52 protein-coding genes and 1 tRNA gene (1 of these 53 running past the window's edge) are annotated in these 57,671 nt (G+C 37.8%); 11 read left to right on the forward strand and 42 right to left on the reverse strand.

The annotated features are described in order from the left end of the window. The 5 genes from L323_RS28290 to cobU form a co-directional block, all read right to left on the reverse strand. The coding region (locus tag L323_RS28290; RefSeq protein WP_020815009.1) for an OmpL47-type beta-barrel domain-containing protein at nucleotides 1-4,100 on the reverse strand (4,100 nt) is incomplete at its 3' end. A gap of 294 nt (nucleotides 4,101-4,394) precedes the next feature. Next, complete coding sequence (locus L323_RS28295) at nucleotides 4,395-4,580, reverse strand: DUF4177 domain-containing protein (RefSeq protein WP_020815010.1); 186 nt, start codon at nucleotides 4,578-4,580, stop codon at nucleotides 4,395-4,397. 90 nt (nucleotides 4,581-4,670) lie between these two features. Continuing rightward, on the reverse strand, nucleotides 4,671-5,729 hold the full coding sequence (gene cobT, locus L323_RS28300; RefSeq protein ID WP_020815011.1) for a nicotinate-nucleotide--dimethylbenzimidazole phosphoribosyltransferase: 1,059 nt from the start codon (nucleotides 5,727-5,729) through the stop codon (nucleotides 4,671-4,673). 41 nt (nucleotides 5,730-5,770) lie between these two features. Continuing rightward, entirely contained in the window at nucleotides 5,771-6,523 is a 753-nt protein-coding gene (gene cobS, locus L323_RS28305; protein ID WP_020815012.1) for an adenosylcobinamide-GDP ribazoletransferase, read from the reverse strand. Nucleotides 6,524-6,544: 21 nt separating this feature from the next. After that, a complete protein-coding gene (gene cobU / locus L323_RS28310; protein WP_020815013.1) occupies nucleotides 6,545-7,117 on the reverse strand; it encodes a bifunctional adenosylcobinamide kinase/adenosylcobinamide-phosphate guanylyltransferase in 573 nt (190 codons plus the stop codon). A gap of 175 nt (nucleotides 7,118-7,292) precedes the next feature. Here cobU and L323_RS28315 point away from each other — a divergent pair, with 175 nt between their 5' ends. After that, entirely contained in the window at nucleotides 7,293-8,921 is a 1,629-nt protein-coding gene (locus L323_RS28315; protein ID WP_020815014.1) for an S-layer homology domain-containing protein, read from the forward strand. A gap of 64 nt (nucleotides 8,922-8,985) precedes the next feature. Here the strand turns inward: L323_RS28315 and L323_RS28320 are convergent, their stop codons facing one another. The 5 genes from L323_RS28320 to L323_RS28340 all read right to left on the reverse strand — a co-directional run bounded on the left by L323_RS28320 (nucleotide 8,986) and on the right by L323_RS28340 (nucleotide 16,261). After that, nucleotides 8,986-10,680, reverse strand: coding sequence for a S8 family serine peptidase (locus tag L323_RS28320; protein WP_020815015.1), 1,695 nt, complete (start codon nucleotides 10,678-10,680; stop codon nucleotides 8,986-8,988). A gap of 485 nt (nucleotides 10,681-11,165) precedes the next feature. Beyond that, a complete protein-coding gene (locus L323_RS28325) occupies nucleotides 11,166-11,807 on the reverse strand; it encodes an FMN-dependent NADH-azoreductase (protein WP_020815016.1) in 642 nt (213 codons plus the stop codon). Between the two features lie 78 nt (nucleotides 11,808-11,885). After that, on the reverse strand, nucleotides 11,886-12,674 hold the full coding sequence (locus L323_RS28330) for an SDR family NAD(P)-dependent oxidoreductase (protein ID WP_020815017.1): 789 nt from the start codon (nucleotides 12,672-12,674) through the stop codon (nucleotides 11,886-11,888). Beyond that, nucleotides 12,675-14,543, reverse strand: a complete 1,869-nt coding sequence (locus tag L323_RS28335) for an ABC transporter ATP-binding protein (protein WP_020815018.1) — start codon at nucleotides 14,541-14,543, stop codon at nucleotides 12,675-12,677. Next, nucleotides 14,543-16,261, reverse strand: coding sequence for an ABC transporter ATP-binding protein (locus tag L323_RS28340; RefSeq protein ID WP_020815019.1), 1,719 nt, complete (start codon nucleotides 16,259-16,261; stop codon nucleotides 14,543-14,545). Before L323_RS28340 ends, L323_RS28335 begins: the two co-directional genes overlap by 1 nt. A gap of 192 nt (nucleotides 16,262-16,453) precedes the next feature. On the opposite strand from L323_RS28340, the gene L323_RS28345 reads away from it, so the two are divergent. The 4 genes from L323_RS28345 (at nucleotide 16,454) to L323_RS28360 (ending at nucleotide 19,676) form a co-directional block, all read left to right on the forward strand. Continuing rightward, nucleotides 16,454-16,999 (forward strand): DUF6512 family protein, encoded by a 546-nt coding sequence (locus L323_RS28345; RefSeq protein ID WP_020815020.1) that lies wholly within the window; start codon nucleotides 16,454-16,456, stop codon nucleotides 16,997-16,999. Between the two features lie 157 nt (nucleotides 17,000-17,156). Beyond that, a complete protein-coding gene (locus L323_RS28350; RefSeq protein ID WP_020815021.1) occupies nucleotides 17,157-17,996 on the forward strand; it encodes a nucleoside phosphorylase in 840 nt (279 codons plus the stop codon). Continuing rightward, nucleotides 17,956-18,969, forward strand: a complete 1,014-nt coding sequence (locus L323_RS28355) for an SPL family radical SAM protein (RefSeq protein ID WP_020815022.1) — start codon at nucleotides 17,956-17,958, stop codon at nucleotides 18,967-18,969. Before L323_RS28350 ends, L323_RS28355 begins: the two co-directional genes overlap by 41 nt. Then, nucleotides 18,966-19,676 (forward strand): SDR family oxidoreductase, encoded by a 711-nt coding sequence (locus L323_RS28360; protein WP_020815023.1) that lies wholly within the window; start codon nucleotides 18,966-18,968, stop codon nucleotides 19,674-19,676. Before L323_RS28355 ends, L323_RS28360 begins: the two co-directional genes overlap by 4 nt. A 26-nt stretch (nucleotides 19,677-19,702) precedes the next feature. Here the strand turns inward: L323_RS28360 and L323_RS28365 are convergent, their stop codons facing one another. The 4 genes from L323_RS28365 to L323_RS28380 form a co-directional block, all read right to left on the reverse strand. After that, complete coding sequence (locus L323_RS28365) at nucleotides 19,703-20,467, reverse strand: SDR family oxidoreductase (RefSeq protein WP_020815024.1); 765 nt, start codon at nucleotides 20,465-20,467, stop codon at nucleotides 19,703-19,705. Nucleotides 20,468-20,616: 149 nt separating this feature from the next. Further along, complete coding sequence (dmpI, locus tag L323_RS28370; protein ID WP_020815025.1) at nucleotides 20,617-20,805, reverse strand: 4-oxalocrotonate tautomerase DmpI; 189 nt, start codon at nucleotides 20,803-20,805, stop codon at nucleotides 20,617-20,619. Nucleotides 20,806-20,834: 29 nt separating this feature from the next. Further along, the gene (locus tag L323_RS28375; protein WP_020815026.1) at nucleotides 20,835-21,869 is read right to left on the reverse strand and encodes a threonine aldolase family protein; all 1,035 of its coding nucleotides are present in this window, start codon (nucleotides 21,867-21,869) and stop codon (nucleotides 20,835-20,837) included. A 113-nt stretch (nucleotides 21,870-21,982) separates the two neighbouring features. After that, nucleotides 21,983-22,513, reverse strand: a complete 531-nt coding sequence (locus L323_RS28380; protein WP_020815027.1) for a flavodoxin domain-containing protein — start codon at nucleotides 22,511-22,513, stop codon at nucleotides 21,983-21,985. 184 nt (nucleotides 22,514-22,697) lie between these two features. On the opposite strand from L323_RS28380, the gene L323_RS28385 reads away from it, so the two are divergent. Continuing rightward, nucleotides 22,698-22,773, forward strand: a tRNA-Lys gene (locus L323_RS28385). A gap of 123 nt (nucleotides 22,774-22,896) precedes the next feature. Further along, nucleotides 22,897-23,706 carry a PrsW family intramembrane metalloprotease gene (locus tag L323_RS28390; protein ID WP_020815028.1) on the forward strand — a complete coding sequence of 270 codons (810 nt, stop codon included), beginning with the start codon at nucleotides 22,897-22,899 and terminating at the stop codon, nucleotides 23,704-23,706. 28 nt (nucleotides 23,707-23,734) lie between these two features. Here the strand turns inward: L323_RS28390 and L323_RS28395 are convergent, their stop codons facing one another. The 3 genes from L323_RS28395 to L323_RS28405 all read right to left on the reverse strand — a co-directional run bounded on the left by L323_RS28395 (nucleotide 23,735) and on the right by L323_RS28405 (nucleotide 25,772). Further along, nucleotides 23,735-24,082, reverse strand: coding sequence for a C-GCAxxG-C-C family (seleno)protein (locus tag L323_RS28395; protein WP_020815029.1), 348 nt, complete (start codon nucleotides 24,080-24,082; stop codon nucleotides 23,735-23,737). 29 nt (nucleotides 24,083-24,111) lie between these two features. Beyond that, nucleotides 24,112-24,762 carry a 4Fe-4S binding protein gene (locus L323_RS28400; protein ID WP_020815030.1) on the reverse strand — a complete coding sequence of 217 codons (651 nt, stop codon included), beginning with the start codon at nucleotides 24,760-24,762 and terminating at the stop codon, nucleotides 24,112-24,114. Between the two features lie 110 nt (nucleotides 24,763-24,872). After that, nucleotides 24,873-25,772, reverse strand: a complete 900-nt coding sequence (locus L323_RS28405; RefSeq protein ID WP_020815031.1) for a LysR family transcriptional regulator — start codon at nucleotides 25,770-25,772, stop codon at nucleotides 24,873-24,875. 121 nt (nucleotides 25,773-25,893) lie between these two features. On the opposite strand from L323_RS28405, the gene L323_RS28410 reads away from it, so the two are divergent. Then, nucleotides 25,894-26,901 (forward strand): YeiH family protein, encoded by a 1,008-nt coding sequence (locus tag L323_RS28410; protein WP_020815032.1) that lies wholly within the window; start codon nucleotides 25,894-25,896, stop codon nucleotides 26,899-26,901. 77 nt (nucleotides 26,902-26,978) lie between these two features. Here L323_RS28410 and L323_RS28415 read toward each other — a convergent pair whose 3' ends face one another. The 3 genes from L323_RS28415 to L323_RS28425 form a co-directional block, all read right to left on the reverse strand. Continuing rightward, nucleotides 26,979-28,238, reverse strand: coding sequence for an iron-sulfur cluster carrier protein MrpORP (locus tag L323_RS28415; RefSeq protein ID WP_020815033.1), 1,260 nt, complete (start codon nucleotides 28,236-28,238; stop codon nucleotides 26,979-26,981). A 13-nt stretch (nucleotides 28,239-28,251) separates the two neighbouring features. Next, a complete protein-coding gene (locus L323_RS28420; RefSeq protein WP_020815034.1) occupies nucleotides 28,252-28,635 on the reverse strand; it encodes a DUF134 domain-containing protein in 384 nt (127 codons plus the stop codon). Nucleotides 28,636-28,786: 151 nt separating this feature from the next. Beyond that, nucleotides 28,787-31,357, reverse strand: a complete 2,571-nt coding sequence (locus L323_RS28425) for an ABC transporter substrate binding protein (protein ID WP_020815035.1) — start codon at nucleotides 31,355-31,357, stop codon at nucleotides 28,787-28,789. A gap of 243 nt (nucleotides 31,358-31,600) precedes the next feature. On the opposite strand from L323_RS28425, the gene L323_RS28430 reads away from it, so the two are divergent. From L323_RS28430 to splB, 3 genes are all read left to right on the forward strand, one after another. After that, on the forward strand, nucleotides 31,601-31,954 hold the full coding sequence (locus tag L323_RS28430) for a DMT family protein (protein WP_020815036.1): 354 nt from the start codon (nucleotides 31,601-31,603) through the stop codon (nucleotides 31,952-31,954). A 12-nt stretch (nucleotides 31,955-31,966) separates the two neighbouring features. After that, nucleotides 31,967-33,217, forward strand: coding sequence for a YibE/F family protein (locus L323_RS28435; protein WP_020815037.1), 1,251 nt, complete (start codon nucleotides 31,967-31,969; stop codon nucleotides 33,215-33,217). A 72-nt stretch (nucleotides 33,218-33,289) separates the two neighbouring features. After that, the gene (gene splB, locus L323_RS28440; protein ID WP_020815038.1) at nucleotides 33,290-34,309 is read left to right on the forward strand and encodes a spore photoproduct lyase; all 1,020 of its coding nucleotides are present in this window, start codon (nucleotides 33,290-33,292) and stop codon (nucleotides 34,307-34,309) included. Between the two features lie 46 nt (nucleotides 34,310-34,355). Here the strand turns inward: splB and L323_RS28445 are convergent, their stop codons facing one another. The 22 genes from L323_RS28445 to L323_RS28550 form a co-directional block, all read right to left on the reverse strand. Then, nucleotides 34,356-36,197 carry a sialidase family protein gene (locus tag L323_RS28445; protein WP_020815039.1) on the reverse strand — a complete coding sequence of 614 codons (1,842 nt, stop codon included), beginning with the start codon at nucleotides 36,195-36,197 and terminating at the stop codon, nucleotides 34,356-34,358. Between the two features lie 91 nt (nucleotides 36,198-36,288). Then, nucleotides 36,289-36,564: a hypothetical protein gene (locus L323_RS28450; RefSeq protein ID WP_020815040.1), complete on the reverse strand. Its 276-nt coding sequence runs from the start codon at nucleotides 36,562-36,564 to the stop codon at nucleotides 36,289-36,291. Between the two features lie 15 nt (nucleotides 36,565-36,579). Further along, nucleotides 36,580-37,056 (reverse strand): Cys-tRNA(Pro) deacylase, encoded by a 477-nt coding sequence (gene ybaK / locus L323_RS28455; protein WP_020815041.1) that lies wholly within the window; start codon nucleotides 37,054-37,056, stop codon nucleotides 36,580-36,582. Nucleotides 37,057-37,077: 21 nt separating this feature from the next. Then, the gene (locus L323_RS28460) at nucleotides 37,078-37,770 is read right to left on the reverse strand and encodes a DUF1287 domain-containing protein (RefSeq protein ID WP_020815042.1); all 693 of its coding nucleotides are present in this window, start codon (nucleotides 37,768-37,770) and stop codon (nucleotides 37,078-37,080) included. Between the two features lie 75 nt (nucleotides 37,771-37,845). Continuing rightward, nucleotides 37,846-38,703 (reverse strand): phosphoribosyltransferase, encoded by an 858-nt coding sequence (locus L323_RS28465; RefSeq protein WP_020815043.1) that lies wholly within the window; start codon nucleotides 38,701-38,703, stop codon nucleotides 37,846-37,848. A gap of 20 nt (nucleotides 38,704-38,723) precedes the next feature. Next, on the reverse strand, nucleotides 38,724-39,410 hold the full coding sequence (locus tag L323_RS28470) for a histidine phosphatase family protein (RefSeq protein WP_020815044.1): 687 nt from the start codon (nucleotides 39,408-39,410) through the stop codon (nucleotides 38,724-38,726). Nucleotides 39,411-39,464: 54 nt separating this feature from the next. Further along, the gene (locus L323_RS28475; RefSeq protein WP_020815045.1) at nucleotides 39,465-40,388 is read right to left on the reverse strand and encodes a dihydroorotate dehydrogenase; all 924 of its coding nucleotides are present in this window, start codon (nucleotides 40,386-40,388) and stop codon (nucleotides 39,465-39,467) included. A 15-nt stretch (nucleotides 40,389-40,403) separates the two neighbouring features. Beyond that, a complete protein-coding gene (locus L323_RS28480) occupies nucleotides 40,404-41,180 on the reverse strand; it encodes a dihydroorotate dehydrogenase electron transfer subunit (protein WP_020815046.1) in 777 nt (258 codons plus the stop codon). Between the two features lie 17 nt (nucleotides 41,181-41,197). Beyond that, nucleotides 41,198-44,413 carry a carbamoyl-phosphate synthase large subunit gene (carB, locus tag L323_RS28485; RefSeq protein ID WP_020815047.1) on the reverse strand — a complete coding sequence of 1,072 codons (3,216 nt, stop codon included), beginning with the start codon at nucleotides 44,411-44,413 and terminating at the stop codon, nucleotides 41,198-41,200. A 22-nt stretch (nucleotides 44,414-44,435) separates the two neighbouring features. Continuing rightward, a complete protein-coding gene (locus tag L323_RS28490) occupies nucleotides 44,436-45,518 on the reverse strand; it encodes a carbamoyl phosphate synthase small subunit (protein WP_020815048.1) in 1,083 nt (360 codons plus the stop codon). Nucleotides 45,519-45,542: 24 nt separating this feature from the next. Continuing rightward, the gene (pyrF, locus tag L323_RS28495; RefSeq protein WP_020815049.1) at nucleotides 45,543-46,481 is read right to left on the reverse strand and encodes an orotidine-5'-phosphate decarboxylase; all 939 of its coding nucleotides are present in this window, start codon (nucleotides 46,479-46,481) and stop codon (nucleotides 45,543-45,545) included. Nucleotides 46,482-46,535: 54 nt separating this feature from the next. Further along, complete coding sequence (locus L323_RS28500; RefSeq protein ID WP_020815050.1) at nucleotides 46,536-47,822, reverse strand: dihydroorotase; 1,287 nt, start codon at nucleotides 47,820-47,822, stop codon at nucleotides 46,536-46,538. After that, nucleotides 47,806-48,747, reverse strand: coding sequence for an aspartate carbamoyltransferase catalytic subunit (locus tag L323_RS28505; RefSeq protein WP_020815051.1), 942 nt, complete (start codon nucleotides 48,745-48,747; stop codon nucleotides 47,806-47,808). Before L323_RS28505 ends, L323_RS28500 begins: the two co-directional genes overlap by 17 nt. 13 nt (nucleotides 48,748-48,760) lie before the next feature. Further along, entirely contained in the window at nucleotides 48,761-49,297 is a 537-nt protein-coding gene (gene pyrR / locus L323_RS28510) for a bifunctional pyr operon transcriptional regulator/uracil phosphoribosyltransferase PyrR (RefSeq protein ID WP_020815052.1), read from the reverse strand. Between the two features lie 256 nt (nucleotides 49,298-49,553). Continuing rightward, nucleotides 49,554-50,468, reverse strand: coding sequence for an RluA family pseudouridine synthase (locus L323_RS28515; protein ID WP_020815053.1), 915 nt, complete (start codon nucleotides 50,466-50,468; stop codon nucleotides 49,554-49,556). A gap of 30 nt (nucleotides 50,469-50,498) precedes the next feature. Continuing rightward, on the reverse strand, nucleotides 50,499-50,990 hold the full coding sequence (gene lspA / locus L323_RS28520; RefSeq protein WP_020815054.1) for a signal peptidase II: 492 nt from the start codon (nucleotides 50,988-50,990) through the stop codon (nucleotides 50,499-50,501). A 32-nt stretch (nucleotides 50,991-51,022) separates the two neighbouring features. Next, the gene (locus L323_RS28525; protein WP_020815055.1) at nucleotides 51,023-52,669 is read right to left on the reverse strand and encodes a peptide ABC transporter substrate-binding protein; all 1,647 of its coding nucleotides are present in this window, start codon (nucleotides 52,667-52,669) and stop codon (nucleotides 51,023-51,025) included. Between the two features lie 42 nt (nucleotides 52,670-52,711). Then, entirely contained in the window at nucleotides 52,712-53,539 is an 828-nt protein-coding gene (gene pgeF / locus L323_RS28530) for a peptidoglycan editing factor PgeF (RefSeq protein WP_020815056.1), read from the reverse strand. 11 nt (nucleotides 53,540-53,550) lie between these two features. Next, a complete protein-coding gene (locus L323_RS28535; RefSeq protein ID WP_020815057.1) occupies nucleotides 53,551-54,345 on the reverse strand; it encodes a TIGR00282 family metallophosphoesterase in 795 nt (264 codons plus the stop codon). 183 nt (nucleotides 54,346-54,528) lie between these two features. Beyond that, a complete protein-coding gene (rny, locus tag L323_RS28540) occupies nucleotides 54,529-56,097 on the reverse strand; it encodes a ribonuclease Y (protein WP_020815058.1) in 1,569 nt (522 codons plus the stop codon). A 446-nt stretch (nucleotides 56,098-56,543) separates the two neighbouring features. Further along, complete coding sequence (gene folD / locus L323_RS28545) at nucleotides 56,544-57,398, reverse strand: bifunctional methylenetetrahydrofolate dehydrogenase/methenyltetrahydrofolate cyclohydrolase FolD (protein WP_020815059.1); 855 nt, start codon at nucleotides 57,396-57,398, stop codon at nucleotides 56,544-56,546. 53 nt (nucleotides 57,399-57,451) lie between these two features. Further along, nucleotides 57,452-57,671, reverse strand: partial view of a YgiQ family radical SAM protein gene (locus L323_RS28550; protein ID WP_020815060.1) — the end only. The gene runs 1,835 nt beyond the window's last position; the window shows 220 of its 2,055 coding nt (coding positions 1,836-2,055); its start codon lies beyond the right edge, outside the window; its stop codon occupies nucleotides 57,452-57,454.

Below are 57,671 nucleotides of genomic sequence, written 5' to 3' on the forward strand. Positions count from 1 at the left end.
GCAGGTGTAGTATTGTCAATCTTGACCTCTGCCGTCTTTACCTCTTCTTTGTTTCCAACCTTGTCAACAGAATAAAATGAAATTTTATTGACTCCTACTTTATCAACAGTAATAGTAGCTCCTTCAATAAAATCACTATTATTCAATGAATAATATGTTTTTGCAACTCCAGTCATGTTGTCCGTTGCAGATAAGGTTACAACTACAGGGCTTTTGTTAACCCAGTTATCAGGAGCATCAGAAGTTGTAACAGGTGCTTTTGTATCAACAACAAGTATGGCTGTCACAATATTTGAAGGTTCTGATTCCCCAAAGGAATTACTGTATGCAGTAACATAAAATTGATGATCTTTGTACGAAAGATTGTTAACCTGATAGGAAAGATTATTCAAATTCTTTACAAGTAAAACAGGGACTCCATCTACTAATTCATAAACATTGTAGCCGTTTGCGTATGTAACAAAACTCCAGGATATTGAAGCAGTTGTCGCATCAAGTACCTTTACCGTTGCTTTAGGAGCCTGCATATCGGGGAAAATGATAGTTTCAGTTATTCTATTAGATGGTACCGATTCTCCAAAACGTGTGTTATATGCAGTAACTTCATAAGTATGAATGGCCTCTGATAAATTATATATTTTGAAACTAAGTGCAGTACCTTTGTAAAGAAGCTGTCTTTCTTCACCGTTAATCTCATAAACACGGTACTCGTTTGCCCAATTTGATGCCTTCCATGATAAAGTTATATTGTTAACATCGTAAATGTTATATGTAAGAACCGGAGTTTCAACTATAGGCCAGATTAACTGAAAGTTAACTGTACTTCCTTCCGATGATTCACCAAACCTTGTACTGTATGAATTAACTTGATAACGATAATCTCCTGACGGCATATTTGCAAATGTTATTGTTGTAACATTCCCGGTAAGAGTCTTCACCAAAGTTTTTTGCCCGTTAACTATCTGATATAAGTTATATCCGGTTGCATAACTTGAAGAGTTCCATTTCAGGACTATATCATTACCATTTACAGTACTTTGTATAAGATTATCAGGTGCCGCCATAATCGGAAAAACTAATGAGAAGTTAACTTCGGAAACTCCGGATGATTCACCGAATACCCGTGATAAAGAAGTAACTTCATAGTTATACTCCCCTGCCGGCATATTAGTAAATGTTACAGTGGTAGTTGTAACATTCTTGATTAATTTTTTCTGTCCGTCTATAACCTGATAAATGTTGTAACTGTTTGCAGCCTCTGCTGCCGACCACTTTAATGTAATGTCATTACCGTTTACAATATTGTATTCCAGATTAGCTGGAGGTAACATCTGAAGGCTTATATTCAGTGAGACTTGACTTCCTTCAAGGGATTCACCGAAGCGGTTGCTTACTGAGCTAACCACATAAGTGTGATCCCCCGGCAGTACATTTGATAAAGTTGCAGTAGCATAATAAACGGTTGCCTTTAGGACTTTTTGTCCATTTGCAAGTTCGTAGACTTTATAACTGTTTGCGTAAGTAACCGCATCCCATGATAATACTACATTATTGGAATTTTGAATCTTGTATGTCAAATTGCCGGGTGCAGTCATTGTCGGAAAAACAACAGACAACTTAATTTCTGCCCCACTTGTGGATTCTCCAAATACCGTAGACGTTGAAGTAACTACATATTGATAATCCCCGGCGGGCATGTTTGTTAAAGTGACAGATGTAGTTGTAACTGATTTTACTAATTTTCTCTCTCCGTTTACCACTTGATAAATATTATAGCCGGTTGCATATTGAGATGCAGTCCATTTCAATGTAACATCATTACCGTTTGCAATGGCAAATACCAAGTCGGTGGGAGCAAGCATTTCTTGTTTTATAGTCATCGAAACCTTGCTTCCCTCAGAAGATTCACCAAAACGACTGCTTACTGAGTGAACTACATATGTATGATCGCCTGCGGTTACATTCGTAACTCTTGCAGTCGGTGTACTAGCGGTGGTCACAAGTACTTCTTTTTCACCAACCAGCTCATACACTTTATAAGTATTGGCATAAGGAACAGCCGACCATGTAAGTACAACATTGTTGACATTCTGAATAGCATATGTCAGATCGGTAGGAGCACTCATAACCGGGAAAATTAAAGAGAATTTAATTTCTGATCCATTTGATGACTCTCCAAATACACTGGATAATGAAGTGACAACAAAATCATACTCTCCAGCAGGTAAATTTGTAAATGTAACAGATGTAGTTGTAACACTCTTTTTCAATGCTTTTTGTCCGTCAACTACCTGATACACGTTGTAGCTTGTGGCAAAATCTGCTGCTGCCCATTTCAATGTAATATCATTTCCATTTGCAATACTGTATTCCAGATTTAATGGTGCTGCCATGTCCTGTTTTACTGTAATTGAAATTTGACTGCCTTCATCAGATTCTCCAAAACGACTGCTTACCGAGTGAACCTCATATGTATGATCTCCTGCAGAAACATTCGGGATTGTTGCAGTTAACACATTAACTGTTGTTTTGAGTGTTTTTTGGTTGCCAGCTACTTCATAAATTTTATAGCTGTTGGCATTATCTGATGCACTCCAGGAAAGTACAACACTATTTACATTCTGAATCTTGTAAGTCAGATTCTCCGGTGCCTTCATAGTAGGAAAAACTATTGAAAAAGTAACTTCCGACCCACTTTGAGATTCCCCGTAAAGTGTGGATACCGAGGTAACGATATAATGGTACTCTCCTTCGGGCATATTTGTGAAAGTTACTGAATTTGTGCTTACAGTTTTTTTCAGCTGCTTTTCTCCGTTAACTACCTGATAAACCTGATAGCTGTTTGCATTTGCAGCTGCTGACCAGGTTAATGTTATATCATTCTGATTAGCAAGACTGTACTTTAAATTCTCAGGAGGCAGCATTGTCTGTCCTTTTATTGTTACAGTGAGAGTACTTCCTTCTATTGACTCCCCATAGGTAGTGGAGTAAGAATGAACCTCATAGGTATAGTCGCCGGCAGTCATATTGTAAAAAGTCGTAGTAGTTCTGGTAACTGTGCTTTTTAAAACTTTTTGCCCGTTTATTACCTGATATATTCTGTAGTTTGTTGCATTAGGCACACTTGCCCAACTTAAAACTATATCTTTATCATTGTTTACAGTGTAGGAGAAGTTACCCGGTGGTGGCATTAGAACATCTCCTAGAGTTGCTGTGACTCTGCTGCCTTCCACAGATTCACCAAAGCGTGAGCTTACTGAGTGAACAACATATGTGTGAGTGCCTGCAGGTATATTTGCAAGTGTTATTGTTGTTGTATTAGCCGTTGCTTTCAATACTTCCTGTCCGTCAATAAGTTCGTAGACGTTGTAGCTGTTAGCATAAGTTGCTGAATTCCAGGTCAGTATAACATCCGTACCATTTTGAATCTTTGAAGCTAAATTGCCCGGCGCTACTATGACGGGGAAAACCACATTAACTTCCAAAGAAGTTGAGAGAGGAGATTCACCATACAAAGAATTTACTGCTGTAACAGCATAGGTGTAATTTCCTGCGGATACGTTGGTTAAAGTGTATGTACGGTTTGCTGTAGATGTAAGTAGAGTCCTTCCACCATCAGCTGAAATTTTGTAGATATTATACGTTTGTGCATAAAATGCTGCTGACCAATTTAAGGTAACGTCGTTGATATTCTGAAAAGTATTGGTTAGTGTATCGGGTGCTTGCATTTCTGGGTAAACAATATCAACAGAGGCAGGTGCACATGGCCCTGATTCACCATCTGCACTGAGAGTGGATACCACATAGGTATAGGTGCCTTCCGGAAGATCATTAAAAGTGAAGTATGTAGATGTAGTCGTTCCCAGTTGTTTAAGCTGTCCCTCACTTATTCCGTATATATTGTAGCCATTTGCTCCATATACGGAATTCCATGTTACTTTTACATCATCAGGGGATGTAAGCTGAGTCGTCAGATTGCTTGGTGGTAAGATGCTACTATTTGAAGCGGCTAAAATACCTGATGGTAAAAGCATCAAATTAAGACAACACACCACTAAAAGCAAACTAAGAAATTTAGAACCTACTTTTTTTTTCATCATTTGACCCTACCTTTCTTTGTGAAAAAGTGAACAAGGCCAAAATATGCCTGGAACAGTGTAAGCAGCTATCAACTGCCCCAGCCCGTCCTCCAGCTATGTTCGGATAATTTTCATTTATCCTTCTTCACGATATTTTTAGATACGAATGATAAATTTCATTCGTTCTATACCCAAATTTTACTATATTTTACTTCTCCAAACAATGAAAAGGCTATATTTTGCTCTTATCCTTTTTTCCCCTTTTTACTGCAAATTTCTACTCATAAAAAAAGACCAGTCATAATGACTTGTCTTTTAATTGCCTGCTTCCCTTTCAAATATTATTTCATAATCAGTTGGTTTTCCGTGTGAATTATAGTACATAGGTAGAACCTGCACTAACCTCCATCCTTCTTTAGAATATTTATCTATTATTTCGTGGTGATTAGCTTCAGTAAAGAACCCTCCTAAAGTTGCCTGTGTAAACTTATATTCAAACATAAACGATCCCCTTTTCCGATAATTTTTCAGCAACAGCTATATATATATTATTCAATTACCATTTTTTTGCAATTATTAATCTCGAATTGCCTAATCCAATGGTTTGTATTGTTCAATTTGAGCATCACCAAAAGTCCCCATCTCATTGTAAGCTGTAACAGCAGCATCTATAACATGGAACGCCAGCGCAGCCCCGGAACCCTCTCCCAAACGCATTTCCAGCATAAGCATGGGAGTCATGTCAAGTACTTCCATTATTCTCTTGTTTCCCGGTTCAGCAGAACCATGTGAAGGAAGAATATAATTTCTGCACTCAGGCTTTATTTTAATAGCCGCCAAAGCAGCGGCAGCCGTGATAAATCCGTCAATCATAATAGGGAGCCTGTAGGCAGCTGCACCAAGGAAACACCCGGTAAGTGCTGCAATGTCAAAGCCTCCCACCTTTGCCAATACATCTATGGGATCCGTCGGATTAGGCTTATTTAATTCAATTGCTTTTTTGATAACTTCTGCCTTATTGATAAGGCCTTCCTGGGTCAGTCCGGCACCGCGGCCTACCATTTCACCTATTTCGTATCCGGTAAGTACAGATGCTACTGCACTGCTTGTAGTTGTGTTTCCTACTCCCATTTCACCCGTACCAAGAAGATTTACTCCTTGTTCCTTCAGTATTCCTACAATCTCAATTCCTGTCTCAATAGCTTTTATAGCCTCGTCTCTTGTCATTGCAGGGCCTTTGGCAATATTCCATGTACCTTTTCTTTTTTTCCTGCTTAATATTCCCGGACAGTCAATATCATCGTCAACACCAACATCTACAACAACGGTATCGGCTCCCGAATGTCTTGAAAGAACATTTACTCCGGTAAATCCTTTCAGAAAATTTTGTGTAACACTGGAAGTAACGGTTTTGGGGCATGAACTGACCCCTTCTTCAACTACTCCGTTATCAGCACACATTATTATGATTTTTTTATCTTTTACACAAGGAAATAACTCCCCGGTTATTCCGGCAAGCTGTTTCACGATTTCCTCCAAACGACCCAAGCTTCCCAAAGGTTTCGTCAGGCTGTCCAATCTTTTTTGTGCCTTCTGTATCATTTCAGTATCAAGCTCTCCAATGGCATTCAACGCTTCTATTAAAGTCATACTTATTCCCCCACAAATTATCAATTATTAAAATTAAGAATCTAACGAAGTACCAGTAAATACGATATTATTAAAAATATGGTCTGATTTAATTCACAAACAGCTCCGAGAACATCTCCCGTAGCACCTCCGATTTTTCTACTAAGAAATTTAACCAGCAACACCGCTGATAAAAACATGAAAATGCAGAGAAAAACACCCGCAAATCCTCTAAAAGCAAAAAATGTTATAATACTGATTATCACTGCTAATACAAGCTCTTTTAATCCACAATAATCAATAAAGGATTTTCCTAATCCCGGTCCGCTTCTTGCATACTTTGAAACAGTTGCCCCCGCAACAGAGCCTATTCTTCCGGACACAGGCATAAGTACCAGAGTAAAATATATATGCGCTGAAATTATAGAATACATTAGGACCACATTCAGCCCTAAGATACAAACAGTAACCAATACCGCATATGTTCCTACCCTGCTGTCTCTCATAATTTCCAGTATTTTCTCTTTAGGTCTGTTGGAGAAAATACCATCGAAGGTGTCACCTAAACCATCCAGATGAATTCCTCCGGTTAATAATATGTATGTAATAACTACAAGCACGGCAGTTATGGCGGGGGCAAAAAACATATTCAGAAAATAACCCGCACATGCAACCACCCCTCCTATTAACAAACCAACCAACGGTGCTAAGGCCAGTCCCTTACCAAAATCCTCATCGCCTACATCCAAATTCACAGGAATAGGAATTGTAGTCATAAACTGAAGCAAAAGTAAAAAACGCTTTAAAAGTATCATTTTTTATTCTTCTTTCATGTTTTATTTTATTTTTACAGGAATGCCTGAAACGCACAAATAAACGTCTTTAGCAGCGGACGCAAGTTTCTGATTTGCTCTGCCCTGAATATCACGGAAGAGTCTTGCGCTCTTATTATCCGGCACTATACCCATTCCGATTTCATTTGTAACCAGAATAAATGGAATCCCTGAATTCCTTGCAACGGCTATTAGCCTGTCCATTTGGAGATTAACAACCTCCTCCACGGCAACCATATCCTCCTGAACTATTTTATCAAAATCAGGGCATACTTCAAACATTATATTGGTAATCATTACTGTGATACAGTCCAAAAGAACTGCTTTTTTATTTCGGCACTTATCTTCAAGTAATATATCCATGTCTTTATATGCCTCAACAGTTTCCCAATTTGCAGGCCGTTGCTCTCTATGCTTTTTTATTCTTAGCTTCATTTCATCATCAAAAGGTATTGCTGTTGCTACATACAGAACATCTTTGCCGTATTCCTTCGCCAATTTTTCTGCATACGTACTTTTACCGCTTCTTGCCCCGCCTGTTACTAATATAATACTGCTTGAAACTTCTGGTTCCATGATTTATCCTCCCGATGAACTTCCAATATTTCCAAATACATACCTAAAATTATAAACTATTTACTGCCGGTACTGTCAAGTAACTTATAATGTAGTTTCTCATAAGTTCAGCATGTTTATTTTTTTAAGATGAAACACATATTATATGTAAACGAATATTGGAAAGGAAAATAACATGCGGCTAAAAAAATGTATAATAATAATGTTTATATTTTTATTCCTTTTTCAGACAAGCACTTCCGCTTATGAAAGCATAAGCTTCCTATATGCCGGAAATACAACCACCTATATAAATAATGTTAATCGTTCCGGTACAAATCTAACAACAGTTTCTCCCGATTATTTTGAAATAAACAGTAACGGAACTTTAAAAAACACCATAAAAGTGGACCCTCTTTTTGTGGAGAGCATGCACGCACGGGGAATCAAAGTCGTACCCTACCTAAGCAATAACTGGGACAGATCCCTTGGCAGAGCTGCATTGACTAATCAAAGCTCATTTGTAGCCAGTTTGAGTGCCGAGATTGTACGGCTTGGTTGTGATGGTGTAAATATAGACATTCAAAACCTTACCGAATCGGACCGTGCCTCATATACAACATTTATAAAGCTTTTACGTTCCTATATGCCAAAAACCAAAATACTTTCTGTATGTGTAGCTGCTAATCCGTGGGGATCAACTATTGGCTGGCAGGGTTCTTACGATTATGCCGCATTAGGTACCGTTTGCGATCAGGTATTCATAATGGCTTATGACGAGCATTACACCGGAAGTGCGCCGGGAGCGGTAGCCAGCTTTTCTTTTGTTGAAAAAAGTGTTAACTATGCACTGAAATATGTTCCATCTACAAAAATAGTTTTAGGAATACCATTTTATGGAAGATATTGGAAGCAGGGTTCAACAAGCGGCGGCTACGGAGTAACTGTTTCGGACGTTGAACGTCTTGTCTCAACCTGCAAATCCACAACCTGGTATGACAGTACCTCCCAATGTGCCCGTGCAACCGTAACGGTAACTTCAACAGATAATGCAGTTATCTGGGGAAGCAGCAAACTTTCAGCCGGTACTTATGATATTTGGTATGAGAATGAAACCTCTCTTGAAAAAAAGCTATCCCTTGTTTCAAAATATAATCTTTTGGGTGCAGGTAGCTGGGCGTTGGGGCAAGAGCCCCAGCGTTTCTGGAATAATTACAGCCAGTGGCTCATTGGCAAACCATTTATAGATATTTCAAACCATTGGGCACAAAGCTACATTATAGATTTGTTTCAAAAAGGCATTGTCAGTGGTATGCCAGGCAAGCGTTTTGTGCCTGATGGTAGTCTTACCAGGGCCGAAGCAGCAGCATTGCTTGTAAAAACACTTGGCCTTCAAAATGAAACTGCAACTGCCTCCTTTACCGACACTAAAACCCACTGGGCATCAAAACAAATTGCCATTGTAAAGGAAAAGGGTATATTCAGCGGATATTCGGGAAACATGTTTTATCCTGAAAGAAAAATTACCAGGGAGGAATTTGCAGTAGTATGTGACAAGATACTTTTCACTCCCGATACTGTAGATTTCTCTCAAAGAATTTTCAGTGACGTAAGTCCTGAAAGTAACTCATGGTCAAATAAATCAATAATTGTTCTTTCAATGAATAATATTCTTTCAGGTTACCCGGATGGCACATTCAGACCGAAAAAAACAATTACCCGAGCAGAAGCTACCAGAGTAATAGCTGCTTTACTGGAATATCCGGGAGGATTTACAATATCACCGACTAATATTCACAATCCGACACCTGTACCCCCGAGATAAGATTGGGGCAAAAAAACAGCGGAGAGTTCCAAAGGAACTCTCCGCTGTTTTTTGTTAAGAATATTTATTGGTTAGTAGTCTGTGTAATTGTTGCTGCGCCGGAGCTTACATCAAAGAAATATGAACCGCTTCCTTTGTATGAAAGGACCTTTATCTTGTATGTTCCTGCAGTAGTTGGTGTGTAACTTATTGTTTCCTGTCTGGTTGCTGTTTCTGAAGATGCAACCTCTGTTCCGCTAGGATTGTATAGATATACGTCAAAATCCTGAGAGGATGACCAGTTGGGGTGAATAAATGTTATAGCTATAGGATATGTAGTGTTAGGTACGGAGATTGTATATTCATCATAACTGTTGGTTTTTGCTAATGATTCTGCTTTATATATATGGTTTGGAACGGCAGGTCCGGTACCTGTAAAATTACCAGCTTTCTTCACCGCTTCATAACCGTCCAGTCTTCCAAAACCATAATCCAAATCCTGCCCGGCAGGACCCCAATCCTGAGCTGTGCTTGTTATTATATTTACAACCTGTGCTGCTGTAAGACTTGGGTTTGCATCAAGAATCAATGCTGCTGTTCCTGATGTGAAAGGTGTTGCCATGCTTGTTCCGCTGTATGCTATGTATTTATTGGTTGAATTTGCCTGTACAGCTGTTATCTGATAACCTGGAGCAGCTATATCAGGTTTAACTCTGCCGTCAGCTGTCAGACCTCTGCTTGAAAAATCTGCGAGGAAGAAACCTTTTTCTCCCACATCTGCAAAGGCACCGACAGTCAAAGCTTTTGATGCTGCTCCAGGAGAACCTATAGTTGCCTTTCCCGGTCCTGCATTACCTGCTGCGACTACAGGTACAATTCCTGCGTTAAAAGCGTTATTAATTGCTACAGATGTAGAATCGGTTCCATCTGAACTTGCATCAGTACCAAGGCTCAGACTTATAATTTTAATATTGTATGTATTTTTGTTTGTTACAGCCCAATCTATTGCAGCTGTGACGTTGCTCATAGTACCGCTGCCAGCTGAATCCAGAACTTTCAAACCAATGAGGGACGCACCCGGTGCAACTCCCTTATAGCTTGAATTACCCTCTCCTGTACCTGCAATAATACCTGAGACATGGGAGCCATGACCATTATCATCATAAGGTGTTGTTTTATTGTTAACCCAGTCCTTCCATGCTATTACCTTACCGCCGTCAAGGTCCACATGGCTTGCGTCAATACCTGTGTCAATAACTGCAACTACAACATCACTGGTACTATATGTTGTAGGAGCATTATCGCCATCACCGTTTACATTAAAATCAGATTTGGCCTGAGTTACTCCAAAGGAGCTCGATGCAGTGTTCAAAGTAGCATGAACAGGTGCATCATACTCAACCTGCTGAATCAAATCAGATTTTTCAAGCTGGCTTATTTGCTTTTTTGTTAAGTTTAAAGCAACACCGGGAATAATATCAAATTTGTGCTTTAGCTTAGGATTACCCAAGAGCTTTTCAATTGATGAAAATTCAGTATCAGAGAGCTTTTTGTTAAATAACACTGTAACCGGTATTTCATCATTGTCAGAGGATTCATCAATTTTCTCTTTAAGATTTACAAATAATTTGCTGTTGGGGCTTTTGGTAAGTTTAAATGCTGGACTTTCGGATTTTGCTTCTTCGTTTAAAGGTTTAGCAAAAGTAAGTGTTTGCGTACCTACAATTGTAAACACCAATGTTAAAATAAAAAATAGCTTTACTAATTTACTTTTTCTCATATATGTCTCTCCCCTCAATTTTGCTATAGTTATTTAATTTACCGTGCCACAAATTTACATAATTTGACCCTTAATTAATTTGACGACATAACTATTAAAACTGCACAATTGTATGCTAAACCAACCAATGGCACGGCTGCCTTGGAACTCTTATGCAATAATACATACTTGCATTCTTGCATCATACGTATAAAACTGGCATAGTGTGAATTTTTATTACTTACAGATACTTCACGTTTATGCTTTGCACAACGTTGTGTAAAGATATTTTCTGACCACTCAGAATAACCCTATAGAGTAAATGAATAAAGCATGCTTCCTTATTCACTTTAAAATAATATACCACTTCCAATATATGGATGTCAATATATTTTTTCAAATTTCTGGAATTTTTTATAAAGAAATGGAATTTTGGTTATAACAAAAACAGGGATTCATAAAATCCCTGTTCTAAAAAGAAATATTTAGTAATATTATGATAGGACTTATATTTGATCAACCATAGTTTCAATCCTTGAAGCTGCCTTCTCGATTGCTTCCTGTCGCTCAAGTTCTGTAGTTCCTGTTCCGTCCACCAACAGTTCTTCAAACTTGCTTATACCTAAAAACCTCATAATATCGTGTACATAATTCAAACCCTTATTTAAAGCGGGTCTGATAATCCATGGTATATTTGCTCCTGACGACTGTACATATATAAAAGTACGCTCTTTATCATTTAACAAACCATAAGGCTTATTTTCATCAAAAGCAATTGTTTTACCGGACTGGACAACACAATCAATGTATTCCTTTATGGGAGCAGGAAAAGACAAACTCCACATAGGAGATGCAATTACGTAAATGTCTGCATCTCTGAACTGATCACACAGCTTTATTATCTGGTTTACTTCATTCTGTTCATCTTGAGGCAGTTTTGCCAAAGCCTCCGAATTTACAATAGCACTCCTGCTTTCAAAGTAACTGTATTTTAACTGTGGTATATGCTCTTTGTACAAATCTACTTCTTCAAGAACCATACTTGGGTGTTTTTCAAGTATGCTGTTAATGAGCTTTCTTGCAACTGTTTTTGAAGAAGACATCTCTTCCGGTTTTGTATTAACACTAATATATAGCAGCTTTTTCATAAATATCCCCCCGAAGATTTTTTTGATATTTATAATATTTGCATATAAAAAGTAAATATACTAAAAAATATAAAAGTGCTATATCAGCTTTCTCTTTTTAAAAGGTACACATAAAAATCTTGCAAAAGATTTTCTAGTAGTCAGCCACTCAATATGAGAATCATTTTTTGTATCTGAAAGCATTTTAGGTATAAAAAATTTTGCAACTGTTTCCGGTTTATCTCCCAAAGTGTTAAAAATAAATTTGAATTTGCTATCGTTTAACACGGGAGAATTTTCTCCATCAGGAGTTTTAGTCATAAAATCGGTAAGCATCATACCCGGAGACAGCCTTCCTGCTTTAACGGGAGTATCCTCCAGTTCCTTTGCCAGTGCACGGGTGAAATATGTCAGAGCTCTTTTGGATGTACCATAGAGAATAGTTTTGACTTGAATCATGTCATTTGAACCAAGGCCCTCCATATTATAAATCCTTCCTCCGCCCTGTGTCAGCATATTTTTTGCCGCAACCTGTGAGCCGTACACCATTCCTTTAATGTTTGTATCAATGAGTTTATCTACATAAGGTGCTTCTGTGTTATAAATAAATTCATGGGGACAATTCTGCCCTGCGTTATTTATCCAAATATCAATCCTGCCCCACTTTTGTGCAGATTGGATCCAAAGATTCTCTACATCACTTATACTATGAACATTACATGGTACATAAATGTATCTGTCTTTAAATTCTTTTAGCTCATTTGACATTGCCTCAGGAATAGTCTCGCCTCTCCCAGAAATAGTAACGTTGCACCCTGACTTCATAAATTCAATTGCCATACAACGTCCTATACCTCTGGTACTCCCTGTTATAATAATGTTTTTCATTCAGCATACACCTCCATTACAATTTTCGCCAAGTCCCATCTGATTTATTACCATTTTATAGTAAATACCTTTTCTATCCATAAGCTCTAAATGAGTTCCATGTTCCAGAATACAGCCATTCCCTATAACAAAAATCTTGTCAGCATCACGTATTGTTGAGAGTCTGTGAGCAATCAAAAAGCTTGTGTGGTTTGTCATAAGCTTAAGTAAAGCCAGTTGAATTTCTTTTTCTGTCTTAGTATCAACACTGCTTGTAGCTTCATCCAGAATAAGTATTGGAGCATTACATAAAACAGCTCTTGCTATTGCAATCAACTGCCGCTGTCCCTGGCTTAGATTATCGGAGCTTCCCGTAATATGTGTATTATACTTTTTGGGGAGCCTTGAAATAAACTCGTGGGCATGAGCCATTTTTGAAGCTTCCATAACTTCCTCATCTGTTGCTTCAGGTTTTGAATACCTTATATTGTCCATTATCGTACCCGTAAAAAGACAAGTATCCTGCAATACCACCGAAAAGCAACTTCTCAGATCTCTTCTTGAAATATCGGTAATATTGGTATCATCTATTAATATTTCCCCCTCATTGGTCTCATAAAATCTGGTTAGTAGGTTTACAATAGTAGTTTTTCCGGCTCCTGTCTCACCAACTAGTGCCACAACTTCTCCCGGTTGAACCTGAAAACTGATGTTATTGAGAACTTTTCGTGCCGCATTATATGCAAAGGACACATGTGTGAACTCAACTTTACCTTTAATATCAGAAAAGTCCTTTATATTCTTTTTGTCAGCTGCCTCCTCATCTTCATCCAGAATTTCAAAGACTCTTTCAGCTCCCGCCAAAGCTGACTGAATAGTGTTAAACATTCCTGCAATATTGTTCAAAGGCATACCGAATTGCTTTGAATACGTGAGAAAGCTGACTACAACACCGACAGTCAGTATTTTGTTTACTGTCAGCACTCCACCTGCACAGGCAATAAAAGTAAAGCTCAAATTGTTAATGACATTCATAAAGGGCATAAGGAAACCCGCCCAAATCTGAGCCTTGGTGGAATATTCGCAAAGTTTGCCATTAACCTCTTTAAACTCCTCCAGAACCTTCTGCTGACGGTTAAAGGATTTAACCATCTTTAGTCCAACAATGTTTTCTTCAATTACACCGTTAAGCACCCCAAGCATATTCTGCTGACTTTTAAAGTATATTCGGCTGTGCTGGGCTATTGTTTTTGTAAGTATAAAAACAAGTGGTATGGTTATTAGTGCAACAAGGGTTAAAACAGGGCTTAAATACAGCATCATTATAAACGAACCTGTTATTGAAAAAATGCTGGATATAAGCTGAGTAGTTGTCTGAGCTACAGTGCTGCTGATATTGTCAACATCGTTTGTTATTCTGCTCATAGTATCCCCGTGGGCTCTGGTATCATAAAAGTTCAAAGGAATCCTCTGGAGCTTTGAAAAGAAGTCTGTCCTTATGCTTTTTACAAGATTTTGAGTAACCCTTGCCATAAGAATACCATTTGACGTATCTATTATCCAACTCACAAGATAGCAGGCAATAAGTGCTGTAAGTATTATAGTTAATATATTTTTATCTACAGTTCCTGTTTTAATATTAAATGTATTTATTGCTTGTCCAATTAAAAAAGGTGTGATAAGTGACACCGAGGCTGAAATAATAGTAAGTACGGCTGCCACTAGCAGAGAACCTTTCCATTTGCCAAACATACTAATAAGCCTTATCATTGTACCTTTACTGTTTTTCGGCTTAGCCATAGGTTGAAATCTCTGATGAGGCGGCCCTCCCATTCTGCTCCCCAAGCCCGGCATATTTCCTATGTTTCCGGGTTTATTTGCACCCGCCATTATAAGTCGCCTCCAATCTGGGAATCGTAAATTTCCCTGTAGGTCTTGCAAGAACTCAATAAATCCTTGTGACTTCCAAAACCTGAATTTATCCCGTTGTCCATAACAAGGATTTTGTCAGCAGTCATTGCAGTACCGATTCTTTGAGTTATCATAATAATGGTTTTCTTATTCTCAGTGCTGCGTAAAGCTCGTCTTACCTTTGCCTCGGTAACAGCGTCAAGGGCACTGGTACAATCGTCCAGTATCATTATGGGGGATTCCTTTGCAAGTGCTCTTGCAATTGAAAGTCTTTGCTTCTGTCCTCCGGAAAGATTAACACCGTTCTGCCCAAGTATACTGTCATATCCCTCGGACATTTTTTGTATAAACTCGTCTGCCTGCGCTTGTTTTGCAGCCTTTAGCACCTTCTCACTATTTGTTTCCTGCATCCCCCATGCTATATTATCAAAAACTTTACCTGTGAAAAGCATACTTTTCTGAGGTGCCAGTGCAATATTATTTCTTACATAATTTGTATCAAGCTCTTTTATATCTTTACCATTAATATAAATACTTCCTTCCTGTACATCATAAAAATGAAGGCATAGCCATGCGATAGTTGATTTTCCCGAGCCTGTGGGGCCTATAACTGCAAGGGTCTCACCATCATTTACACTGAAAGACAGGTTTTTCAGGGCAGGAAGGCCGCTCCCGCCAGGATATGCAAAGGTAACGTTTTTAAACTCCAGACTGCCTTCACTGAAAACTGCCTGGTTATCGAAACCGGAAAAGTCTTCTTCACTTTCTAATATCTCTACAACCCTTTCAGTTGAAGCCTTTGTCCTTATAAAAGTATTGAAAATATTCGTTATCATAATCAATGAAGTTAATATCTGCATCATATAGTTTATAAAGGCTGCAACCTTTCCGACCTCTATATATCCTTTACCGAACAAAATGCTGCCCAGATAAATTATCAATGCAATGCCCGTGCTGATTGTCAATGACATGAGGGGAGAAAAATATGAAACTACCAATTGGGAGGAAACACTCTTTTGAAATAAGTCTGTATTGACTGCATCAAACTTTTTTTCTTCGTCGTTAAAACGTCCAAAAGCCTTCACCAGCCTTATTCCAAGGAGATATTCCTGTACTGTGGTATTTAACCTGTCTATTGCAGATTGGACTTTTGCAAAACGAGAATAGCTCATTTTCATACTGATTATAATAAGAATTGCAATTATGGTTATAGCACAAAACAGAACAGTACTCATGAACGGACTGAGAATAACAGCGAGTATTATACTGCCTATACATGTCAAGGGTGCTTTAAAGAAAATTCTCATCATACCGTTAACAAACTGCATAATCTGATTGGTATCATTTGTCATCCTTGTAATAAGGGAACCGCTTTCTATTTTATCAACACTTTCTTCCGAAAACTTCATTATTTTTGAAAACACGTCGTAACGCAGGTCAGCTCCAAATCTTTGTGAAACCTTGCTGGCAAGTATATTTCGGGTAGCCGCAAAACCAGCACCGCAAATGGTTATGATAAGCATTATCATTCCAAGCTTCAAAACCGAGTCCACCCTGCTGTTTTTAATTCCGTTATCTATTATACGTGACATAATAGCCGGCTGAAGTAAATCACAAAGTGCCTCAAAAAAAACACAGCTCACAGCTGTCAAAAACATAAACCTGTACTTTTTAAAATACTTTCGGTAAATATTCATAACCTACCTCCTGAAAGGCATTCAAACAAAATAAGCGAATAGTTAGTACCCTAATTGTTAGAACCCTAACATATTATATTAAATCCGTTCTGGTATGTCAATTATATGAAGCCCTATGAAAAAACAGATGTCATATTCCAGTTTTTGCCACCATAGATTTAATAGTGCAATAATAAGAAAGGTTGTGACATTATGAAAAAGCAAAGGTTTACTCATCCTGAAAAATGGATTTTAATTGGTATCCCGTTTGTATTCATAGTAGGTTCTATTTTTCACTTTTTGTATGATTGGTCAGGGCAAAAGGCTTTAGTAGGGTTGATTTCCCCGGTAAATGAAAGTGTGTGGGAACATGCAAAGCTGCTGCTGATCCCTACTATACTATGGTGGTTAGTTTATTATATTGCAAAACAAAAGAAATACGGAATAGATGCTAATCTATGGTTTACAGGATTATTAGTCTCCATTGTTTCTTCCATACTTTCAATGATGCTTTTTTACTACTTTTACACCCAGGCATTTGGAACACAATCACTTTATGTAGACATATTTATCTTTTTGCTGGCAAGTATCATCGGTCAGTGTCTGGGGCTTCATTTTTACAGATTTTCAGAGGGTTTGGGTGCAGGGTTTTCAATTTTACTTATTGGTCTCATCTGTGTATTATTTGTTTACTGGACTTTTCAGCCACCTCACCTTCCTCTTTTCTTTGACAAAGTTAATGGAAAATACGGAATATAGAGCATCTCTTATGGGAATAAAAGTGCTTGAACTATTTTCAGTTCAGGCACTTTTTATTGAAATTCAGATATTTCAGCACCTTTCCATTAAACTGTAAATTTGATATAATTTCCTTTATACTCATATTGAGCGATAACATAATAACGGGAGAATGCGTATGATATTTATTGTGACGGCACTAATGCTGGAAGCTGCCCCTATTATTGATTATTTCAAACTAAAAAAAGATATGTCAATACATCCCTACTCGGTCTACAAAGGTTCGGATATTGCTGTTATTGTAAGTGGTGTAGGGAAGCTGAAAAGTGCCATGGCATCAGTTTATTTATATAACGTGTACGGTACCGGGAAAAACGACATTTTAATAAATATCGGCTTTTGCGGTACAAACAGCCAAAGCTTTGATGCAGGAAGCCTACTTGTTGTAAACAAGGTTACCGACACGGATACAGGAAGAGACTATTATCCTGATGTATTTTTCGGTGACGGAATTCCCCAGATACCTGTTCAATGCTATCCAAAGGTTGTAAAAGCAACAGATTTAACTGAGCAAAAGGAAATATTCTGCGACATGGAATCTGTCGGTATCATGGAGGCTTCCAAAAAGTTTTTCTTTGCCCATAACGTCCGTGTACTTAAAATAATATCAGATTACCTGAAACCTCATAACCTGGACAAGGCAAAACTTAAAGGCTATATTGAAATGAACATGCCTATCCTCGATAATATAATAAAAGAAATGAGATGTTTGAATAAAGGTTTTAGTGAATTTCCTCCACAGGAAGAAAAGGATTCAATAGAAGCACTGTGCTTAAGCCTGCGATTTACCCAAGCAATGAAGCTGATTCTGTCCAAAGAAGTTAAAAGAGCCAAAATAAACGGTCTGGAGCCATTACCCTTATTTAAGCAATTCAATGGAATAAAGGCCAACTCTAAAGAGGAAGGAAAGAAATATTTTGAGGACATTATTACAAAAATCAGGCAAAAATCTGTTTAATTCAATATATATAGAAGAGCAAGCATATAATTATCCGGTTGTACGTATGGTTCTGGAGAAATACCCTGATATACCCGTAATTACTATACGCAATTACAAGGACGTATTCAACCGAGGAAATCAGTGTTTCCAGCTTCAGAAACACCGCCAATCCCTTATTTTGGCAGTGAAAAGCAGTCCGTTTCTGTATAAGGGCCCCGAAGTATGTCAGGATTTCGGATACTCCGATTTTTATTATACCTCTTTTCTTTTTAATTGTATTTTTGACTGTGAATATTGTTATCTGCAAGGAATGTATCCCTCTGCAAACGTAGTTGCCTTTGTTAACGTAGATGAATTCAAACAGGAAATAGAAAACACTTTGGGTGAAAAAAAAGCTTATTTGGCCGTCTCCTACGATACTGATCTTATTGGTTTTCATAATATAATTCCGTACTGGGATTTCTTGCAGGACTTTTTTACTCAATATTCCGACATTAACGTTGAAATACGCACCAAGAGCGCCAATGAAGTGTTTTACAATGAGTTTTTACCTGCTGAAAATATTGTGGTGGCCTTTAGTTTGGCCCCCCAAGAAATTATACAAAAATACGAAAGGCTCACGCCTCCTCTGTCCGCCCGGATAAAAGCTGTGAAAACCGCAATCTTTAAAGGCTTCAAAGTACGATTGTGTCTTGATCCGGTTATAATAAATTCCGGGAGCGAAAAACTGTACGAGCCATTTTTCAGAAATCTCTTCATGGAAATCAACCCGGATAAATTAAAGGACGTAGGTTACGGTTTTTTCAGAATGTCAAAGGATTTTTTCAAAAGAATAGAAAAACAAAAAAGTGATTCACAGCTTTATGCAGACCAGTACAGTATAACAGATAACATAGTGTCTTATCCCAACGAACTAAGGGAACAGATAATGACAAGACATTTGAGTATTTTAGAAGAATATTTGCCAAAGGAGAAGATATTTACATTATGAAAACAGCAATATTAACCGGAGCTTCAAAAGGAATCGGCTTGGCTATTGCAAAGAGACTCATTTCAATGGATTATAAAGTATACGGAATAGCCCGTTCCTTTCAAAATACAGAATACTCACATGAAAATTTTACCCGAATTAACTGTGATGTTCTGAACACAAATGAACTTCAAAGGATAATTAAACAAATCGAATCTGAAGAAACTGAAATCAACCTGTTAGTTAACAATGCAGGAGTAGGCTTTTTCGCTCCTCATGAGCAGCTGAAAATAAACGATATTCAGACCATGATACGTACAAACCTTGAAGCCCCTCTTATTTTATGCAAACTACTTTTAAGAGCTTTAAAAAAGAGTGAGGGAACTATAATTTCCATTTCATCGGTAACTGCTAAGAAAATAAGTACTCACGGCTGTGCCTATGCTTCTTCCAAAGCAGGACTTTCACACTTTTCATCAAGCCTTTTTGAGGAAGTAAGAAAATATGGTGTAAAAGTAGCTGTCATCCATCCTGACATTACCAGCAGCAATTTTTATGATAACCTTGATTTTACCTATGACAGTGATTCTGATGCTGTTTTGCTTGAAGAGCAGACCGCAGACGTAGTGGAATACATTTTGCGCTGTTCTGAAAACATGGTTGTAAACGATATAACCATTCGCCCCCAAAAAAACCGCATAAAAAGAAAACCACCTGCCAGTGAATAATCCGGCGGGTGGTATACTGTTTTGTATTATACTGCTGTCCAGCCTCCATCTACAAATACAGTTTGTCCTGTAACATAGCTGGAGGAATTGGCTGCAAGGAATATTAATGCACTGTCAAGCTCGCCCATATTGCCCACTCTTCCCATAGGACATCTGAAACTGACAAAATTATTAAACTCTTGATTGCTTAAAATATCTCCGGTCATTTCAGATTCAAAAAATCCCGGTCCAATAGCATTTACTGTAATCCCGTATTTTGCCCACTCAGCCGCCAATGCACGTGTGAGGTTTATGACTGCACCCTTTGATGCATGGTAACTGGAATTTTGAGTTGCGGTGTTGGCTATATGTCCAAACATAGAGGTTATATTAATTACTCTGCCATACTTATTTTCTATCATGTTTTTTCCTGCTTCTCTGGCAAACATGAATACTCCTGTCAGGTTAGTATTAAGTACCCGGTTCCATTGTTCAGTCGTATGGTTTTCAGCAGGAACAACTTCCGCTACACCTGCATTGTTAACCAGAATGTCAATCTTGCCCATCTTTTCAATTATAGCACCAACAGTTTCCTTAACTTCCTGTTCATTTGTAACATCACATTTGAAGGCAAAACATTTTCTTCCCATTTTCTTTATTTCTTCAGACACATCATTAAGCTTTTCAAGCCTTCTTGCCACTATTGCCAAATCCGCCCCTTGTCTTGCCAGAGCCTTTGCAAATTGTACACCCAAACCTGATGACGCACCTGTAACTACTGCAACTTTTCCGGTTAAATCAAATAAATCCATACAATACACCTCTTTCTTGTTTCTATTTATAATTTATTTATATCCTTTTTTTATTAATATAAACAAAAAAGAAGAAGCTTAAAAAAATAGAGTATCACCAGCTACTTTTTAGTAGTTCTGTGACACCCCATTCTTAACGGTTCCCGAGATTACTTGTGTAAATCTGATAATAGCTTTGTACCGTTTCCTATATTATCCATTTCATTTTCACGGATTAGTGTAACAAAAGCCTGCTCAGGTATGTTCAATGTTTCACTTGCTTTTGAAACCAATTCCTTAACAAGAGTAGCTTTCTGCTCCTTTGACATTTTACCTGCTTCTATAGTAATTACCGGCATTTAAAAAACCTCCTTTCCTTGAGCATATTTTAACCTTTTTCTATTTCTGCAATCAATTTTTGTACAGCCCCGGAACTTGTTGCCCAGCTTGTGCAGAATCTTACGGCACTGGTATTTTCATCTATTTTCTGCCAGTATGAATATTCAAAATTTTCCTTTAGTCTTTTTAAAACATTGTTTGGTAATATCGGGAACTGCTGATTTGTAGTTGACGATATTAAAAAACTGTAACCTTTTTTTAAAATAGCCTCTTTTATTAGCATCGCCATTTTGTTAGCATGGGTAGCCATCTCGAAATACAAATCATTTTCCATCAGTGAAATAAACTGTAATCCAAGTAGTCTGCCTTTTGCAAGCATTCCGCCCTTTTGTTTTATAATGTATCTCAAATCCTTTTTTAATTCATTATTACAAACAACCAATGCTTCTCCGAAAAGGGCACCTAACTTGGTACCTCCAATATAGAAAGCATCACAGAACTGCGCTATAGTCGGCAAATCAAGGTCATTGTCCTCTGCACATAACCCATATCCAAGTCTTGCACCGTCCAAGTACAGAATAAGACCGTTTTCCTTGCATACCCTGCTTAATTCAGCGATCTCTTTCTTAGTATATATAGTACCGATTTCTGTAGGGTTTGAAATATACACCATCTTCGGCTGAACCGTATGTTCAGGACTCTCATCAGAGTAATGGGCCTTTACGGTTTTTTCAACCTGTTCTGCGGTCAGCTTACCATCACTGCTTGGCAGTTCAATTACCTTATGCCCCGTAGCTTCAATTGCACCTGTTTCATGAGTACTTATATGTCCGGAAACAGCAGCAATGGCTCCCTGATGGGGCCTTAGAGCTGCTGAAATAACTGTCAGGTTTGTCTGAGTTCCGCCAACCAAAAAATGTACTTCTGCATCCTGGCGCTGAATTTTATCTTTAATAATTCCAGCTGCCTTTCTGCAGTAAGGGTCCATTCCATAACCTACTGTCTGCTCCATATTTGTCTGTAAAAGTTTCTCCAATACTTTAGGGTGTGCGCCCTCGCTGTAATCACAATTAAATCGTATCATTTCCTTCTAATCCGCCGATATGCCGGCTATCCCCCTCTTTTTGTAAACAAATTTAAGATTATTTGTTTATCATAAAGTATTCCGGTAAAGTAATCAAGCTATTCTTATAGAAATCATTTTGCTTTCACATACAATATCAAGTCTTCTATATTCTTTTTCCTGGTGAAATCAATTGGTTTGTCGTAGGCTGCAAGCATACCTTTTTCATCAGGAACCAATTTATTTTTATTCTTTGACTTGATTTTCAACTTCAACAAATTCATAAGTACTTTGTCAATAAGTTTAAGCCGGGTATAATCAAAACCGCCTCTCAGGTAAAAGAAGCGTATACTCTGTTGCTGTTCCTCTGTAAAGTTGGAATCTCTCACCTTTTCAATATCCTCATTTCTTGGTGGCGTTGCTCCTGTAGCAAAAACCACAAGTTTTTTATCTTTGAGTTTATCAAAGTTCTTTGTTATAGTTTTAAGTCCATTTATACCAATTGCATAAAGTCCGCCACCGTATATAATTGTGTCGTAGAGCATTAACATTTTAATATCTATTTTTGAGGCTTCGTAAATATCCGCCTGAAGCTCCTCTGCTATCCATTGTGCATATTTTTTAGCAAAACCCGATTTGGATTTGTAAACTACTACTGCTTTCACAGACTTCCCCCCTCCGATACCATCTATTATGAATTATACTTCAAAAATTATAAGTAGTCTGCCACATATTAGCATTTTAAATAAAATATTTTTCCATAATTATTGAAAATGTATTGACAATATTGTTTTTTGCTTTTATAATAAAAAGCGCTCTGTGAAACAAAGCACTTATAAAAAAATATTTGCGCCATTAGCTCAGTTGGTAGAGCACCTGACTCTTAATCAGGGTGTCCCCGGTTCGACCCCGTGATGGCGCACCAAAAACCTCTTACATAAAAGTAAGAGGTTTTTTTCTATAACTCAATCTGAAGTTTTTTCCAAGGATTTATATTAAATAAATTGTAATCATAATAATAAATAAACTTTCAGGTGTGATATATAATATGACTCAAACAAAACGCAGATACTGGCTCCGTGTTCTTTTTGTGGGATTTATAGTTTATGCAGCTACTATTCTTGCTTTTATGTTAACAGGTAACATCAATCTGTTTCCCAGTATAGTACTTATAGGAAACTTTTTGGTACCTGTGGCTTTTGTCACCTTTTTCTATGAAAAAAGGGAATGGTTCAGCGTTAATATGTCTGCTACTGCCATGTGCTTTTTCTTTGGTGGAGCTTTAGGTACAATCGCCGCTTCACTGCTTGAGCCTGTTTTTATCAGTGAACTAACATTTACAACGGCTTTTGCAGTCGGTATTATTGAAGAATTCACTAAACTTATCGGTGTCTTTCTTATTGCAAGACATAGACGCTATAATTCAATGTTGGACGGGATTATTCTAGGTTCCGCAGCCGGAATGGGTTTTGCAGCCTTTGAAAGTACCGGGTATGCATTTTCTACGTTTCTGCAAAGCGGTGGAAGCCTGACACACACTGTTTTTATTACTCTCCTGCGTGGAATAACTTCCCCGGTAGGTCATGGAACCTGGACTGCCATACTCTCCAGCGTTCTTCTGAGAGAAAGTGTACAAGGAAAATTTTTTATCAATGGTAAAGTTATTAAATCATATATTACGGTAGTAGTTTTACATGGTTTATGGGATGGTCTTCCATTGGTTATAAGATACCTTTTTCCTTGGACATATTCAGTCATTACCGGGCAGATATTATTAGGCCTCACGGGCCTTTATATTCTATACAACCGCTGGCGTGAATCAAAATTGGAATTTAGTGAAAAAAGACTTGATTCTTAATTTTAAGAATCAAGTCTTTTACATCATTTCAGTCAAGTTTTTCCAGAAATTCAGAACTTTTTTCAACACAGCCCACACATGAAAGTTTTTTTAACCCCTTTATGTTGCTGCACTGCAAGGCTCCAGCATTTTCAAGAAAATAGTTTTCCAGTTCTGCAACCTTTTCCTCATCGTAATTACTTAAAATATACTTCACAGCATAGTAAGCTCCGCAAAGGCCGTCAGGAGCCCTGCCCCCTCCATAGTTTCTAAAGCGCTCCACCAAATCATCTTCTATATTGTATTTCTCCTTGAAAGCACTGAGTACTGCTTGTGCACAATTCATTCTACTGCCGTTTGCGCCTATATAATTATTTTTAGCTTTAATAGCGGACATATCATAACCTCCTTTGTTTATTAACTTATTTATATTTCAAGTGCGTCTTTCGGGCACTTTATTACACATTCACCGCATTTCAGACAGTCAGGGTGAGTAACCTCTCCCTTGCTCTTGAAATTAAGTACATCTATTTCCATGGGGCAGGATTTTATACAAAGCTTGCAGCTAACACATCTTTGCTTATCAAAAGTCACATTTTTACCTTTTGAACCAATGCCAGCCTGAGTAACCCAAGAAGCCATTGTACCCATTGGACAAATAACACACCATGCTCTATGACTGTAAATAGCTCCCAGGATTATAGATAATCCCGTAGTTATTAATATCATTCTGACAAACACCTGTCCAACCTGTACAATATTACCCCATGCAAATGATAACTGCACCGCAAAAGCTCCCATTAGTACCACTACAAAAAGTAATCTGAACCACTTGTTTTTCATAAGCCGGGGAATTTTTCTATTACGGCTTATTTTAGAAATCAGTATATCATTAAAACTTCCTCTGGGGCAGAAATTGCCACACCACATTCTTCCACTGAAGATGGATACCGCTACAGGAGCCAGCATACATATTACAGCGGCAATACCTACCTTCGGATATATCAGACCCGCAATACAGAAGAAAATAAGCATCAACCATACCCATTTGTGTACAAAACTTTTTATTGTGTTCATCTTTTACTCCTTATATAAATTTTGTGCACCTCGAGGATATACTGATTATATTAAAATACTTAACCATTGTCAATCCATATATTTAAATATTACGATATATTAATATAGTTTTATTTGATTATATCTCCAAAATTCATAATGTATTCCATGAATTCCTGTATAAATGAATTCTGACTCATATCCATATATATAAAATTGAATTCCCTCATTATTTTTATTCCTTGGATGGGTAATACAACCAGTGATCCATCTCTCACTTCTTTTTCAACTGCTTCCATTGAAACAACCGTATATCCCAGATTGGCCTGAACCAGTGATTTAATTGCGCCTATACTTCCAACCTCCATGTAAACCTTTAAATCAGTAAGGCTAAGACCTATGTCTGACATTTTGTTTTCAAATACCATTCTTGTTCCGCTGCCCTTTTCTCTCAAAATGAGCTTTCCGCCATATGCAACATCTTCAAGACGCACTTCTCCCTTACTTGCAAAACTGCTCGCAGGGGAAACCACCAGTACCAGCTCATCATCTCTCATTTTTTTATATTTGAATCTGTTTTTGTCAAAAGGCCCTTCAACTATACTCAAATCAAGTTCCCCGCTGGAAAGCCTTTTCAAATTTTCATCGGTATTGTGAACGTGAACTATAACATCAATGTTTTCGTGGTGTCTTTTATACTGTCCCAGCATATCGGGAAGTACAAATTCGCCGATTGTGAGAGTTGTTCCCACGTTGTATCGCTTATTAAGTGCCGATTTGTTTTTCAGGGTTCTTTCTATAAACAAAGAATTGGCCTCAATCTCTTTTGCATATTTAAAAAGAAGCTCGCCTTCCTCTGTCAGGTATATCTGTCTCCCTACTCTTTTAAACAATTTAACCTTATAGTGTTCCTCAAGCTGCTTGATATGCTGTGTAACTGCCGGCTGTGTTAAATTAAGCATTTCAGCGGCTTTGGTAAAGCTGTTCAGTTTAGCCGCCCAAATAAAAGTAGTTATTTTAGGGTCTATCATATATAACCTCCGTACACTAACAATCTATAAAAAATTCTTATTGATATATAATAAATCATAATTTGTATTTATGCATATGTAATATTAAAATAAACATATCAAAAATTCGGAGGAATTAATTATGGTATGGATAAGAAAAAATACTGCCGGAATACTACTGGCGTTGGTCATAGCACTTGCCGCGACATGGCTTGGAGGCATATTCCCAATTATAGGAGGTCCGGTTTTCGGAATACTGCTGGGTATAATAATTAACAACACAATGGGAAAACCTGCATGGTCTGTCAGCGGTGTTAAATTTACGTCAAAAAAAGTTCTTCAGTATGCTATTATTTTGCTTGGAACGGGTTTGAGTCTCACACAGGTATGGAAAACAGGGCTTGAATCCTTATATGTAATGTTGTTTACCCTTTCATTTGCTTTTATTTCGGCCTATGGCTTCGGTAAACTTCTTAAGGTACCTTTTAATCTTACAAGTCTTATAGGAGTCGGAACAGCCATTTGCGGTGGTTCAGCCATAGCTGCGGTATCTCCCATAATAGAAGCCGAAGAAAAGGAAGTTGCATATTCGATATCAACTATTTTTTTCTTTAATATTTTAGCAGTCTTAATCTTTCCTCCACTTGGGCATTTATTAGGCTTTTCCGATACAGCCTTTGGTTTGTGGGCCGGAACTGCGATAAATGATACTTCTTCCGTTGTAGCGGCAGGTTATGCTTACAGCAATGCAGCGGGAGCATATGCAACAATTGTAAAGTTGACACGTACTACAATGATTATACCAATATCATTGATTTATGCAGCAGTTACAATAATTAGAAAAAGAAGAGTTTCAAAACAGGATGATACGGTTTCATACAGCTTCAAGCGTATTTTCCCATGGTTTATCGCCGGATTTCTCGCTGCATCACTATTAAACACACTTGGCATATTCAACAGTTCGGCAGTTTCATTTCTTTCAGGTACGGGTAAGTTTTTTATAGTTATGGCTTTATCAGCCGTAGGACTAAATGCAAATTTTAAGGAAATGCTAAAAACCGGTTTTAAACCACTTCTGTTGGGGTTACTGGTATGGTTCACGGTAACAGCCGTCAGTATTGGGGTTCAGTTTATGACGGGTCAGATATAAGTTTAATAAGGCAAATAAAGCATAATAACAAAGGAAAGTTAATTTCCAAGGTTATTATGCTTTATTCATCTCATTTTTTAATGATTTCCGCAGCTGCAACCGCCCTCACCATGATTATGTTCATGTGAATGTTCATGTCCTGAACATCCTGAACTTGCTGATTTCAGATTTCCGTCAATATAAAGCTTTATTGCTTCATCTGTATTTCCGCTGATTCCTGATATAATCTGTATATTATTCTCTTCGAGTTTTTGCCTTGCACCGTCTCCCATCCCTCCGGCTATAACGGTTTTTATACCCAGAGAAGCCAGAAAACCCGGAAGAAGACCGTGCTGATTGCCTCCGGTACTAACTACTTCCTTGCTTTTTATAGATTTATTCTCTATTTCAACTACTGTAAAAAGCTCACACTTTCCAAAATGAGAGGAAACATTGTTACCTTCAGTTGCAATTGCAATTTTCATTATCCCATTCTCCTTTTCAACAGGTAATTTATTTTCAATATGCGATACAGCAGCTGCCAAATGTTCATGATTTACTTTTTCAAGCTCACCCTTGTCACATAATTCCGCAATAGAAGGATCTATTGGCATTTTACCCAGTACTTTGAGGCCCAAGCCTGCTGATATTTCATCGATTTTGCTTTTACCGAAAACATTAATTTCCTTACCGCAGTCAGGACATTTTAAATAGCTCATATTTTCAACAATCCCCAGAATAGGAATATTCATTTCCCTTGCCATATTGTAGGCCTTTTTAACTATCATGGAAACCAGATCCTGAGGAGAAGTAACTATAACTATTCCATCCAAAGGAATTGATTGGAAAACTGTCAATGGAACATCCCCTGTTCCCGGCGGCATATCAAGAAACAGATAGTCCACCTCTCCCCATATTACATCAGTCCAGAATTGTTTAACAACTCCTGCTATAATCGGGCCTCTCCAAATAACCGGAGCATCGTCCTGATCAAGCATAAGGTTAACTGACATTAACTTGATGCCATTTTGGGATGTTTGGGGATAAATACCCAGCTCGCTTCCATGTGCCTTCTGATTAATTCCGAATATTTTCGGTATTGAAGGCCCTGTAATATCCGCATCGAGCACTCCTACTTCATAGCCTTTTCTTCTCATCATTACCGATAAAGTCGAAGTTACAAGAGATTTTCCTACTCCTCCTTTACCGCTTACAACCCCAATAACTCTTTTAATTGAATTGAGTTCATGAGTCTTTTCCAAAAAATTCTGTGGTCGGCCGCCGCCTGAAGGACAACTGCCCCCGCAATCACTTGATGCGCAATCTGTTCCACCACAACTACATCCATTATCTACCATACAATTCACCTCGTTATATATTTGTTGGTTTGTGACAGTCTATACAACCTTCACACCTGTCACAGTTTATAGTGCTGCATTCCCCTCTTTGTCTCCTGCAGCAGCTTCTGCCTGACTCTACCTGATAATTTCCCCCGTCTATTCGGATAGTCTTCCCATGTACCAATGCATCTGCCGTCTTTTTCCTAGCAGAATTTATTATACGCTGAAAAGTTCCTCTGGAAACATTCATACTGTCTGCGGCCTCATCCTGACCGATTTCCAGATAGTCTGCAAGTCTGATGGCTTCAACCTCCTCAATACTCAAAACAACCTGAACCTGACTTTTGATTTCGGGATGAAAGCACGCATTACCTGGTATAAAACCAACCCTTCTGCATTTTTTGGGTCTTGGCATTAATTTCACCTCGTTATAATTATGTGCATATGCACATAATTATTATACCAATTAATTGAAATTAGTCAAGAAGTTGCTCTTCAAACATAAAAGGACCATGAAAACCGTATTTCACGGATTTTCATGGTCGACTATAAGACTAATTCTACAATTATACATTCAAGAGTTTTTTAACATCTTCTCCGGGCAAAGGCTTTGAGAACAGATATCCCTGAATCCTGTCACAATGATATTTTCTCAGGTATTCCAGTTGTTCGGTATATTCTACACCTTCGGCTATAATAGTCATTCCTAAAGATCTTCCAAGTGTGATTATGTGACGAGTTATTGTTCTTCCCTCCTCGTCTATTGAAACACTGTCAATAAAGGATTTATCTATCTTTAAAGTTGATATTGGAAGCTGTTTTAAATAGTTCAAGGAAGAATAGCCCTTACCAAAATCATCTAATGCTATTCTTATACCCATTTTTTTTAACTTGTTTAGTTTTCTGAAAACAGTAGTAAATGATTCAATCAAAATAGTTTCGGTAATTTCCAATTCAAGACATTCGGGATTGAGCTTATAACTGTTTATTATATCAATTATCTTACGTGTAAAGCCGGACTGGAGAATCTGTATTGTTGATATATTTACGGATACGGTCAAATCTTTTAACCCCTTATCATGTAATTCCTTAATAAAGGCACAAGCCTGCTTCAGAACCCATTCTCCTAAAGGTATTATTAAATGAGTATCCTCGGCAACCTGAATGAATTTTATAGGTGAAACATTACCAAGCTCTGAACTTTTCCATCTGAGCAGAGCCTCAAGGCCGGTTACCTTTTGTGTCTCCAGATCAAACTGTGGCTGGTAATATACCTCAAATTCATTCTTTTCCATAGCTGTGTGCAATAGCTTTTCTATAGTCATTCTTTCTGAAAAAGCCTTATCCATGTCCTTATCATAAAGCACATATCTGTTTTTGCCCTGTTCCTTAGCCTTGTACATTGCTATATCCGCACACTTTATTAAATCCTCTATACTGTTCCCGTGGTCAGGATATAGCGCTGCTCCAATACTGAAAGTGATATGAAGTACACTATTTCTGATTTCAAATTCATCCTTGAAACTTTGAAGAACTTGACACATAAACTCCTCTGCCTCAAACTGATTTTCAATATCATGTATAAGCAGGATAAATTCATCACCACCCAGGCGGTACAGTGTCCCGAAATCTTTAAGAGCCGCTTTAAGTCTTTGGCTTGCTTTGTTTATTAGTTCATCACCGAATTCGTGTCCCATTGTATCGTTAATGTATTTAAAATTATCCATATCAATAAACAGCAATGCAAGCTTTTTTTCTGAATTGCCTGACAAAAGCCCGTTAGAATCCTCTATCAGCGAACGTCTGTTGGGAAGACCCGTCAGTACGTCATGAAGCGCCAGAAAAGTGTACTTCTCCTCGCTTTGGGACAGACTTTTTTGTATAGAACGGATTTCATCCAGTTGATGCTTCAATTCCTCATCCGAGGCAACCAATTCCTCATATGTCTGAGTAAGTTCCTCGTTGCTCATATATAATTGCTTACGTATATTTTTAATTTTCCTTATATATACCAACAAAATAATTAAAAACAGTGTAAGTACTGCAAAAACACCTATAACACACATAACAAGCCGCTTGTATGTTTCAAAAAATGAGAATGGTTTATTTATTATTTCAGCGGATTTAGGCAATTTCCAAACCGGTACCTCAAAACGTTTTAACTGCTCATAGTCAAACACTACTCTCGTTGCCTTGGGGGATATAATCTTTATATCCGAAGCAGATTCTCCCTTTAATATCCTCACGGCAAGTTTTGCTGCATAGTTTCCGCACAGCGTGCCGCTTAACATTTCCCCACCGAAGGCCCCCTTATTCAATCCAAAGTCATATTGGTGATATAAAGGTACACTACTGTACTTGCTTATTTCTCTGGATGCCAGATTAAATTCCAACATTTTTCCATTTCCATCACTGTAATAAGTTGCAAAAAATACTATACTTGTGTTATCCAGTTTACTTACTTGTTGCAAAAGCTCATGGAAACTCATTCTATTCATTGGTATTGGTTCAAGATTCATTGCCTTGGCCTTATCCATTACCAAGCCACCTGTTGACAATCCGCTTTCCGAATTATCAAACACCACATAAACTTTCTTTATGTGAGGATTTATTCTCAAAGCTATTCTGAAAGTTTCAGTAGGATCGATATTTTCTATAACCCCGGTGTAATTTTTATAACTCCCGGCAATTTCTGAAATATTTTCCTGGTTAACTCCTGAAAAAACAATAGGTGCATCGGAAAACAATTGTTTTCTGTTGAGTAATGCAAATTTAAAAGCTGCATCGTCAGTAGTAATTATCAGATCAAGACGTTTATGTTTGTACTTGAATTCGAAGTAGTCAGTTAAATAAGATAGTATACTAGTGGTAGGATAATTTTTCCAATCCATATATTCTACATATGTACTAGTGTTTGGATATTCTTTTTCAATAGTTTCAATTATTCCGGTATTCTGATCACTTGTCCATGCCAAGCCTTCATTATACGAATGCAGTATCAAAATATTTTTTTTAGGCCGGACATCCTCTATAACTTTATTATTAACTGCTTCTACAAACGTATTTCCAAAAAACAATATAAAAAACACAACTGCAAAGCCCGCCAAAATAACCTTTTTTATATTTTTTAATGTCATTATACTACCTCAAGCCCTTATATATCAGCACCCGGCTGCTGGCTATACTCTATATTTTTTTATAAAACACTTGCCGGTAAATATATAATACCATACTAATATTATACTAATTATGTTAAAATTTTCAATCTTATTGTCATTTTAATGGGACAAATATGCAATGACTGTTGAAAATTATGAATAATAGATTATAATGTTATTTATGCATGTACGATAAAGCATTATATTAGCGGGGTTTTAGATATGTATTCAATTATTAAATTCTGGCCTTTTTTACTTTTGGTAGTTTCAAATATTTTTATGACATTTGCGTGGTATGGTAATCTTAAATTTAAAAATAGTTCAGCTTCTCTTCCTCTTATTATTATAATAAGCTGGGGAATAGCATTTTTTGAATACTGCTTTATGATACCTGCTAACAGGCTTGCGTCAAAGAACTTTGACACAGCTCAGCTTAAAATTATACAGGAAGCAATAACACTGGTAGTTTTTGGTGTTTTTTCAGTACTTTATCTAAAAGAAAGCTTCAAGCTCAATTATATCTTATCGTTTATATGTATTTTAGGTGCAGTTTTCTTTGCCTTTAAAAAGTTTTAAGAGGAGAATTATATGGAAGCACACTACTTAAAAAAGCTCATAAACAAAAAAACTCTCATATACATCTCTACTATTGTTATTTCCATAGTACTGTTATACATAGGAAACAGGTTTACCACCAAAAATCTTGATATGTTAAAAGGTGTTGACGGTGTTGAAGCCCAGAGTGCAAGTGTAATTAAAATAATTAAAACAAGTAAAACCGAATATAATCTGGGCGGAGACAGCCCAAATGAGGGTAAGGATATTGCTTTTTCGGCAAAACTTTTATCCGGTAAAGACAAAGGCAAGCAGATTAACGCTCTTCAAACCATAGATCCATTTTCAGGTGGCTCACAAAAAGAAATTGAGCCTGGAGACAAAGTAATTTTATATAAGCTCGACAACAAAGATTCTCAATATGATTGGGTCATGGCGGAATACCATAGAACTAATGCACTATTGGTGCTTGGAATCATCTTTTTTATCCTGCTTCTGATATTTGGCAGATCCAAAGGATTCAATACAATATTGTCACTTATATTTACCTTCGCAGCCATATTTGCAGTATTTGTCCCTTCAGTATTACAGGGCTTCAATATTTATATCTGGTCAATTATAACCTGTCTTTTTATAATTTGCATGACTTTGCTTATCGTTTACGGCCCCAGCAAGAAAAGTCTTGCAGCAGGTATTGGCTGTATGGTGGGTGTCCTTGTATCCGGTGTTTTGATTACTTTCATGGACAAGCTTTTAAAGCTCACGGGGTTTGTCAGTGAGGAATCCCTTTACCTGTTGCGTATTAATACAAATCATCCAATAGATTTAAAAGCAATAATATTCGCTGCCATTCTTATTGGAGCAATCGGAGCCATAATGGACGTGTCAATGTCAATTGCAGCTTCACTTGCTGAAATGCAGGAAAAACTGGAGTATACTCCGTTCAGTATGCTGGTAAAATCAGGAATAGCTATTGGAAAGGATATAATGGGAACAATGGCTAATACACTTATACTTGCTTATATCGGCAGTTCCCTGTCCGTTGTTTTGCTTCTTGTTTCATATAACAGTTCACTTTTAGAGCTTCTCAACAAGGAAATGATAGTTGTGGAAATTCTTCAGTCGTTGGTAGGCAGCATAGGTATTCTTTTTACAATGCCTCTGACATCCCTTGTTTGCGGATACCTGTATTCAGAAAGAATTAAGCTTCCTCAAGCAGATACTTCCAGTCTTAATATGACGGAAACCACTGAGAATGAAGATTACAGTGATGGGTGGAAATAGTATTTAAAAAGTGAATAATAAAAAAGTTATCCTCACACAATAATAAAAATATAAATGTGTGAGGATTTTTTTATGTTTAAACCCCAAAGAGTAATTTTTGAAACAGGTGCCCTTGATTATGAACTTGGGAGAAGCCTATACGACCATTTTAGTTCTTCCGGTACTGAGATAAATCAATGTGCATTAAACAGGGTAAAGTCATGTATACCGGGAGAGGATTCCTGCTCACTTTACAAACATGGCAAGCAGACCCTGGTAGTAGGCATAAAAAAAAGCCTGACTTTCCAGAGCTGTAAGCCTTCTGCACATTATCAGCTTCCTCTTGTAAGCGGCTGTGTCGGTCAATGTGAATACTGTTATCTCAACACACAATTAGGTGATAAGCCTTTCGTTAGAGTTTATGTAAACATTGACGACATTTTAAATCGTGCAGATAAATATATAAAGGAAAGACTCCCTGAAAATACCATATTCGAAGGTGCTGCAACCTCCGACCCTATTCCCGTTGAACCCTACACCGGAGCTTTAAAGGCCTCTATAAACTTTTTTGCAAACCAGAAAAATGCGCGCTTCAGGTTTGTAACTAAGTTTACCGATATAGACAGCCTTCTTGGCCTTGAGCACAACAAGCATACCGAAATACGGTTTAGTCTAAATACTCATAACATTATAAGCACCTATGAACATAAAACTGCTTCTGCTGATAAACGTATAGCAGCAGTCGGAAAGGTATCTAAAGCCGGGTATCCTACCGGGTTTTTAATTGCACCTGTATTTCTCTATGAAGGATGGAAAGAGGACTATAAAAACCTGTTGTTCAAACTTAGAAATACTCTTGATGACCAAACTGCAAAGGAAGCTAGCTTTGAGATAATAACACACAGGTATACCGAAAGGGCCAAAAATAAGATTTTAGAGATTTTCCCTGATACAACTCTGGATATGATAAACGAAAACCGAAAATTTAAATTCGGTCAGTTTGGTTATGGTAAATATGTATATCCCAAGGAATCAATTTCTGAAGTTAAAGAATTTTTTACACTGGAGATAAACCACCTTTTTGGAGAAGGTACGATAAAATACATTATATAAGGCCGACAGCTTACGCCGCCGGCCTTCATAATAACTTAACCAATTATTAATAATGTCCAAGAACCTGCGTCCAAATTGATCCATCCTTGGATATTGTAATACATTCATGGCATCCTACTGATACGTATTTACCATTGCACCATACTGTTCCATTCAGATTGGTTGAAACCTGTGAAGCCACTGGGAACCATTTTATGCCGTCATTAGAACCATAAGTCTTACCGGAAAGGCCTGTTGCAATAATTCTGTAACCACCGATAATCCATGTATTATCAGTTACAGTGATGTCGGTAAAATTAGTCTGGAAGCCTGAAACTGAAGTTGACCATGTTATTCCGTCAGGCGAAGTAATTATTGTACCGTTGCTTCCTACAGCTATAAATTTACTGCCGTCCCAAACAACGCTTGTCAGGTTTTTAGTAGTCCCTGATATTTGTTCAGTCCAATTTACTCCATCAGTAGAAGTAAATATTTTACCGTTGTTTCCAACAACAACATATGTTCTTCCGTTATATTCACCCTTATTCAATTTAACCGGTGGTGAAACAACATTGTCGCTCCATGTAGCACCTGCATTATCGGATGTAAGAATAAGTCCGTTGCTTCCTACAGCGATAAATTTTCCATTTGAATATGTAACACCTTCTATGTTATTACCATAGCCTGTTACAGGTGCATACCAGTTTTTGCCTCCATCAGTAGACCTGATAATTGTACCACCGGGTCCGACTGCTACAAAAGCTCCTCCACCGTAGTCAATATCAACAAGGTCATCAATTGTAGTAAGGTTAAAGTATGACCATGTTAAACCGCCATCAGTTGACCTTCTTACTCTTCCGTCAGTACCCACGGCTACTATGATTTTTCCGTCAGTGGTGACATCATATAGCTGATAACCATCATTTGCTCCTGCATTAACAACTTCAACAGAGTGTTCAAGATACTTAATTCTGGTTATTAATCCGCCTCCACCGATACCAATGGCTATATCTTTGAATATCGCCATATCCTCTATTGCATAAGCAGAAATACCTTCCTTTGTTATTCTATCCCATCCGAAACCATCTTTTGAAAAACTGATAAGTCCACGGGTTCCGGTTGCATAGAAACCATTTTCAGACTCGCTCCAAATTATATTTCTGAAGGATGCTTTTTCGTCTTGGAAAACCGGCTTCCAGTAAACGCCGTCATAAGATACTTCGATTGTACCCTTTTCGCCTGTGGCAACAAACTTATCGTTACCCCAAGTTACGTTTTTTAATGAAAAGCCAAATTTGGACTCAACTGCCGTATAGATTTCTTGTTCTTTCCAGTCAATACCATTTTCTGATATCAGGCTTGTCCCCAAATCAGTTAAAGCATAAAATACACTTCCGTTCCATACAAGACTTGTTATATTGGGGATAGTCTCTTTATAGGATGTGTAAGTTCTTTCAACCTTTACCCAGTTATATCCGTCTTCTGAGTAAAGAATCGCTCCATTGCTTCCTGTAGCAGCGAAAACTTTTCCGTTTGACACTACAGAAGTAAGATTGTAATCAAACTTTGGAGGCATTACCTCTTTCCAGTCATAACCTTCTTCTGAAGTATAAATTGCACCAAAATCACCTACTGCTACAAACTGAATTCCTCTGCTGGCAACCGAATTAAGCTGAGAATCTGTAGGAAGCTGAATATCCTTCCAATCCATTCCGTTTTCTGTTAACCTAACAATACCGTAATCTCCAACAGCCGCAAACAATCCATTGTCATTTGCTGCTATTGACCACAAATAACGGTCCTGAGGTGCAGGAAGATCCTCCAAACCCTCTGCTTGGATTACCAGCATGGAAAAACAACTGGTAAAGAGCATACACATAACCAAGAGAATTACAAGATGCCTTTTCATATATACCCCTCCTAATAAATTATTATAGGTATATATTACATTATTTGTATTTAATTGTAAACAAAAAATTTTATTTTTAAGTCGTTCAAAGCTAGAATCTATCATTTATACGGCTTCTATGGCTATTAAGATTTTCGTCATTATTTATGGCATCTTCAGAATTGGAAATACTAATCACTTTTTCACTGTTATCCTGATGAATAAGCTTTTCAATTTCCAGCTGATTTTTAGCCTTTATTTCTTCAGTCTTAACCAAGGCATCGGCTTTTATTTGTTCCTTTTTTAAACGGTACTTAAGTATTTCCTGAGTAGTGAGGTAGATTGATATAAGTACTACTGCAACTGCTATTACTGCATTTGAGTCCATAATGTTAATCTCCTTTTATTCAGTTATGCTCTCTGTATCTGCTTTTATATATTCTATTAATTCTTTAGGGCTTACCTCAACCTGAAAACCTATTTTTCCACCGCTGAAAATAAATGTATCAAGGCCTAGACAAGTGCTGTCTATTACTGTTTTGTAATCCTTTTTCATTCCTATTGGGGAACAGCCTCCCCTGATATAGCCGGTAACCTTATTGATTTCATCAACTTTTATCATCTCTATTGACTTCTCCCCCACTGCTTTTGCAGCAGCTTTGAGGTTAAGTTCCTTGCTTACCGGAATTACAAAAACAAAATAGTTTTTGCTGTTTCCTCTGGTTACAAGTGTCTTATACACTCTTTCAACAGACTGTCCGATCTTTTCGGCTACTGAAACACCGTCTATTGCTCCGCCCTTACTGTCGTATGTATATATATTATAATTGATTTTTGCACTATCCAAAATTCTCATTACATTTGTCTTTTGAATTGCCATACCAAATCCCCCTCTTCCATTTTACTCCAAATTATTTTGTGGGAACCTGAAATGTCCTATTATTCGGCCATTTTTGCTCCATTTTAAAAGTAAGTTTTCTTCCATGGGAAAAGTGCTGGAGTTGTGTATTATACCCGGGACTCCATCTCTCCTGCGTTTATCCGATATAACTGCAACATGGTCACTGTTTTTCAATATTACTATATCACCGGGTTGCCACTCATACAAGTTTTTCCTGTTAAATGGTTTTACCTCTGTTGTTAGATTCGTAGCAAATTTTTTGAAAAATACATACTGATTCTTCACACGTCTGAAATCTATATTGGGATCAGGTATAATTACACCGTTTTTGTAATCAATTGTATTCTTTGAAATATCAACATCCATATGTGCCTTCAGATCATATCCTGCATTTTTTAGCGCTCTCCACACAACATCAGTACATACACCTTCTGATTTTGGTGGATATCCACCCTCATAGTAAGTACTTTGGTACTTTGTTCTGTTGGATATCTCCAGTCTGGCACCCTGTACTATATCCTCATTATCAGGTATTCCATCTCTATCCATATCTCCATGACAAATTACTCTATCAATTTTAACCTCACCCCTAAGAAAGAAAAAAGCATCCTGAAAGGCAAAGTGGCTATATGATAATAATGCTATAAAGCCGGCTGCCAGTACTATGGATGCTAAAAATACAAACCTTTTCATTAAAACACTCCAACCCTCTCGAGTTATTTATTGAATTCCCATATTCTTTCAAAGGTATATGTATTCAGTAATTATTTATTTCAGACCATAAATATCCTCTTCTATGCATATACGTGCTCTTTCAGCAGTCTTTGGGTCTGCATTAAGGGAATTCTCCAGAAATTCCGGATTGTTTATTAAGAATTCTTTCATTGTAACTGTAGGATTGTCAAGATATTTCATTAGTAAACCGTATTGTTCCGATGAAATGTGTCCGCCTGAAAGTGCACCGTCAAAAAGTCCTTTATCCACATTCATAAGTGCATGGGATTCCACACCTGCAGACTTTAACTTTTCGGTACCGCCCTGCAATCTGTCTATTACCACAAGACTGTATTTCAAATTACCTTTTAGTTTATTAACAGCCGGAATCCATGCACGTACATAACTGGAAGCCTCTGTTATAATATCCGCAATATGAAGCACATTTGCTCCTCCAAGCTCAGCTACCTCTGAAGATATTCCATCTTTATACAATACAGCTGTCAAATCCTTGAATATTGTTATGTGCGGTATTTTGAGTATATCTGCTATTATAAGTGAAAAAAACCAGTCTCTTCTTTCTCCTCCTGATATATATGCTATATCTTCTATATCAATATTACTCCTTATATACTCACACATGGTGGTTATAAGGCCTCTGTATATCTCGTCAGTTTCAAAATTCTTATGAGCAAGTTCAAGTATTATCTCTGAGCAGTCCATTTTATTTTCTTTGCATACATCAATTACTTTTAAAAGACTATTTGCCTTTTCTTCACTGCCATAAAGAAAATGTGTATTTATGTAGTAAGGGCCTATCTTGGATGACGTATACCAAAATGGCTTGTTTTCAGGACATATCCTGACGGCGTTGGTTTTAAACAGCCAGTTGATCAGATTATTTTTTTCCATTGTTAACCTCCTACAAAACCTTAATTATTTTTTTGTCTTGACTCCATGTAGCTTTGCCACCACTCCTGGTTCTGAATAGTACTCAACTCCGCACCTAGATGTACAATATCACCTTCGAGTACAACCTGAAATTCATCATTTTCATCATTAAAATCAACGATTGTTACCGATGTATTGTCATGCCAATATACATTTTTCATATATTTAAGAGACTTGCCGTAAAACCTGCAGAGCATTGCCCTGATGGCTGTGCCATGTGTAACTATACATACATTTCTTCCTTTGTTTTGTCCGATTATATCCATAACTTCTTTTAAAAGACGGTTATAGAAGCCCTCCATATTTTCACCGTTTGGCATTTGATGCATATGAGGTTCATTTTCCCATGTATAGTTTTCATTCGGATATAAGTCAGGGAGAACTTCCCATGCAACATTTTCCCATTCTCCGCCGTTGATTTCCTTCATTTTGTCTGTGCGGATAATAGGAAGCTTTTTGATATCAGCTATATACTGTGCTGTCTGCAGGGTTCTTGTCAAGCTGCTTGAATATATAATGTCAATAGGCAAATCAGCAAGTCTATCTGCTACTGCCTTCGCCTGTTTATGTCCCTTTTCCGTAATCCTGCTGTCATACCATCCGTGAAATACTCTGTTGAAATTTCCTTCTGCTTCCGCATGTCTTACAAATATAAGCCTCGTTTTCATGAGTACCTCCAATATTTTAAATATAATGCAACAGTAATAATTATATCAAATTAATCAGTCATTCAGTTCCAATTTTCCGATAATTTCATTTAGGCTTGTATGTCCATGGCGCTCAAGATACTTTTCAATTCCGTTAACAATTTCTATTGGAATTGTAGGGTTAACAAAATTTGCAGTCCCGACCATTACGGCTGACGCACCCGCAAGCATGAATTCTACGGCATCCTCCCAAGAAGTAATACCGCCCATTCCTATTACGGGTATTTTAACCGAGTGGGCAGCTTCATATACCATCCGTAATGCGATAGGCTTTACAGCAGGGCCTGAAAGGCCTCCGAAATTGTTAGCTAAAATTGGCTTCTTTTTATTTATATCAATTGCAAGTCCTAATATTGTGTTTATAAGTGATATACAGTCCGCACCTGCCCCCTCGGCAGCCGTTGCTATTGACTTGATATCAGAAACATTTGGGGTCAATTTTACTATCAATGGCTGCTTGCAGTATTTTTTTACTGCGGATGTAATTTCCTCTATTCCTTTGGGCGTAGTCCCAAAGGCCAGACATCCGGCCTTAACGTTGGGACAGGACACATTCATTTCTATGGCATCCACATCAGAGTCGCCCAGTATTTCTGCCATTTTGCAATACTCTTCTATAGTATTTCCGGCAATGTTTGCAATTATTTTAGTTTTATAATTTTTCAAAAAAGGTAGGTCTTCCGTTATGAAACTTTCAACTCCCGGATTTTGTAACCCTACACTGTTAAGTATACCTGCAGGCGTTTCTGCTATTCTGGGTGGCTTGTTGCCTTTTCTTTCCTTGAGAGTAAGTCCCTTTACGGAAATTCCTCCGATTTGGTTCAAATCAACATACTCACTATATTCCTTTCCAAACCCGTAAGTACCTGATGCCATTATAACAGGATTGTCAAACTGTACTCCTGCAATATTTGTGCTTAAATCTATCTTATTTGACATATATAAACCTCCCATTTAGTCCCAGCAAACCTCTGTACTCCAGAATACGGGCCCGTCCTTACAAACGTGGCTGAACCCCCAGTCATCACCTTTTTGGGTCTTGCAGGCACAAACCAGACATGCCCCTATACCGCACCCCATGCGTTGTTCCATGGATACCTGACATGAGATTCCGTTTTTTTCCGCAATAGCGGCAACCTTCTGCATCATTATAGCAGGGCCACAGGTATATATAATATCAGGTTTTTGAGACACAATTGTCTCCTCCAGCAATTCTGTTACAAAGGCTTTTTTTCCGTACGAACCATCATCTGTAGCTATTTCCACAATATCTGCGGCAACCCTGAATTTGTCCTCCAGAACAACGGATTCTTTGTTTCTGAACCCCAGCAGAGCCGTCTTGTGAATTGATTGGGAGGATTTTAACAGATAAAGGAGAGGGAAGGTTCCTATTCCCCCCCCAACTACACATATATTTTCATGTTTATCATCTATCATAAAGGAATTTCCCAGAGGTGCCATTATGTCAACTCCTCCCTGACACATACTGCAAAGCTTTTCGGTACCGCTACCCTTTACCTGAATAACTATATCAAACGTATTTTGAGATTTATTTACATCGCAAATGCTTATAGGACGTCTCAGCATAGCATCCAACCCGCCGCATCTGATATTGACAAACTGACCCGGTTTTGCATTTGAAGCAACATATTCAGACCTGATAGTCATTTTAAAAACATCCTTGCACAGCATTTGTGTGCTTACAATCTGTTCATTGAGAATCTTACCCATATTTACCTCCGGTATTTTTACTCGTCAAATATGTTTAAATTCAGTACTTCAAGCTCACCTTCGGTTTTTCCGAGCTTGAGGCATTTAATTATTGCTTCTGCCGTATCAAGTGAGGTCAGACACGGTATTGACATTTCAACTGCTTTTCTTCTTATTTTAAAACCATCCCTGTCCGAGTTTCTGCCTTTAGTCGGTGTATTTATTATCATTGCCAGCTTACCTGCATGAATCAGCTCAATAATATTTGGTGAGCCTTCATCCAGCTTTCTTACCGCATTTGTTGCTATTCCGTTATTATTCAGCATATTTGCAGTTTTACCTGTAGCATAGAGGGTAAAGCCAAGCTTTTCAAATTCCTCTGCAATATGAATCAATTCAGGTTTATCAGTGTCTCTAACTGTCATAAGTATTCCATCCCCCGGCTTTGGCAGCTTTATTCCGGATGCTATAATACCTTTGTACAAAGCTTCAGGGAAATTGTCCGCTATTCCAAGTACTTCTCCTGTAGACTTCATCTCAGGCCCAAGGCTTGTGTCTACTTCATGGAGTTTTTCAAAAGAGAATACTGGAACTTTTACTGAAACATATCCCGGTTCTCTATATAAGCCTGTTCCGTATTTGAAATCCTTAAGCTTTTTACCCATCATGACTTTGGTTGCAAGATTTACCATAGGAATTCCCGTAACCTTACTGATATATGGAACAGTACGACTTGATCTTGGATTTACCTCTATTACGTAAACCTGATTGTTATATAAAACGTACTGTATATTTACCATTCCTACTACATTTAAGGCTTTTGCAAGTTTTACAGTGTAATCCACTATAACCTCCTTAACCTTATCGCTTAGTGTCTGTGAAGGGTATACGGATATACTGTCGCCTGAGTGAACACCTGCCCTTTCAAGGTGTTCCATTATACCGGGTATAAGTATTTCCTCACCATCGCAAATTGCGTCAACCTCTATTTCCTTACCCATCATGTATTTATCAACAAGTATGGGATGCTCCTGAACAGTTCTGGTTATTATCTCCATAAACTCTTTGACATCCTTGTCATTGTAGGCTATTTCCATACCTTGTCCTCCAAGTACATAGGAAGGCCTTACCAGTACAGGGTATCCCAGTTCGTTAGCCGCTGCTATAGCCTCATCAAGAGTAAATATAGTCTTTCCTTGCGGTCTTGGAATACCTGTCTTTTCAAGTATTTCGTCGAATTTCTCCCTATCTTCGGCTGCATCTACATTTTTAGCTTCAGTACCGAATATCTTAACTCCCATATCATCCAAAGCCTTTGTAAGTTTGATAGCAGTTTGCCCGCCGAATTGTACTATTGCACCCTTTGGATTTTCTGCTTCAACTATATTAGCCACATCCTCAGGCGTTAATGGTTCAAAGTAAAGCCTGTCGGCTGTATCAAAATCAGTACTTACGGTTTCAGGGTTATTGTTTGCTATTATTGTTTCATACCCAAGCTCCTTCAATGCCCATACAGAGTGGACGGAGCAATAGTCGAATTCTATTCCCTGACCTATTCTTATTGGTCCTGAACCCAGAACCATAACCTTGTCTTTATCGGACTTCTTTACCTCAGAATGGTCATCGTAGGTTGAATAATAGTATGGTGTTACAGCCTCAAACTCCGCAGCACAGGTGTCAACCATTTTATATGCCGCAGTAATATTTTTCTGCTTTCTAAGTTCTGTTATTTCTTTTTGGGGAATCCCGGACAGCTTGGCAATTATTCTGTCTGTAAAGCCCATTTTCTTTGCTTTTTTAAGAATATCCTTATCTAGCTGGTCCTTACTTACGGTTTTAAGCTTTTCTTCCATTAATACGAGTTCTTTAATCTTGCAAAGGAAGAAATAATCTATCTTGGTTATTTCATGAATTTCTTCAACTGTAATAGAACGTCTTATTGCTTCTGCTATGACAAATATTCTTTCGTCGTTAATATCATGAAGTTTTTTTAATATCTCGCTGCCTTCAAGATTTTTATATATGTCCTGCTCCAGTGTGAATATTCCCAGTTCAAGTGAACGTATGGCTTTCATCAGAGCCGCCTCAAAGGAACTGCTTATGGACATTACCTCTCCTGTTGCCTTCATCTGCGTTCCCAGTGTTCTTTTCGCCTTGACAAATTTGTCAAAAGGCCATTTTGGTATTTTTACAACAACATAGTCAAGAGTAGGTTCAAAACATGCATATGTCTTTCCGGTTACGGCATTTTTTATTTCATCAAGGCCGTAGCCTATTGCAATCTTTGAAGCAACCTTTGCTATTGGGTATCCGGTCGCTTTAGATGCAAGTGCCGAGGATCTGCTTACTCTGGGGTTTACTTCGATTACGGCATATTCAAAGCTTGTTGGATGCAAAGCATATTGTACATTACAGCCTCCCTGTATTCCCAAGGCTGATATTATTTTCAGTGCAGAGGTTCTAAGCATTTGGTATTCTTTATCCGCAAGTGTCTGGGAAGGTGCCACAACTATACTGTCTCCTGTGTGGACTCCCACAGGGTCGATGTTTTCCATGTTACACACGGTAATAACATTGCCCTTGCTGTCTCTCATTACTTCGTATTCTATTTCTTTCCAACCGGATATGCATTTTTCAATAAGAACCTGATGAACACGGCTGAGTCTTAATCCGTTTTCTCCTATTTCCCTCAGTTCTTCTTCATTATAGACGATTCCTCCCCCGGTACCTCCAAGGGTGTATGCAGGTCTTACAATAACCGGATATTCAATCTCACGGGCAAATTCTACCGCATCCTCTATTGTTGTCACAACCTTACTTGCAATACATGGTTCGCCTATGCGTTCCATTGTGTCCTTGAAGTCCTGTCTGTCTTCAGCCATTTTTATTGCCTCAGTAGCAGTTCCCAGAAGCTTTACTCCCTGCTCCTGTAAAAAACCTGATTCTGCAAGTTCCATCGCCAGATTCAGGCCTGTCTGGCCTCCCAGTGTGGGTAAGATGCTATCAGGTTTTTCACATCTTATTATATTTTTTACTACTTCCGCTTTAAGGGGTTCTATATAAACCTTGTCAGCTATATTCGTATCAGTCATTATAGTAGCAGGATTGCTGTTTACCAATACTACCTCTATTCCCTCTTCTTTAAGAGCCTGACACGCCTGGGTTCCGGCATAGTCAAATTCCGCGGCCTGACCGATTATAATCGGTCCGGATCCGATAACCAATACTTTATGTATATCATTACGTTTAGGCATGTGTTATATCCTCCAGCTTCTTTTATAAACTACTTTTTGAATAATCTATCATTTTAATGAACTCGTCGAACAAATATGCCGTGTCTCCCGGCCCCGGTGATGCTTCCGGGTGAAATTGTACAGTGAAAAGCGGAGCATTTTTGTACTTTATTCCTTCGATAGTTCCGTCGTTCATATTTATATGACTTACAGTCATAGTTTCTCTATCAAGTGATTCTTCGACAATTGTGTACCCATGGTTTTGAGAAGTAATGTAGGTGAGATCCTTAGCTATATCTTTTACAGGATGGTTGCAGCCCCTATGCCCGTATTTGAGTTTTACGGTATTGGCTCCGTTAGCTAATGCTGTCAACTGATGTCCAAGGCAAATTCCGAATATTGGCTTTTTACCTATTAGCTTTTTAATTGTCTCTATCTGAAACTGACAATCCTTTGGGTCTCCGGGGCCGTTAGAAAGCATTATTCCGTCGGGGTTTATTTCCAAAACTTCCTCCGCTGTTGCGGTTGCAGGAAAGATATATATTTCGCAGCCCCTGTTTAGCAATGATCTTACAATATTCTGTTTCAAGCCGTAATCCATAAGAGCTATTTTGTAGCCTTCGCCTTTATAGTGCTTTATTTCATTTGTAGTTACTTGTAATACAGGGTTGTTAATTGTATAGCTGTTTACCTTTGTAAGTTCTTCCTGTATATTTTCCAGCTGTTCCGCCGTAATTATAGTACCTTTCATAGTGCCATTATCACGCAAAATCCTTGTTAATGCTCTTGTATCAATACCCTCAAGACCTGTTATCTCATTTCTTTTTAAGTATTCATTCAAAGTTTCTATAGATCTCCAGTTACTTGGAGTTTTGCACAGCTCCCTGACTATAAAACCTTTTACCTGGGGTTTCAAGGATTCAATATCATCTATATTTACACCGTAGTTGCCTATCAAGGGATAAGTCATACATACTATTTGTCCGCAGTATGACGGGTCTGTCAGAACTTCCTGATAGCCAGTCATACCAGTGTTAAAAACCACCTCTCCAACTACCTTCCCTTCCATTCCAAAGCTGTTGCCTTCGAATATCGTACCGTCTTCAAGTAATAAAAAAGCCTTCATAATCTCACCTCTGTGTCTTTTTATTTATCTGCCAAGTGCAGTGTTCAAATCTTCCTTCATTCTCAAAACTTCTGCCCTTGCAGCTTCCGCAAACTTCTCTTCAGTATATTCATTCTTCCATGTTTCTGATTTATATGCACAAATTACACTTCTGGATGCATTCACAATTGCACCAAGTCCATCCCTGTTGAAGGAATTTGCACAATCTCTTGCTGTTCCCCCCTGTGCCCCGTATCCTGGAACCAGAATATATGCATTTTTCATAATTGACCTTAACAATTTAGCCTGATTAGGGTAAGTAGCTCCCACCACAGCCCCAACACTACTGTAGCCATATTTGCCCATAAGGGGTTTTCCCCATTCATGTACATATCCGGCCATAATTTCGTAAATGCTTTTGCATTGTTCAGTTACCAAATCCTGGAGCTGCCCCGATGACTTATTGGATGTCTTTACCAGTATGAATATTCCCTTGTCAAAATTTATGCAGTCCTGAATAAAAGGTTTAACCCCATCAATACCCAGATACGGGCTTACCGTAAGTGCATCTACATCGAAAACCTTTTGCTTTACTCCGTCGTCTATTTCAGTTTCACCAAGAAAACTCTTTGAATAAGCCTCGGCAGTTGTGCCGATATCATTTCTCTTACCGTCCGCAATAACAATCAAGCCCTTGCTCTTTGCATATTTGCAGGTTTCCTCGAAAGCAATTAATCCTTCGATTCCATACATTTCATAGTAAGCAAGCTGTGGTTTAACTGCCGGAACCTCATCGTATATTGAATCAATTATCATTTTATTAAAGCTTAGAATAGCTTCAGAAGCTCCCTTTAAATTCTTACCATATTCTTTAAAGGCTTTGTCTTTAATAAAAGCCGGCACATATTCAATCTTTGGGTCCAACCCTACAACAGTAGGATTATTCTTTTCCTGAATATTCTCAATAAGTCTGTCAATAAACATTTTTATCTCCATTTCCGGGTAATATACAAATTATTACCCAATGCATAATAATTTTTACAACAGTACCTTTTTTCTTACCACAGGGCTTCCGCCTACAATGGTATACTGAGGCTGACCGTATAGTGAAAACCCGTTAAACGGTGAATTTCTGCCTTTTGATTCGAATTTCGTGATATCTACGTTATATTGTTCATTTAAATCAAAAATCATGAGATCAGCTAGTTTTCCAACTTCAATGGTACCTTTATTAAGTCCCAGCATTTGTGATGGATTAAAACTCATTTTATATACAAGTTCTTTAAGGGTAAGGTGTCCGGACTTGACCAGATAAGTAATTGCCAGAGGAAATGCTGTTTCAAAACCAACCATTCCATTTGCGGCAATTTTAAATTCTACATTTTTTTCGTCAATATGATGGGGTGCGTGGTCTGTTGATATAATATCTATGGTGCCGTCCTTCAAACCTTGAATTATTGCATCCACATCCTTTTGCGTCCTTAATGGAGGATTTACCTTTGCATTTGTGTTAAAGCCTTCACATGCATTATCTGTGAGTGTAAAATAATGCGGACATGTTTCAGCAGTAACTCTTACTCCTCTTTTTTTAGCATTTCTTATTAAATCTACTCCCAGCTCTGTACTTACATGAGCTATGTGAATTGTTGCCTTTGTATATTCCGCCAGTATCAAATCTCTTGCAATCATTACCTCTTCAGCGGGAGCAGGATTGCCTTTCAATCCAAGAATTGATGACTGGAAGCCTTCATTCATAAGCCCTTCGTCTACAAGGTCAAGGTCTTCACAGTGTGAAATAATTGTTATATCAAACATTGAGGCATATTGCATTGCCTTTTTCATTAATGAGGAGTTGCCGACAGGTCTGCCGTCATCTGAAAGTGCAACCGCCCCGGCAAATTTGAGCTCACCGATTTCACTGAGTTCCTCTCCCTTTAGCCCTTTTGACACTGCTCCAATAGGAAATACATTTACAATACCATCAATTTTTGCTTTATTTATTACATACTTTACCATTGCTTCATTGTCAAGTACCGGGTTGGTATTTGGCATACATGCAACTGAGGTAAAACCGCCCTTTGCCGCACTTCTCGTTCCTGTCTCTATATCTTCCTTATACTCATATCCGGGATCTCTCAGGTGACAATGAGCATCTACAAGGCCCGGAATTACATACAAGCCATTAGCATCAATTACTTCACAACCGGTTTCACCTATTTCGCTTCCTATATCATGAATAATTCCATCCACTGCCAATATGTCTGCAATACTGTCTAAACCGGTTTTTACGTCCAGAACATGTCCGTTTTTAATCAGTAACTTCATTTACGGTTCCCCTCCTTGTTAAAAGATATAGCAGTGCCATTCTCACTGCAACTCCATTAGTTACCTGTTCGTTTATGAAAGACTGTTCTCCGTCAGTGACTGAGGTAGAAAGCTCAACCCCTCTGTTTACAGGGCCTGGATGAAGCACTATTGCATCCTCCTTGGCAAGCTTTAACCTTTTATCGTCAACTCCGAAAAATCTTGCGTATTCTCTTATTGTGGGGAACAACCCCTTCTTCTGACGCTCCAACTGAATTCTCAGGCCCATGACAACATCAGCATCAAGCATTGCTTCCTGAACCGTACTGAAAACATTTACACCCATTTTCTCAATCTCAGGTGGCATCAGCGTAGCAGGCCCGGATACGTTAACCTCAGCACCCATTTTTGTCAGCCCCCATATATTACTTCTGGCAACTCTGCTGTGAAGTATATCTCCTATAATTGCCACCTTCAGGCCTTTTAATGTACCCTTTTTTTCCTGTATTGTAAACATGTCAAGTAAAGCCTGCGTGGGATGTTCATTCATACCGTCCCCGGCATTTATTATTGAAGATTTTACGTTTTTAGCAAGAAGATGAGGTGCCCCGGACATGGGATGTCTCATTATTATTATATCCGAACCCATATCGTCAATCGTTTTACCTGTGTCTATTAATGTTTCGCCCTTTTGAACACTGCTGCTTGATGCGGATATATTTGCGGCGCTGGCTCCCATATACTTGGAAGCCAGTTCAAATGAAAGTCTTGTTCTTGTACTGTTTTCGTAGAATAGTGTAATGATTGATTTTCCCTGAAGATGCGCTGTTTTTTTGTTATTTGATGTAACAATACATTTCATTGTTTTAGCGGTATTTAGAATATACTCAATTTCTTCTGCCGAAATATCCCTCAGTCCCAGTAAATCTTTGGATTTCAAGTTCATATTTCTTTTTCTCCTATTCCTTACCCGTTATAGTGACATTATTTGAACCGTCTATTTCATAAACATTAACGTGTACTATCTCACTTCTTGATGTAGGCACGTTCTTTCCTACATAGTCAGCCCTTATGGGAAGTTCTCTGTGTCCTCTGTCAATAAGTACCGCAAGTTGAATCATTTGTGGTCTGTTTATGTCCATAAGTGCGTCTATGGCGGCTCTTACGGTTCTTCCCGTATAAATTACGTCATCGACAAGGACAAGTTTCTTTCCCGCAATATCAAAGTTTATTTCTGTACCGTTTATAACAGGATGCTCATTTAAGAGGCTAAGATCATCACGATAAAGTGTAATGTCCAGAATTCCTACCGGAATTTCCCTGCCTTCAACATCTTTTATTTTATTTGCTATTCTGGCTGCAAGAGGAACTCCTCTTCTCTGAATTCCTATCAAGACCAGATTATCCACTCCCTTATTTTTTTCAATAATCTCGTGGGAGATTCTTGTTATAGCTCTTGCTATTGCGTTCTCATCCATTAATTCGGTATGTCCCATAAGGTCGTCTCCTCTCATTTTTACAACATATATTTTAATATAAACTTTTACATGCAATTGATTTGCCGAGTTTGCCTACCTACTAAAAAAGCTTCCTGCCTAAGGCAAGAAGCTTAACATATACAAATACAACCATACTTTGATGATTATACATAAATGCAAGTATATTTTAATATCTCACCTTATAGCCTCTCTGGACTAATTTAAAGGTAACTCTCTTTTTACATGAAATAATACCATAACAACAACTGCTTGTCTATAGATTTTCTCTCAATTGACTTAAAATACTTTGGAAATATTCAGGCACAGCTGTTTCAAATTTCATCTCTTCACCTGTTACAGGATGTAGGAATGAAAGTCTCCATGCATGAAGTACCTGACCCTTAGTTTTATACTTTTGTTTTCTCCTTCCGTAGACCATATCCCCAATAATAGGGTGATTTATATAGGCCATATGCACTCTTATCTGATGAGTTCTTCCGGTTTCAAGTTTTAATTCAATATAGGTGGCATTCGGGAATCTCTCAAGTACCTTGAAATGGGTAATAGCATTTCTTCCGTTTTCAGTATTAACACACATCTTCTTTCGTTCGACGGGGTGTCTTCCGATAGGTGCATCAATCTTACCGCTGTTTTCATATATAATACCATCAACAAGTGCAATATATTCCCTTTTTATGTCATGTGTTTTAAGCTTCTCCGAAAGCCTTTCGTGAGCAATGTTACTCTTGGCAACCACAAGGAGTCCGGATGTATCCTTGTCAATCCTATGGACAATTCCGGGTCTTATAACACCGTTTATGTCTGACAAACTATCCCCGCAGTGTTTCATTAAGGCATTAACCAAGGTTCCCGTGTAGTTTCCGACAGCAGGGTGCACAACCATTCCCTTGGGCTTGTTTATAACTATTATATGCTTGTCCTCATATACGATATCAAGAGGAATATCTTCCGGCTCTACGTCAAGAATTTCAGCATCGGGAACATTCACTTTTATACTGTCACCCGGCTTCACCTTATAATTTGATTTTACCTGTACTTCATTTACCCATATATTACCATCTAAACAGAGCTTCTGGATATAGGATCTTGAATAATCTTCAAGATTGACCGCAAGCCATGAATCAATTCTTACTCCGTCTGTATCACATTCCAAAATAAATTCTTTCAAAGCAACCTCCGTGAACATGTATGATTTATTTTATTTTGTTTCATCCTGAACCTGTTCTGGTTTAGTAGTTTCAGGCTTTTCTTCCTTGTACAGGAACAATATATATATCGCAAGAAGAATTGTTCCCACTACAACTAATATATCCGCAACATTAAAGGTTGGAAAAACGTATGACCCAAAATGAAATTCCAGAAAATCAACCACGCTTCCGCCGCTAAAAATCCTGTCGTACAGATTTCCCAAAGCACCACCAAGAATAAGTGACAAGGAAAGACGTAAAAACTTATGCTTATGCTTTATGAGAAAGTATAGCATGCACAAAGATACTATGGATACCATTAAAATAAGAAAAATCGTTTTGCCCTGCAAAATACTGAAAGCAGCACCCTCATTTTCAAGATGCCTCAAGTAAAAAAAATCTTTTACTACGGTTACGGGATTACCTACAATTTTATCCAACACCCAAACCTTTGTTAGTCTGTCCATTGCGAATCCCACTATAATAATCAACGCCCAAAGCATATTAGTCCTCCATCATTCTTTAAAATATATAATTATTGCGGTACATACCACTGTGAAAAATCATTATAGCTGCTCCATACATTTGGATTTACAGCTCCTTTTATGTTTTTACTGCACATTACACCCTCATTGATAAAGTACAAGCCTATGTATGGCCTTTCGTCTAAAACGTTTTTTAAAAGGTTCGTATATAAACTTTTCTGTTTTTCACCGTCAGTTTGGGTTAAAATCTGTTGAAGATACCCATCAACTACAGGATTGCTGTATTTTGCAGTATTAAGCCCTGTCTTTATATTTTCGGTAGAGTAAGCAAAAGACAAATCCGGTTTTGTTGAAATTTTATATCCCATTAAGGCCATATCATATGCACCGGATTTTATTCTGTTCTGCACATTCTCCCAAGTAAGCTTTTCAACCTGTACAGTTATTCCATTTTTAGCCAACTGAGCAGCTAACGCATTAGCAGTATTTACTCTTAATGCATTTTCCTGATTAACAATAAGCTTTAATGAAAATGCTTTACTGTTTGTTTTGCTTACATATTTATTATGCGAGAGAACATATCCGTTCTGTGTCATAAGCTGTTTTGCTTTTTTTAAATCTGAATACTGTTCAATATTTACCAGCTGGTTTATCCAAGAGTTGGGAAAAAGGGGTAATTCAGCTGGTACAGCTATGCCATATGCCGCAGCATCAATAAGTTTTTTCTTATCAATAAAGCCTGCTACTGCACTTCTTAAACTCTTATTTGCCATTGGCCCTTTTGAAATATTCAGCGATAGAAATTCATAGTTTTTACCGGGGTAACGTTTAAGTGCAATATCAGTCCGACCGATGTATTTTTTAAACTCATTGTAATCAGTCGTTACGACATCAACATCTCTGGACTGAAAGGCATTAGTTGCTTTTGCGGTATTCTGAAATATTTTAACCTCTACAGATTGGATATATGGAGTCGTCAACTCAGAATCGCCTTTGTTCCACCAATCATCATTGGCTTTTAATTTTACCCCAGTTTTTGCATTATATGATACAAAAGCATAAGGCCCGGTACCTACAGGTGCAAGATTTTTCTTTGAACTTTTTTCACTTAGTTTCTCTTTATTATAATAATGCATTGGTATAATAGGAAAAGTCAAGCTGTATAACATCAACGCATCGGGTTTTTTCAAAGTAATTACAACCGAGTTATTATTACCTGCTGACACAGCTGCAATATTTTGTAAACCAGCTGCATATACGCTGTTGTTCTTAGCATCCATTACACTATTTATTGAAAACACAACATCCCCGGATTGAAGAGGAGTACCGTCGTGCCATTTAACACCATTTTTTAAAGTTAGTGTAATTTTCAGCCCATCAGCCGAGGTTACTGCACTTTGAGTCAAAACAGGCACAGGCTGCTGTTTCTCATTTAATTTATAAAGTCCCTCAAATACCAAACCCAAAAAATCCTGAACATACTGGTTGTTTGTCAGAATTGGATTCAGTGTATCTACAGGTGTACTGAACAGACGTATTGACCCGCCTTTTTCAGGGCCTTTGTCCAACACATCATATTTACCTTCATAAATATCCTCAACCGGATTTGCAGATTTTTTATTAAGATTAACAGTACATGCCGAAAGCATCAGTCCTGTAATTATCAGTAAAGAAATAAGTCTTATGGATTTTGTCATTATTTTTCTCCAACAAATAATCTTATCAAATATATATTTATTTTATTTAAGCATCATAACAGCTGCCAAACCACCCGTTTTCCCTTTATCCCCCCTGAAGGAGAAAAAAAGGTCAGTATTGCATTTAGTACAAACATCACTTATCATAATATTCTTCTCCGGAACACCTGTCTCCATTAAAACATGCTTTATGATTCTTTGCAAACCCATGTAGTACTTTCCGTTTCTGTATTCCGTATATTTATCGCACCAGCTGAATTTTTCCTTAAATCCGTCATATACTTCCTTGCCTACCTCAAAACAATTCATACATATAGATGGCCCGATTGCTACAATAATATCTTTATAATTGCTATTGTACGTATTTTTCATAAGTACTAATGCTTCGTAGGATATATTTTTCAACGTACTTTTCCAACCGGAGTGAACTGCTGTTATAGCCTTTTTTACCGGATCAAGAAATAGTACAGGGACACAATCCGCATAAAATGTTACCAGCGGTATTCCTGGCTGATTTGTTGAAAGGCCGTCAAAACCTATAATGTCACTTTCTAAAGTCAGACCTTTGCCTATGTCCTCAACACCCACTAATCTTATCTTGTTATCATGTACTTGGTTCGACAGAACCATTTTATTGTAATCAACTCCAATTGCATTCGCAAGCCGCCTATAGTTTTCGCAAACATTTTCTCTGATGTCATTCCTGGTAAAGCTAAGGTTTAAAGAAGAAAACGCCCCCTGACTTACACCTCCAAGTCTTGTAGTAAAACAGTGTGTAAGTATATGCTCATACTCTTTAAGGTTTTTAAACTGAATATATATTAAATCATTCTTTTGTTTCAAAGTAATTTTCTCATTGCTTGCTATCATTAATGCCCCCATTATTTTCCGTCAAAAGAATCTGCTACTTTAAATATACGCTCAATTTTAATACACTTTCCGGTTTTTTCATCAACTTCTAAGTGGACAGCGCAAAACTGTATCCGTCCCTTAGCGACCTCGAATTTTTGAGGCATTCTGGTAATAAATCTTTCAATAATCAATTCCTTGTCTACACCAATTACTCCGTCATAAGGCCCTGTCATTCCAACGTCGGAAATCAACGCAGTACCACATGGCAATATTCTCTCATCTGCTGTTTGTACATGTGTGTGTGTTCCTGCTAGACAGCATATTCTTCCGTCCAGATACCAGGCAAGAGCACACTTTTCAGATGTGGCTTCCGCATGCATATCTACAAAAACTGCCTTGGTTTTGGATTTTATTTCTTGTAATTCTCTATCTGCAACCTGAAACGGACAGTCAATGCTATCCATGTAAACCCTTCCCATAAGATTTAATACAGCCAGTTCTTTACCATTAGATTTCAGTATGGTGTATCCTCTACCCGGAACATTTCCGGGCAAGTTTGCCGGCCTAATAATATTTTCATCAGAGTCTATAAAATTCAGAATTTCCTTCTTTGACCACGTGTGATTTCCCAGCGTAATACAGTCAACACCTGACTTGTAAAGCTCCTGAGCGATCAAATAGGTTATGCCGCTGCCCGCAGCTGCATTTTCGCCGTTGGCAATACAAAAATCTATTCCCAGTTCCTTTTTAAGCTGTGGTACAAATTCCTTTACAGCCTTTCTTCCCGGGTTTCCAAAAATATCACCAATAAAAAGTATCTTCAATTCTTTGCCTCCAAAATTTAAATTAAGCTATTATTATTATGTACAGACATTCATTTTTAAGTACGTAATGCCGTAATCTATAACAATTATAATACATATATCACTAAAAAGTAACACTTTAATGGATACATGCTAAAAATAAAAAAGCGTGGAATCCACGCTTTTTTATTTTATTTTAATTAATTATTTTGCATATTCAATAGCTCTAGTTTCCCTTAGCAGAGTAACTTTAATCTGTCCGGGATATTCAAGCTCATCTTCAATCTTCTTGACTATTTCTCTTGCCTTCAGAACTATATCTGCGTCATTTACAACATCAGGCTTAACCATTATTCTGATTTCTCTTCCTGCCTGAATTGCAAAACACTTTTCAACCCCCTCAAAGGAGTTTGCAATCTCTTCAAGCTTCTCAAGACGCTTGATGTAGGATTCCAGTGTTTCTCTTCTCGCACCCGGTCTTGCAGCTGAAATAGAATCCGCAGCCTGTACAAGTACTGAAACTACATTTGTTGCCTCTACATCACCGTGGTGAGCAAGAATAGCATTTACCACATCAGCACTTTCCTTGTACTTCTTAGCAACATCAGCACCGATAGTAACATGGGAACCTTCCACCTCATGGTCAATAGCCTTTCCGATGTCATGGAGCAAACCTGCTCTTTTTGCAAGTTGAACATCAACACCAAGTTCAGCAGCCATTATACCTGCAAGGTGAGATACCTCTATGGAATGGTTAAGTACATTCTGCCCGTAACTTGTTCTGAACTTAAGTTTACCCAAAAGCCTTACAAGTTCCGGATGCAAGCCGTGCACGCCTGTTTCAAATGCTGCATTGTCACCTTCCTGACGAATAGTGTTGTCAACCTCTTTTTTAGCTTTTTCAACCATTTCTTCGATTCTTGCGGGGTGAATTCTTCCATCAAGAATAAGCTTCTCAAGAGTTAATCTGGCAACCTCTCTTCGTATAGGATCAAATCCAGACAGTATTACAGCCTCAGGTGTATCATCAATAATCAAATCAATTCCTGTCAAGGTCTCAAGAGTCCTTATATTTCTACCCTCACGACCGATAATTCTTCCCTTCATCTCATCATTAGGTAAAGGTACTACAGAAACAGTAGCTTCAGATACATGATCGGCAGCACACTTCTGAATTGCAGTTGCCAATATATCCTTTGCCTTACGGTCTGCTTCCTGCTTGGCACTAGACTCAATTTCCTTTATAAGTGCTGCAGCCTCATGTTTTACTTCGTTTTCAATGTTACGAAGCAAGTATTCTTTGGCATCTTCTACAGATAATCCGGCAATTCTTTCAAGCTCTTCAGTTTGCTTTTTAACAAGCTCTTCGGACTGCTCTTGCAAAACTTCAATATCCTTCAGCTTTTTATTTAAAGCTTCATCTTTCTGTTCAAGTGCTTCTACTTTCTTGTCGAGTGTTTCTTCCTTCTGAACAAGCCTTCTTTCCTGCCTCATAAACTCATTTCGTCTATCCTTGATATCCCTGTCAAGTTCTACTCTGCTTTTATGAATTTCTTCTTTAGCCTCAAAAAGTGCTTCCCTCTTCTTATTCTCGCCTTGTTTAAAAGCCTCTCCAACAATTCTTTGGGCCTCCTGCTCGGCACTGCCTATTTGGGCTTCTGCCTGCTTTTTTCTGGCCTCAAATCCTCTATCATAAAATATTTTAGAAGCAATAACTGCAATAATTAATCCGCAGGCCAATCCTATTAAAATATTAACTATTATCTTAAACACCTCCTCCTTATTCAGTTTTCAAAGCTCAAATTTCATAATTCGCAATAACCATATTAATATTGGAATAAAAGCAGAAATGAACCTATAAAGGCCTATGTACTGTAGAATAGCACAATATAATAATAACTAAGCGGTATATGGCTATGACCGATACAAATAATGTATAAAACTCAAACATATGAGACGTTTTACTAAATATGTCATTTAAACTACGCATAATACCAGAATTTTTACAATAATCCCAGCTGAAGCTTTTTTAACATTAATAAAACAAACCTGCATATATATATTAGCCTAAATAGCTTAATAATCAATTAATATAACTCTACAATACGAACTGGCTCTTACTCCATAATCAATTTAATTGTAAACTTATTTAATTTTTATGTCAAGAATGAAAAGTACAAACGCTATTCCTTAGTTTTTGTTATTATTGACCAAGGAAATTATAGCCTGTTTTGTAACAATGCTGCCTTATATGTATTTTTCATCAACATGGCTCTGGTCATGGGGCCAACTCCGCCTGTTACCTTTGTAATTGCAGATGCTACTTCCGAAACCTCCGCAAATTGAACATCCCCAACTAATTTGCCATCTGCTCCCCTTGATACGCCTACATCAATAACAACGGCACCCGGTTTTACAAATTCGGGTTTGATAAACTCCGATTTCCCAATGGCAACTACCAAAATATCTGCACTTCTACATACTTCCTGAATATTGGCAGTTTTGGAGTGGCATATGGTTACGGTTGCATTTTTTGCAAGAAGCAAAATAGCCTGGGGCTTTCCCACTATATTGCTCCTGCCAACTACAACGCAGTTCTTTCCCGATATTTCAATATTATTTTCTTCCAGCAATTCCACAACCCCGGCCGGAGTGCATGGCAGGAATTCAGGTTTTCCAATCATGAGCTTTCCAACATTCATAGGATGGAAGCAATCGGCATCCTTATCGGGGCTTATTGCTGCAATAACCTTATCTTCATTTATGTGCTTTGGTATCGGCAACTGGACAAGTATACCATTTACAGCAGCATCATTGTTCAATGTTTCTATTAAACCCAGTAATTCTTCTTCTGAAGTACTTGCAGGAAGTGCGTATTCAAATGATTTTATACCGATTTCAGCACAATCGTTCTTTTTGTGGTTTACATATACCCTTGACGCAGGGTCGTCGCCTACAATAATAACTGCAAGTCCGGGATTTATACCCTTTAACTTCAATTCGTCTATTTTTGCTTTTAGCTCAGACTTGACTTTTGCCGCAAGCTCAGTTCCATTCAAAACTTTGGCAGACATGGTTTATTCCTTTCCTTTTTCCTAAGTATTTTTTATAACTATTACATTTTATTTTATCGTTTTTTTCTTGTCAAATTTTTCATGTCACCCGATTTTGATTTAGCATTTGTATAGGCTGTCTTACTACTTTGTTTTCTATTTTTGTTACTATTTTCCCTATTTGTTTGCTTTGCAGATTTTCCACTTTTGACAGTATTCCCTTTATTTACTCCTCTTGAAACTCTCCCCTTGCCGCCTTCGCCCTCTGTTTTTCCCTTATTGGGTGTATTACCA

This window comes from Ruminiclostridium papyrosolvens C7 (assembly GCF_000421965.1).
Lineage (GTDB): Bacteria > Bacillota > Clostridia > Acetivibrionales > DSM-1351 > Ruminiclostridium > Ruminiclostridium papyrosolvens_A.

Coding starts and splice junctions, on each gene's coding strand:
- L323_RS28295 (WP_020815010.1), bottom strand. CDS start 4,580: ATGTTTGAATATAAGTTTACACAGGCAACTTTAGGAGGGTTCTTTACT.
- cobT (WP_020815011.1), bottom strand. CDS start 5,729: ATGACTTTAATAGAAGCGTTGAATGCCATTGGAGAGCTTGATACTGAA.
- cobS (WP_020815012.1), bottom strand. CDS start 6,523: ATGATACTTTTAAAGCGTTTTTTACTTTTGCTTCAGTTTATGACTACA.
- cobU (WP_020815013.1), bottom strand. CDS start 7,117: ATGGAACCAGAAGTTTCAAGCAGTATTATATTAGTAACAGGCGGGGCA.
- L323_RS28315 (WP_020815014.1), top strand. CDS start 7,293: ATGCGGCTAAAAAAATGTATAATAATAATGTTTATATTTTTATTCCTT.
- L323_RS28320 (WP_020815015.1), bottom strand. CDS start 10,680: ATGAGAAAAAGTAAATTAGTAAAGCTATTTTTTATTTTAACATTGGTG.
- L323_RS28325 (WP_020815016.1), bottom strand. CDS start 11,807: ATGAAAAAGCTGCTATATATTAGTGTTAATACAAAACCGGAAGAGATG.
- L323_RS28330 (WP_020815017.1), bottom strand. CDS start 12,674: ATGAAAAACATTATTATAACAGGGAGTACCAGAGGTATAGGACGTTGT.
- L323_RS28335 (WP_020815018.1), bottom strand. CDS start 14,543: ATGGCGGGTGCAAATAAACCCGGAAACATAGGAAATATGCCGGGCTTG.
- L323_RS28340 (WP_020815019.1), bottom strand. CDS start 16,261: ATGAATATTTACCGAAAGTATTTTAAAAAGTACAGGTTTATGTTTTTG.
- L323_RS28345 (WP_020815020.1), top strand. CDS start 16,454: ATGAAAAAGCAAAGGTTTACTCATCCTGAAAAATGGATTTTAATTGGT.
- L323_RS28350 (WP_020815021.1), top strand. CDS start 17,157: ATGATATTTATTGTGACGGCACTAATGCTGGAAGCTGCCCCTATTATT.
- L323_RS28360 (WP_020815023.1), top strand. CDS start 18,966: ATGAAAACAGCAATATTAACCGGAGCTTCAAAAGGAATCGGCTTGGCT.
- L323_RS28365 (WP_020815024.1), bottom strand. CDS start 20,467: ATGGATTTATTTGATTTAACCGGAAAAGTTGCAGTAGTTACAGGTGCG.
- dmpI (WP_020815025.1), bottom strand. CDS start 20,805: ATGCCGGTAATTACTATAGAAGCAGGTAAAATGTCAAAGGAGCAGAAA.
- L323_RS28375 (WP_020815026.1), bottom strand. CDS start 21,869: ATGATACGATTTAATTGTGATTACAGCGAGGGCGCACACCCTAAAGTA.
- L323_RS28390 (WP_020815028.1), top strand. CDS start 22,897: ATGACTCAAACAAAACGCAGATACTGGCTCCGTGTTCTTTTTGTGGGA.
- L323_RS28395 (WP_020815029.1), bottom strand. CDS start 24,082: ATGTCCGCTATTAAAGCTAAAAATAATTATATAGGCGCAAACGGCAGT.
- L323_RS28400 (WP_020815030.1), bottom strand. CDS start 24,762: ATGAACACAATAAAAAGTTTTGTACACAAATGGGTATGGTTGATGCTT.
- L323_RS28405 (WP_020815031.1), bottom strand. CDS start 25,772: ATGATAGACCCTAAAATAACTACTTTTATTTGGGCGGCTAAACTGAAC.
- L323_RS28410 (WP_020815032.1), top strand. CDS start 25,894: ATGGTATGGATAAGAAAAAATACTGCCGGAATACTACTGGCGTTGGTC.
- L323_RS28415 (WP_020815033.1), bottom strand. CDS start 28,238: ATGGTAGATAATGGATGTAGTTGTGGTGGAACAGATTGCGCATCAAGT.
- L323_RS28420 (WP_020815034.1), bottom strand. CDS start 28,635: ATGCCAAGACCCAAAAAATGCAGAAGGGTTGGTTTTATACCAGGTAAT.
- L323_RS28425 (WP_020815035.1), bottom strand. CDS start 31,357: ATGACATTAAAAAATATAAAAAAGGTTATTTTGGCGGGCTTTGCAGTT.
- L323_RS28430 (WP_020815036.1), top strand. CDS start 31,601: ATGTATTCAATTATTAAATTCTGGCCTTTTTTACTTTTGGTAGTTTCA.
- L323_RS28435 (WP_020815037.1), top strand. CDS start 31,967: ATGGAAGCACACTACTTAAAAAAGCTCATAAACAAAAAAACTCTCATA.
- splB (WP_020815038.1), top strand. CDS start 33,290: ATGTTTAAACCCCAAAGAGTAATTTTTGAAACAGGTGCCCTTGATTAT.
- L323_RS28445 (WP_020815039.1), bottom strand. CDS start 36,197: ATGAAAAGGCATCTTGTAATTCTCTTGGTTATGTGTATGCTCTTTACC.
- L323_RS28450 (WP_020815040.1), bottom strand. CDS start 36,564: ATGGACTCAAATGCAGTAATAGCAGTTGCAGTAGTACTTATATCAATC.
- ybaK (WP_020815041.1), bottom strand. CDS start 37,056: ATGGCAATTCAAAAGACAAATGTAATGAGAATTTTGGATAGTGCAAAA.
- L323_RS28460 (WP_020815042.1), bottom strand. CDS start 37,770: ATGAAAAGGTTTGTATTTTTAGCATCCATAGTACTGGCAGCCGGCTTT.
- L323_RS28465 (WP_020815043.1), bottom strand. CDS start 38,703: ATGGAAAAAAATAATCTGATCAACTGGCTGTTTAAAACCAACGCCGTC.
- L323_RS28470 (WP_020815044.1), bottom strand. CDS start 39,410: ATGAAAACGAGGCTTATATTTGTAAGACATGCGGAAGCAGAAGGAAAT.
- L323_RS28475 (WP_020815045.1), bottom strand. CDS start 40,388: ATGTCAAATAAGATAGATTTAAGCACAAATATTGCAGGAGTACAGTTT.
- L323_RS28480 (WP_020815046.1), bottom strand. CDS start 41,180: ATGGGTAAGATTCTCAATGAACAGATTGTAAGCACACAAATGCTGTGC.
- carB (WP_020815047.1), bottom strand. CDS start 44,413: ATGCCTAAACGTAATGATATACATAAAGTATTGGTTATCGGATCCGGA.
- L323_RS28490 (WP_020815048.1), bottom strand. CDS start 45,518: ATGAAGGCTTTTTTATTACTTGAAGACGGTACGATATTCGAAGGCAAC.
- pyrF (WP_020815049.1), bottom strand. CDS start 46,481: ATGTTTATTGACAGACTTATTGAGAATATTCAGGAAAAGAATAATCCT.
- L323_RS28500 (WP_020815050.1), bottom strand. CDS start 47,822: ATGAAGTTACTGATTAAAAACGGACATGTTCTGGACGTAAAAACCGGT.
- L323_RS28505 (WP_020815051.1), bottom strand. CDS start 48,747: ATGAACTTGAAATCCAAAGATTTACTGGGACTGAGGGATATTTCGGCA.
- pyrR (WP_020815052.1), bottom strand. CDS start 49,297: ATGGGACATACCGAATTAATGGATGAGAACGCAATAGCAAGAGCTATA.
- lspA (WP_020815054.1), bottom strand. CDS start 50,990: ATGCTTTGGGCGTTGATTATTATAGTGGGATTCGCAATGGACAGACTA.
- L323_RS28525 (WP_020815055.1), bottom strand. CDS start 52,669: ATGACAAAATCCATAAGACTTATTTCTTTACTGATAATTACAGGACTG.
- pgeF (WP_020815056.1), bottom strand. CDS start 53,539: ATGATAGCAAGCAATGAGAAAATTACTTTGAAACAAAAGAATGATTTA.
- folD (WP_020815059.1), bottom strand. CDS start 57,398: ATGTCTGCCAAAGTTTTGAATGGAACTGAGCTTGCGGCAAAAGTCAAG.